We start from the raw sequence: 57,671 nt of genomic DNA on the forward strand, positions 1-57,671 counted from the left end.
TTTAAATCCGCTTTCATTTTTTCAATGCCCGTATTCTCGAATTTCATAATAAATTCCTCCTAAAAACAATGCCATTACCTCTATCTCTAATTATTCGGTAATATAGCAAGTTTAATTCAATTTAATAATAGTTGAAAATGTTTTAACTTGCAACGTATACATAAATATATCCATTTGGGAAAAGCTAAATTAATGTTAAGAATTATTTTATAAATCAACAAGGGGGTAATAGAAATGGAAAAGATACAAGATATTATGACTACAAATGTTGAAAGCTGCACCTTATTGGATAATGTATTCGAAGTAGCAGTTAAAATGAAAGAATTAAATGTAGGAGCGATTCCTATCGTTGATCAAGATAAACTTGTAGGAATGATTACAGACCGTGATATCGTAATTAGGTGCGTTGCAGAGAAACACCCTGCTTCATCTAAAGTCGAAGAAATCATGAGCAATAATCTTTTTACTATTTCTCCTGAAGCAACCAGTAGAGAGGCAGCCAAGATGATGGCGGAACATCAAATCCGCCGCCTTCCAGTAGTCGAGGGAGATAAATTAGTCGGCATCGTTTCTCTTGGTGATTTTGCTGTCCATGATTTAACGGATGATCAAGCAAAGCAAGCGTTAACGGAAATATCTGAACAAAATTATAATGGAGTACAGCATTAAAGATTTTAAATTAGATATTATAAAATAAGACAGGTGCCAATGGTACCTGTTTTGCTTTATAAAAATAGTTTTCAATTTATCTGATATTTTGTTTAATGCCTATGAACGAATAAGATATAGATGATATAATTAAATTATCTATACATATAATGATAGAAAAAGTAATAGAGAGGGTGAAAACCTCTGCGAACACTAATGCGAATTCTTATACTTTCTGCAGTTTTCTTGATCATTGGATTCTATTCCAGTTTAAATGATAACAATAATAATGAAGTTTTGATTAAGGATCACCAGAAATCAGAAATAAAACAATCTTTGTCACAGATTCCGGAAAACAAGGCTAATAAACCTTCTACGGAAAATCCAACTGAAGGAATGGCATTATTAATTGGTCACAATTTAATTGACTTAGAAAAAGAATTGGGTAAGCCGCAAAGAATAGATGAGTCAATGTACGGTTATCAATGGTATATATATAATCTCGATCCGACTCGTTATGTACAGGTTGGAGTTGAAAATAATCGGGTTGTAACGGTATTTGCAATGGGTGATAATTTGGATATTGCTCCATTTGAAATCGGACAGCCGGTAGAAGAAATTTTTAATACTCAGTATATTGATGCAAATATTAATATTGATTTAAATGGTAATTCATATCGATTTGAACTAAATGATACGGATTTGAATATTCGGCCGATTGTTCAATTAGGTAATGTATATGTACAGCTATATATTGATAAATTTACTGGGAATCTTTCCAGTGTTCGTTTCATGGATGCTGAAACACTTATTAAGCAGCGTCCTTATGAATTAACTTATCATGGTCAATTAATTGAACCGCCAATCCTATCTGAAGCGATGTCGAAATCAGTTGAAGTTGGAACAGAGCTTGAAATTTTCGATTTAACAAATGTATTGCGGACAAGAAATGATCTAGAACCGTTAAAATGGGATGAAAACACAGCTAAGGTAGCATTTGGACATAGTAAGGATATGGCAGAAAACGATGATTTCTCCCATACCTCGAAGAAATTCGGAAGTCTTTCAGACCGCTTAAAGTCGGCAAAAGTGGTTTACCAAACCGCAGGTGAAAATATTGCCGCTAATTATACTGATGGACCGGCAGTAGTAGAAGGATGGTTAAACAGTAAAGGGCACCGTGATTCACTTTTAAATAAAGATTTTTCCCATCTTGGTGTCGGGGTATATCAAAAGTATTACACCCAGGATTTTATTCGAAAATAGGAAAAAAGATTAGTGCCTGAGGGCTAAGGTCGAATAGCACCATAAACAACAAAAAGGTGACTGAAACAGTCACCTTTTCTTATACATTTTTACCTGAGCTAACCAACTCAAAATCATGAAAGTGAAATTGGTTACCATCCCAGTTTCCATAAATTCGTATCACATCGCCGACCGTAAAAGGGTCGATTTTTGCATTTTTTGTTACCGGGGTCATCCTTTTTACAATGATTTGTTTCGACACCGTTTGAAGCTTAAGTTCTTGCACATAAATAAAACGGTTGTGATAAAAGCGTTGTTTTTCCTCAGTAAAGCTTTTAATTTTCCCGGTTAAAACAGCCTCTTTTCGTATATTCCCGATTGCAAGCCACTTTTTTTCCTGTACATTCATCTCTTTTCTCGTAATCCAAAAAAAATAAAGGCATATAATAGGGATAAGAATGGCAGTCACCATTTTTTGATCCTACTCCTCCATCATTTATTTTTGAATGGTAAAAAATGTCCCAGTGGCATAGGCTATTTTCTTTCCGTCACTACGAAAAGCTTCTCCTGAAATGACCATCGTTTTACTTCCTTTATGAACAATCTCTGCTCGGCAGCGAATCTTGTCTCCTGTTCCAGGAGCAATGTAATGAATATTAAGCTGATTTGTCACAGCACCAAAGCCTTCTGGGAGATGGTAATTGGCTAATGTGCCCATTGTTGTATCAAGTACGGTTGCAGTTATACCGCCATGTAGAATATTTAAGTTATTGTAAAGAATTGGGTTGTTAGGAACTGTGATTTCACAGGAATTTTCATCCAATTTCCTTTCCATGTGAAGTAGACCGTCAATATAGGTTGTGTTTTTTTCTGTGATCTTATTTTGTATTCCTTCTAAAACAAAGGAAAGAGCACCCAGATCCTCGTCAGAACTATTTTCAATACATGTTTCTAATAATTTAATTAAGTGGTCCTTCATATTCTTAACCTCTTTCATTTCAATATCTGATGCCATCTTACCATTAATAAGTTGTAATTTAAAATGTTTTCAACGTGAGAAGGGTATTCACAAATTTGATTTGGATTCATATTGTATTATTGGCGATTGATATGGGCAGAGGTGAGAAATATGACGCAAAAAAAATTGCATCCTTCCGTTCTTAAGTTTAAAGAATTTGTAAAAAATAATCCCAACATAATTCAAGAAGTACGAAAAGGGAATGCAAGCTGGCAGGAATTATATGAAGACTGGTATTTGTTAGGAGAAGATGACAAGCGCTGGGAGACGATTCGAGCAGATAAGAAATCTGATTCGGAAACAAAAACCGAAACTAAGGGAGATTTGATGTCCAATTTAATGGGAATGGTAAAAAAAATGGACCCGAACCAAGTTCAACACCATATTAATAATTTAAGCCAAGCACTTGGAGCCATCCAAGGTGTAATCTCTCAATTTCAGGGGAGCAATCCAACAGGAACTCAAGTAAAGCCACAAGAAGGCCCTAAGCATCCTTTTTTATTTAGAAAAGACTAAAAGAGGAGGTTTATGATGAGAAGTGATGTGTTAGCATACTTAGAGAATCAAAAAGATTTGAAGCAATTTGTCAGGGAGCAACCGCACTGGTATAGGAAGCTCTCCAGAAACCCTCACGATTTACAAACACTTGAAATTGAATCATTACAATATTATAAAAAAACGATTCCACATCAGGTAGAAAAGTTCTCTAACAGCGTGCAAATGGCATCTATGATGTTTAATATGTTCCAATCAATGAAAAATCAAAATTAAAAAAGGGCACAATCTCTGGAATTGTGCCCTTTTTTATTGCTATTTGAAATGAGACTAAAATTTAAAAAGGAGGCGAACAATACAAAAAAGGAGTGATTTGAATGAAGAAGAATGTTCAGTTTTTAATTCTTTCTATGATCATATCGGGAATACTTTCGGGCTGTCAAATGGATTTACCGAAGTCGGAAGCAAAACTTAAAAATGGTCAAATGGATCATTATAGCTCTATTCAGAAGGAAATTGTCCCTGTTTTTGGCCAAAATAAAATCGACTTCCCTTCGTTATTTGTTCAATATGAAACTAAAGGGAATAATGTATTTGTTGAGTGTATTTTAACTGGTATCAGTTTCAGGGAAGCAGACCATTCGAAGCAAAAAATCGGAAAGATGATTGTTTGGATTGATGGCCAGAAAAAACAGGAGGTAACATCAGCAGCCTTTATCATTAAAGGGCTGTCTCCGGGAAATCATAAATTAAAGCTCGAAGTGGTTAATTTAAATAATGAATCATATGGTTTAATGAAAGAATTTTCGGTAAATATTTCTAAGTAATCGGTGAATTTCGCTTTCTTCATCCTTTCATGGTAAAATGTGAATGGAGGTGAGCGTGTTTGCTTGCAACTTTAGAAAGAATCGAATTACTGGAAAATGCCGAACGGTTGGCAAAAATGATTTTAGATTCTGAAATAGCAGAACAATATCATATTTGTTTATATAAATTGCGAAGTAATCAAGAGTCACAAAAGAAGATCAGTCGCTTTGTCAGCCTAAAAGAGCTGTATGAAGAGGTTCAACGTTTCGGTAAATACCATCCTGACTATAAAAGAGTCATGACTGAAATTCGCGAATGCAAAAGAGAAATGGATTTAGACCTGCTTGTTGCTGATTTTAAATTAGCAGAAAATGATTTGCAAAATTTATTGGATGAAATCAGTCTTTTAGTTGGAAGCGCTGTTTCTAAGCATATAAAAGTATCAACAGGAAACCCGTTTTTTGAAAAAGGCACGGGCCATGGAGGCGGTTGTGGGTCTGGTGGAAGCTGTGGATGCTCCGCATAAAAAATCGGCATATGCCGATTTTTTTATTTTATTTTTTTAGACGCATACAATCCGCGCAAAGATTACCGCAACAAAACATTTTTTCTTGCGGTACATAAAATCTGTGCCTGTAAACATAGAGCCCCGCCTCTTTTCTGACAAAAATTGTTTCACTGTAAAGCCGTTTTCCTTTCGATACTAAGGCAGAACATTTTATGATTTCCTTGTCTATCTCGCAATGTGATGTACCGTCTAGTGAATTTATATACAAAAATGGAATTCCTGTTATCTTTTTCCAGTATGCGTAGGAAATGAAATCACATAATAAAAGCTGATTGATGAAGACCTGCCAAACAGGTTCTAAATCCATTTTTATCACCTTTACAATTCGGAGTTTAATTCATTTTATGTTAAAGAGAAACAAAGTTTGAATTGAAATAAAGCGTTTTAATATGCTAGACTAAATAAAAAAATGATGGTTTGTTGAAGGGGAAAAAAGTATGTTTGTTCAAAGACAAGGATTGGTCGTTTGGCTTTACTCATTAAAACAAGCCAAAATGTTAAGGCGCTTCGGAAATGTACATTATGTCTCAAAAAAATTAAAATACGTCGTATTGTATTGTAATCAAGATGAATTGGATGGTATTATCGAAAAATTAAATTCCTTTTCATTTGTAAAGAAAGTGGAACCATCCTATAAGCCTTTCTTAAAAATGGAATATGAAAATTCAGCACCAGATAAAGCAAAGGAATACGACTATAAAATGGGCATTTAAAAAGGTGAGGGTTTCATCCCTCACCTTTCAAGCTAGATGGTGTTTTTAGCTTTTCTTATTATTGTAACGGTGCTAAATAGTGATTAAGCCTCAGGATGCCAATTAGATGTTGGTAGAAAAGTTCTTTTTCATGGAAGAGATAAGACGGTTTTACCGATAGCTCGTGGATTTTTTTTTCTAACTCCTCTGCTGTTTGGGAAAAAAGATCATACCTTTTATTAGGAATATAATTAGGGTTTGGAATTCCCTCTCGACAAATATAAAGTGCTTGAAATTTTCCGGGATCAGTAGGTTTTAACACAACCACTAACGAAGTAACTTCTTGTGTTTCGATCTTGGTGTGTAAAGCCATCATATGCACAAGACGGTGTTTGTTTGCCGTTGCCAGCTCTATTAACTCATACAAATCGGAATATCCTTCTCCTAACTCAATAAAGCGCTGTATCAATGAAAACTCTCCTTTTACTGTATAAATATATCAATTACTTTACCATTTTTCATCATTGAATTAAATTCATTTTAAAAGAAAAAACCCTGCAGACATTAATCTGCAGGGTCCTTCTACATCCTTCAAAAGGATAGAAGGCAAAGGGAGAGGAGAAACCGGAGGAAGAACTTATGGGGAAACGTAAGTCTTCTCCGCGGTTGGCAACAACATCCTCGAATTGATGTTGTTAGTAACATTATCTCCACAACAAGTAAGCTTATACGTGTTTTTTTATAAAAATTCCTTTTGACTTACAATTTGGCTAGTTTTCGTAATTATGATAGGATAATGGAGAAAAAAGATTTGTTAGTGGTGATATAACTTGAGAGTAGTTTCAGGCATTTGTAAGGGCAGACCATTAAAAGCAGTTCCGGGTAATACGACAAGACCTACGACAGATAAAGTAAAAGAAGCAATCTTTAATATGATTGGTCCCTACTTTGAGGGCGGGATTGGCCTTGATCTTTTTGCCGGTAGCGGAGGGTTAGGGTTAGAAGCACTTAGCAGGGGCTTAGAAAAGGTAATTTTTATTGATCGTGAGCCAAAAGCAATACAAATTATTTATGAAAATATTCACGCTTGCAGCTTTGAAGACAAGTCCGAAGTTTATCGAAATGATTCAGATCGAGCGTTAAAAGCTCTCATGAAACGGGAAATAAGCTTTGATTACATATTTTTAGATCCGCCATATAAAAAACAACAGCTGCTAAATTTAATAGAAAAAATTAATAAACAACATCTTTTAAAAGACGGCGGTATAATTGTCTGTGAACACAGCCATGATGTAGAATTACCAAAATCAATTGGGAAATTAACACAAATTAAACACGAACAATATGGGATAATTGCTGTCACAATTTATTCCGGATATGGTGAGCAATAAGGGGGAGTCTTTTTTGGGAAGTATAGCAGTTTGTCCAGGGAGTTTTGATCCAATTACATACGGCCATTTAGATATTATCAGAAGAGGGGCCAAAGTATTTGATATGGTTTATGTGAGTGTTATGAACAATTCATCCAAAAATCCGTTATTCACCGTTGAAGAGCGCATCAATTTGATTAAAGAAGTAACAAAAGATCTTCCAAATGTGAAAGTCGATGAACATACTGGTCTTCTTGCTGATTATGCAAAGACTGTTAACGCAAATGCCATTATCCGTGGCTTACGGGCAGTTTCAGACTTTGAATATGAAATGCAAATTACCTCAATGAACAGAGTACTAAATGAAGATGTCGAAACCTTCTTTATTATGACGAATAATCAATATTCTTTTTTAAGCTCAAGTATTGTTAAAGAAGTGGCTAAATACAACGGTAATATTTCTACTCTCGTACCACCGGTAGTGGAAAGGGCCCTGCATCAAAAATTTTATCGTCTATAAAGTAAAAAAGGATGATTTGAATCATCCTTTTTTTAGGCCTTTCTTACTCTATAAAAGAGAACCGTGACATAGATTGCAAGGGAAAAGATTGTAATGAGGGGACCGACTTCAATTAGTTTATGGTAAAAGGCGTTGAGCCAGGTGCTTTTTTCAAATAAACCGACCGGAAGTGCATTAGATGGCTGTTCAGTTGAATAGAATCGTACATAAATGGGCTTCCACAATAAAAAGGCAAAAAGGCTGGCAAATAGACCGTGAATGATTCTAGCGAAGAAAAATGGCTGAAAACGGATATCTGTTTGGGCTAGTATGCTGGCAACCTGAGCTTGGACACTAAACCCGCTAAAGGCAAGTATGAAGCTTGTAATCATCGCTTTTTGTAAGAGTGATGCTTCCTGAACATGACTTGTCAGCTGACTTCCAAGAGTGATTTCAAATAGACCCGAAATAAACGGAATGCTTAACATTGTAGGGAAGGATAAAGCTGATAATAGGATTTTAACGCCTTTTGCAAGTGCAGCAGTAATATGTAAATGATAAAGGAGTTTGTTAACCACTGAAAATAATATGATGAAACCGCCAACCATCAATAAAGTTTGGATGGAAGATGTGACTGCATCACCAAGAAGTTTTCCTATTGGCCGATTGTCTTTTAATCTTGTTTGATGTAATGCCGAAAGTGCTGACCGTATTTTAAATTTCTTTCTGTTAATCACTTTTTTATTAGTGGTTTCATTACCGTAGAACCTCATAATAATTCCAACGCAAATATTCCCAAGATAATGAGCTAAAGCCAAAATTACTCCCAAATGCGGGTTATAGAAAAAGCCAACAGATACAGCTCCAAAAATAAATAAAGGATTAGATGAATTTGTGAATGAAACAAGCCTTTCTGCTTCAATTTGTGTTAATTGGCCTTCCTGACGCAATCGGGCCGTGAATTTTGCTCCCGCAGGGAAACCGGAGGCCATTCCCATTGCCCATACAAATCCGCCTACACCGGGAACTTTAAAAAGTGGTCGCATGAAGGGTTCCAATAATACACCAATGAATTTAACGACCCCGAAGCCAATTAACATTTCAGAAACAATAAAAAACGGCAAAAGTGAAGGAAATACGATTTCCCACCACATATTAAGACCCCGAATAGAAGCTTCTAATGACTCCTGTGGAAAAGAGATAAGTGAAGCTGCTAAAATTGTGACCGATATCGATAAAAAAATAGTTTTTAGTTTTGAACGAAACAACCAATAGACCTCCTTTCGAGGGTATTACTTTTGTGCAATCAATTAATACAATGATAAAATAAAGTGTAATTATTTAATCCTTTTAGTACCCTTGTCCTCGTATTACAAAATATACTCATACACGAGTAATTTAGACCATAAGATTGTACGAGATTTCACTGTATCATTGTAAACTGTCCTTTTTCAGAATTGATTGTAAAAAGGAGTGAGCGTTATGGAGCATCCAAGAATAGGGTTAGCACTTGGTTCAGGTGGTGCCCGTGGTTTTGCTCATTTGGGTGTCATTAAAGTTTTGAAAGACGAAGGAATCCCTATCCACCTTATTGCCGGAAGCAGCATGGGAGCTCTCGTTGGTAGCTTTTATGGGGCTGGAATAGATATGGAACGATTATATAAACTTTCCACGGCATTTAAACGGAAATACTTTTTGGATTTTACTGTTCCCAAAATGGGATTTATCGCCGGGAAGAAAGTGAAGGAATTTATTAAGGTTTTTACCCATGGGAAAAATATCGAGGATTTAACGATTCCCTTAGGAATCGTCGCCACAGATTTATTAACCGGTGAAAAAGTTGTTTTTAAAAACGGTCCGGTAGCGGATGCAGTAAGAGCCAGTATTTCCATTCCGGGTATTTTTGTGCCGGAAAAATCAAATGGAAGAATCTTAGTTGATGGTGGGGTTTCCGACCGTGTACCGGTGTCTGTAGCAAAAGAAATGGGAGCAGATATTGTGATTGCCGTCGACGTCTCGATGGTAAAACGTAATGCTGAAATTACCTCGATTTATGATGTTATTATGCAAAGCATTGATATCATGCAGACAGAAATCATCAACCACCGGGAGGTAGCGGCTGATATTATGTTACGTCCCCCGGTTGAAATTTATAGTTCACGAGCGTTTACCAACATTGAAGAATTGATTTTACTAGGAGAACAAGAAACAAAAAAACATTTGGATCAAATTAAAAAGGTTATCGAGCAGTGGAAGGGGTAAAGCTTCGGATGCGCAATAAAATATCTTTAGGTGCTTTTCTTGTTATTGCATTCATTTTAATAGGCGGTATGTTTTATTCATTGCCTTACTATGTTACAAAGCCCGGAATGGCGAAAGAGCTTGAGCCAATTATTAAAGTTGAAAACGGTTATAGGGAGAAGGGCAGTTTTATGCTGACAACTGTCAGGATGGGCAGAGCGAATATCTATTCTTATTTAGAAGCAAAGGTTAAAAAATATGAAGAAATTTACCCGGTGGATGAGATTTTAGGTAAAAAAGAGACAGAAGAAGAATACAATGCCCAGCAGTTATATTTTATGGCAGCATCAAAACTAAATGCCATTGATGTTGCTTATCGCAAAGCAGGCTTACCGGTACATTATAAATATAAGGGAATCTACGTCGTGAGTGTCGTTCCCGGGATGCCTGCTGATGGAAGGCTGAAGGCGGGAGATCGGATATTTAAAGTCGATGGGCATCAATTTTCTAATTCTGAACAATTTATTGATTACGTAGGAAAAAAGAAGTCGGGTGATCAAGTCTCCCTAACCTATTTGAGAAACAAAAAAACAAATTCGCAAAAAATTACGATTCAACCATTTAAAGGACAGCCGCAAAAGGTTGGAATCGGTATTTCCTTAGCAGATGATAAGGAAATTGTTGTCGACCCAAAAGTCACAGTAAAGACAGATGAAATTGGCGGACCATCTGCCGGTCTTATGTTTTCATTAGAAATCTATAATCAATTAACTAAAGAGGATATCACGAAGGGGTATCATATTGCAGGAACCGGTACAATTGATACCGATGGAACGGTTGGACCAATCGGCGGTATCGAGCAAAAAATTAATGCTGCTGATAAGGCAGGAGCAGAAATCTTTTTTGCCCCAAATGAAAAAGGCGCTAAGGATTCTAACTATCGTGCGGCAGTAAAAACTGCAAAAGATATTGGCACAAAAATGAAAATCGTTCCCGTTGATTCCTTTGACGATGCGGTTCGTTACTTACAAAAGCTGCCGCAAAAATAGAAAAAGATGGTGCGAGGCATCATCTTTTTTACTCTATATAAATCGGCGGCTGTTTATATTCCCGGCTCAAAAGTTCACTTTTTAATGGATTAGGGACAGCTAATGAATAAATTCGAGATGCTTTGATATCCGGTAAAATATCTTTTTGTTTACAGGCAGAGAGTTTAGAAATGAGCGGTAGACTGAATTGGGATTTCATTTTATTTAAATATTCTTTACCGTTCTTAGTCATACCTAAGAGTCTTAAATAAGTTGCTTTTTCCGTATCACTTACCATTTCGGCTTTTTTTGTATTGGTTAATAGATGGACACATGTTCTCTGTAGCCTTGTCCATGTATACCTTTTTGTTTTGATTTTTTCCATAAATTCTTTAAAGTTATTGGAAACTAATGCTGCTGCAAGGAATCTATTTTCCAGACCTTCTTCTATTTCATAAATATTTCTCAACTCTTCAGGGCTGGTTTGAAGAAGACGAAATTGCAGAAGCTTCCAATAGTTCTCCCATTGGTGAAAAACTCCATAATCATTAAAATATGCCTTTAATAATTGATACGTTGATTCCGGTATAAATTGGCCAATTGATTCTTTGCCGTTTTCAGTTGAAAAAAGAGCCTTTCGAATGCTGGTTGCACTGGCGATCGTTTCAGAGGTAAAATGTTCATCATGGTAATTTGCATTCTTTCGTTGTACGGTTATGGGTCTAACTGAACTTTTTTGATGCTTGATCGCTTTTATGTATTGGAAGCCAAGGATGTTATTTGGTTTTGATAAATCCAAGTAGTTTTCTGAATCTGCCAATTGCTGAAAAGATAACGATAATGCTTTTGGATAGCTAACTCCTGTATTCATTATGCTTTTGATGTTCACATTATATGACACTTGATTTTTCTCTAAGTATTCGATAGTTCGCAAAAATGAGGTTAGGTCACCGCTTTCACTTCCAAAACATAAAAATTCACAACCAGCTGCATCTAGGATAGAAACGGAACCGTTTGCAAAAGTCTCCGCCTTTTGAGTAGCAAACCTGTAAGGCAGTTCAAAAACGATATCTACCCCGCCAAGAAGAGCCATCCTTGTACGGTGCCATTTGGAAACAAGAGCAGGCTCCCCTCTTTGCAAAAAATTCCCACTCATAACTGCGATGACGACATCAGCTTCAGATGCTTGCCGTGCTGCTTGTAAATGAAAAGCATGTCCATTATGAAATGGGTTGTATTCAACAATTACACCAACAGCTTTCATCTGCATTTCTCCTTTTTTAAAATTTTAAGGTAGTATCATTATAGCAAAAACTCTAATAGCAGGAGTAACCAAATTTGTATCTACTCACTAGTGGGTAACCAACTCCAATATCGATATCTGGAACACTATTTGTCAATAGGGCATTTTATCACCTTTTCTTCGTTTTATCATATACGATTGACTTTTATTTTTTTAAACAGCCTTTCTATCTTGAAATTAGGAATTTGTTTATATACAATGGATTAGTTGTGATTAGGTTTGTAAATAGTGAAGCTGGGTAAACTAGTAAATAAATGTTCAGTTGAACATCTAGATATTAGTAATTTCACCTTTAAGGGTGTAAAGAAAAAACATTGACAAAAATTTAATCGAAGGCTATAATTACCTTTGTTGCCTTGGGGTGAATCAATTGAAATGGACATTAAGTCAATTACAAAAATATCGAAACAAGGATTTTCCGATTGATGAAACGATTCGTGTTGACGAGATCAAACAAGATGATCCAACCATCCGAGACGTATCTCCGATTCATATTTCAGGTCGGGGAGATATTGATTCAACGAAAGTGACATTTCATTTAAAAATTGAAGGTCATTTAATACTTCCTTGTTCTCGTACTTTAGTGGATGTGAAACTTCCAATTAATGTCGAAACAACTGAAACGTTCCTCTTACAGGGTTCAGTTTATGAAACTGAAGAGGAAGCATATCAAGTAAAAGGCGATGTGATTGATATAATGCCAATCATTCGGGAAATTCTTTTACTTGAGGTTCCAATGCAAGTTTTTTGCGAAGATGTCATTAATGAAGAAGCTGCCCCGCAGTCTGGCAAGGATTGGGAAGTTGTTTATGAAGAAGTCGGGTCCAAGAAAATTGATCCGAGACTGGCAGGGCTTGCTAAGTTTTTTGACGAAAACAATTCTTCTTCCGAATCATAATCGGCAATACTAAGAAGCAAAGTGAAGAACCAGCATTCCTGGCCTTCATTACTTTCTTAATACTCTTTAAGGAGGTGGGAAGAATGGCTGTACCTTTTAGAAGAACTTCTAAAACTGCAAAAAGAAAACGTCGTACACATTTTAAATTAAACGTACCTGGTATGGTAAGTTGCCCAAACTGTGGTGAAATGAAACTTGCTCACCGCGTATGTAAAGCTTGCGGAACATACAAAGGAAAAGACGTTGTTAACGACTAATTTCCGTTAGGATAGAAAGCACAAGGGTGATATACCCTTGTGCTTTTGTCGTTTTTTGAACAATAATATAGGTAAAATATATGAATAGGGGAAGGAAGAGGGAGCTTGGCTTATACGATTGAGAAACGTGAAATGGGTTATTTATTATTTACAATTGCAAGAAGTGAAAAAAGGAATGCAATAAATTATGAAGTCATGCAGGGGTTAACCGAAGCTATTAAGCTGGCAAATGAAACTGATATAAAAGCGCTGGTCATTACAGGGATAGGGGACCATGCCTTTTGTTCTGGCGGGGATTTGTCAGTTTTTCATCGTCTGGAAACGAAAGAGGATGCCTATCAGATGCTATCAAAAATGGGGAATATCCTCTATTCCTTACTTACCTTGCCTAAACCGACCCTTGCATTAATGAATGGAATCGCATTAGGGGGCGGTTGCGAGCTTGCTGCAGCTTGTGATTTTCGTTTGGCACGAACAGGTATTAAGGCCGGGTTTGTTCATGGAAAGCAGGCAATAACAACCGGCTGGGGTGGTGGATCAATTGTAGCGGAAAAGTTTGCCGCTTCAAAAGCTATGAAGCTGCTAATGGATGCAGAATTACATACAGCGGAATATTTAACAGAAATAGGGTTTATTGATGGACTATTTGCTTATGACTCACTACTTGCGTGTGAAACATATCTGGCGAATCTTTTATCAAACGATCCGAGGGTTTTACAATCATATAAAAAAGTGTGGATTCGAAAATGGGAAGAAGCGAAATTAAGCGAAAGAATAGAAGAAGAAGTTAATAATTGTGCAGTCCTTTGGGAGGGCGATGTTCACATAGGACATGTAAAAAAATTTCTGAGTAAAAAAACAATGAATAAAGATTAAAACCCGACTCTTGTTTAAGTCTATCTTTTCTAGTAGATGCATATTATGAATAAAAACATTAGGAGGGATTAATATGTCACCGACTCGACAAGATGCTTGGTCCCAAGACGAAGATTTGCTGTTAGCTGAAGTGGTGTTAAGACATATTCGTGAAGGCGGGACTCAGCTGCAGGCATTTGAGGAAGTAGGAAAACAACTTTCAAGAACATCTGCTGCATGTGGGTTCCGTTGGAACTCATTTGTAAGAAAACAATATAAATCCGGAATAGAACTTGCAAAGAAGCAAAGAAAAGAATTAAAAAAACAAGGTGTTCAGGATGCATCTGAAAAACCTGAAGAACTGACAAACGTGGAGGAACGAATTTCATCCTCGTTAAATTCTAATGGGACGATTACATTCCAAGCAGTTATTCATTTCTTGGAAGGGATTCATAAAAAAGCTGAGGTTTCCTCGAGAATTGAGGAAGATAGAGAAAAATCTTTTGAAAGAATTAAAGAATTAGAAAAGAAATCCTACTATCTTGCAGCTGAAAATGAAAGACTAACAAAGAATCTTAAGGAAATCCAAGAGGATTACCGCTCCTTAATTGAAATAATGGAGAAGGCACGTAAAATGGTTGTGCTGCAAGAGGAGGACCGACAGCAAAAAGTTAAGTTTCAAATGGACAAAAATGGTAATCTCGAAAGAGTAGAGAAATAAAAAAAGCGGACTTTTAGGTCCGCTTTTGCATGTCATTTTTTTAATTTTTCTGTACTTCAACGCCCTCCGGATACCAAAGGAAAGGATTCTCTCCACGGTCGCGCTCCATATCGTATTCAACATTTGAAAAGTCCATTTTTCCCCAGAATCCACTTGACTGCATTCTTGGATTTGTTTTAATTGGAAGACCAAATCTTTTGGCGAACTCTACGAGAATTTTCCCGTAACCATTTCCTTGATAATCCGGCAAGACTTCCAGTTTCCATATTTCCAAATAATTTTGCGGAGGAGAAAAATAACGATCGAATTTTGCGTCAATTTGGTATAGACTCATTCGAGCTACTAGTTTGTCTCCGTAATATATCCCGTAAAATGGTGAGTCACTATCATCTTCAATCATATTCGCTTCCAGGTCCTCAAACATGGAAAGCTCCTGAATCCCATATTCTTTAAATTTTTTAAACTCTTCTAAGGTTTTAAAATTAACTTTTAATTTTTCAACTTTTGCTGGCATTTGTCTACCTCCTAAAAAATGATCACTTTGAATATATTCATTTATTCGCGAATAACATGGAGAAGAAATAATTTTAAATTATTTAAAATGAATTAATATTATTATATATCAAATGGATAAAAATTTCTTTAAATAAACCACAGAAACCGTTTACAAAAATTGCAGGAAATTCGGAGAATGTTGTAGAAACATAATAAATTGATGATGTTTTTATTGAAAAATATAATTCCGATGCGAGGCATGTCGAAGTACAAATTTTCGGTGACCATGAAGGAAACATCGTGCACATGCTTGAACGTGATTGTTCCATTCAAAGAAGGCATTCTTGAGAATGAGGACTTCAAAAAAGGGGTATATACGACAAGCTTTTTAACCAAAAAATTAGCGAAATAAGGAGAGAAATTATAATGAGAGAAATTACAGCTACAATGGCAGGTACGGTTTTAAATCTTTTAGTATCAAATGGTGAAAAAGTTGCCCCGGGCCAAGAGGTATTATTGCTTGAATCAATGAAAATGGAAATTCCGATTGAAAGCGGTAGCGAGGGTATTGTTAAAGAATTGAAAGTAGGTATTGGTGATTTTGTCAACGAAGGTGACGTGATAATCGTTTTAGAATAGAAGTAGGTGAGGTGGAGAATAATGGCAACAACAAATACGTTAAATGAACAATTGAATGAAAAAAGAAGAATCATCGAAGCAGGTGGACATCCGAAATATCACGAAAAGCTTAAGGAACAAAAGAAGTTGTTTGTTCGTGAACGCCTTTTATTATTATTTGATGAAGGTAAGTTTGAAGAAGATGGGAAATTCGCTAATGTTCAAGCTAAAGACCTTCCTGCGGATGGTGTTGTTACCGGGATTGGCAAAATCAATGGTCAGACCGTTTGTGTCATGGCTAATGATTCTACGATTAAAGCCGGTTCTTGGGGAGCAAGAACAGTAGAAAAAATTATCCGTATACAAGAAGTAGCCGAAAAATTAAAAGTTCCTTTATTCTATCTGGTAGATTCGGCAGGTGCGAGGATAACAGATCAATTGGAAATGTTTCCAAATCGTCGCGGGGCAGGCCGTATTTTTTACAATCAAGTAAAACTTTCCGGAATGATTCCGCAGGTTTGCATTCTTTTTGGACCTTCGGCAGCAGGTGGTGCGTATATTCCCGCGTTTTGTGATATCGTCATTATGGTAGATCAGAATGCTTCGATGTACCTTGGATCACCGCGTATGGCCGAAAAGGTCATTGGCGAAAAAGTAACGCTTGAGGAAATGGGAGGAGCGAGGATGCATTGCACTGATAGCGGCTGCGGTGATGTTCTCGCCTTCAGTGAGGAGGAAGCAATTGAATCTGCTAAGAAATATATTAGTTATTTCCCTTCTAGTTTTAAAGAAAAACCAAAGTTGCTGAATGGGATTGCTCCAAAAAATGGGCGTGAACTTGAAGCGATTATCCCCGAAAATCAAAATGCGCCATTCGATATGTATGAATGTATAAATACCTTAATTGATGAAGACAGTTTTTATGAAGTAAAAAAGCTGTTTGCAACTGAATTAATTACCGGGTTTGCCAGAATTGATGGAAGAGTTGTGGGAATTATTGCCAATCAGCCGAAAGCAAAGGGTGGTGTCCTTTTTGTTGATTCCGCGGATAAAGGGGCAAAATTTATTCAGCTATGCGATGCATTTCATATTCCTTTATTGTTCCTTGCTGATGTCCCGGGCTTTATGATCGGTACAAAGGTTGAACGTGCCGGGATCATAAGGCATGGAGCGAAATTAATTGCAGCGATGAGTTCTGCAACAGTTCCGAAAATTTCCGTGGTTGTCAGGAAAGCATATGGGGCAGGACTTTATGCGATGGCGGGTCCAGCCTTTGAACCGGATTGCTGTATTGCATTACCTACAGCACAAATTGCCGTAATGGGCCCTGAGGCAGCTGTAAATGCAGTATATTCAAACAAGATTAATGAAATTGAAGATCCGAAAGAGCGCTTAGCTTTTGTCCAAGCAAAACATAAGGAATATAAGGAGCATATTGATATATATAAGCTGGCATCAGAGCTTATTGTTGATGAAATAGTTGCTCCATCGGAATTAAGAGCCGTGTTAAGTCAGCGTTTTGCTTACTATGAAACAAAAGAGCTAACCTTTAGTATTCGGAAACACCCGGTCTATCCGGTTTAATGCATATAGGCTGACTTAAAAGTCAGCCTTTTGCTGTTTGAAAATGCAAAAAAGGGACAGCATTTGCTAAAATAATGGTTAAAGACGAAAAATGAGGGATTTCATGAAAATTGGAATTATTGGTGCTGGTTCTATCGGTTTATTATTTGCCTCTTATATTAGCAGTTTTTTCCCCGTAACGATTTATACGCGGACAGATGAACAGGCAAATGGGATTAATGCATATGGTTTGGTACTTAAGAGAGGGTCAACTCAAGCTACAATAAAGGTTAAGGCTCTTCCGATTTCTGAGTGGAAAGGTAAAGAAGATTTAACGGTCATTACGGTAAAGCAGTTTCAGCTTGGGTCCATTTTTGAAAAAATAAAAGAATTAGAATCACTGCCTGGTAGCCTCCTATTTGTGCAAAATGGAATGGGGCATTTAAAGGATCTTGAAAAATTACCGGTAAAGAATCTCTTTATCGGATCTGTTGAGCATGGGGCGTATAAAGAGGATGACTTTACCGTAAGCCATAATGGAGAAGGTAAAACAAATGCAGCTGTATATAAAGGAGATTCTTCAATCCTCCGTGAATTTTCCAGGGCAGTTTCTGCGAATTTTCCGCTTGTATTTTGTGAGGATTATTATGAATTATTGGTAAATAAATTAATTGTTAATGCGGTTATTAATCCATTAACGGCAATACTTCAAGTGAAGAACGGTGAACTGATAAAAAATCAGTTCTATTTTAAAGTCTTAAAAAATCTATATACTGAAGTTTTCTATATTTTAAACTTGGAAGACCATGAGAAGCATCTTCGACAAATTATTAATATTTGCCAAAATACAGCAGATAATCGCTCATCGATGTTAAAAGATATCGAAGCCGGGAGAGCTACAGAAGTAGATGCGATTTTGGGCTTTTTAATAGAAAAGGCATTTGAGCAAGAAAAAAAGGCACCGCAAGTTGAAAATTTTTATTATTTGATAAAAGGAAAAGAGTTTACAGAAAGATTTTAATGAATATCATCATTTGTAAGCAAAGTTTTTTTTCATAAGCGATGGTTAATGCTATACTTTGTAAAGAATGAATATGGATGATCAGAAAGGAAGTACATAAATGGAGATTTTAAATCTCTCTTTACCGGCAACGAATCGGTTTGCTTCAAACTATTTGGAACAATCTCCTGCCATCCAGCCATTTTTCCATTATCGTTATAATGAATTGACGGAAGATCGGAAAAGATTAGCTGAGTTAACTAATCGATCGTTTCCTCGTGAAGAGGTTGCAGCACATATTGAAAAATTCATGAAAAACTACCCATCATCTAAGGCTATTCAAGCTTCAATTCAAAAATTGAAACAAAAAAATAGCGTCGTTGTCATCGGGGGGCAACAAGCAGGAATCCTTACAGGACCACTTTATTCGATACATAAAGTTATCTCGATCATCAAATTAGCAGAACAAAAAGAACGGCAACTGGGTGTACCCGTCGTTCCTGTTTTTTGGATTGCGGGAGAAGATCATGATTTCCAGGAAGTAAATCATGTTTTTGTTCCGATGGAAGACAAAGTCGATAAGTGGATTTATCCGGAAAAGGTTCTGCAAAAGAAGATGGTATCAGATATCCATCTGAACAAGGATAATTGCCTTTTATGGGTGCAAAATGTAATTAAGAATTTTGGTGAAACGGATTACACGAATTTACTGCTGGAATTTGCTGAAAAGCAGCTGGAGAAATCGGCTACTTTTGTCGATTTCTTTGCCAATATTATCATGGAACTCTTTAAAGATTATGGCCTGTTAATTGTTGATTCAGGAGACAGTCGTTTCCGTTATCTTCAGCGCGAATTATTATCAAAACAAATTCATCACCATGATTCCATTACTTTTTCGCTGCTGGAACAGCAAAAAGCAATAAGTAACGAAGGATTTCCGATAACAATTGAAGCAGGAGATCAAGCAGCAAACTTGTTTTATTATGATCAAAGACTTAATGAAAGAATATTGCTTGAGTATGATCGCTCAAACGATCGCTTTGTGGGGAAAAGTGGAGTAGTTTCTTTTTCTAAAGAAGAATTGGTGGAGATTGCAAACAGCGATCCTGCAAAATTAAGCAATAATGTGGTAACAAGACCATTGATGCAGGAATGGCTTTTTCCGACGCTTGCTTTTATTGCAGGACCCGGTGAAATCTCTTATTGGGCTGAACTAAAGCTTGTATTTGAGCATTTTAATATAAAAATGCCTCCTATCGTCCCTCGTTTGAATATAACTTTGCTTGATCGTTCAGTTGAAACAGACCTGCTAGAGTTACATTTAAACTTATCGGAAGTATTGAGTAGAGGAACAAATGCTGGGAGAGAAAAATTTCTGGAATCAATTAAAGACAAGGAAGTAAATGACTTGTTTTTTACTGCCAAAGAACAACTTTTAAAGCAGTATCAGCTTATAGAAGCAAAAACAGCTCAGCTCGATAAGGGACTTCTGCCATTATTAAAGAAAAATGAGAATTACTTACTTAAAGAAATTGGATTTATGGAAACCAAATTGGAAGAAGCAGTGAAGAAAAAACACAATGTTATTCTTACTAAATATGCCCGAGTAGACCTTTCCCTTAGACCTGATGGTTTCCCGCAGGAAAGAATGTGGAATGTATTTTATTATTTGAATCAATATAGTCTAAGCTTCATTCATGAATTAATGGATTTATGTTATGAATTTGATGGACTCCATAAGGTTGTGAAAATATAGAGGAACTTCACCGTTGATGTGAAGTTTCTTTTTTTTAGGCTCTTTTCTAAAATTTTTTGCTATTTGATGCTAATTAGTGAGTTATACAAGTTTTTATAGATGAGAATAGGTCATTAATGCAGAAAAGAGTACGAAACCATAGATAAATACATGTTAGCTTTGTACGAAAAACAATAATCGATCCGAAAACAGCCTTTTTTATAAAATATCCTGTTAAAAAAGGATTTTCACATTTTAGACACGAATTGTATTAAAATAAGTGGAGGAAAGTGGGGGAATGTGGTACTCTTATAAAAGAAAGTGGGGGTATTGGGTATGTTTATGGGTGAATACCATCATAGCATTGATATTAAAGGCCGCTTGATTGTGCCCTCCAAATTCCGCGATGACCTTGGTGAGTTGTTTATCATTACTCGCGGTTTGGATCAATGTTTGTTTGGTTACCCGTTATCAGAGTGGGTTCTTTTGGAAGAAAAATTAAAAGGCTTACCCCTGACTAAAAAAGATGCCCGTGCTTTTACAAGATTCTTCTTTTCCGGCGCAACCGAGAGTGAACTGGATAAACAAGGGAGAATCAATATACCGACCCCGCTCCTTCAATATGCTAAGTTGGAAAAAGAATGTGTGATTTTGGGTGTTTCCAATCGAATTGAAATTTGGAGTAAACAGATTTGGGAAGACTATTTTTCAGAGTCTGAAGAATCTTTTGCCGAAATTGCAGAAAATATGATTGGGTTTGATATATAATGGAGAAGTTATTTTAAAATAATACTCCCATTAATATCGTTCGATTGGAAAGAGGTGGCAGCAACATGTTTGAACATACAACGGTTTTGTTAAAGGAAGCTGTAGAAGGATTAAATATTAAGCCTGATGGTATCTATGTAGATTGTACATTGGGCGGTGCCGGACATAGTTCGGTCATTCTTACAAAATTAAGTGAAAAGGGAAAATTAATCGCCTTCGATCAAGACGAAACAGCTATCGCTCATGCAAAAGAGAAACTATCCGCCCATCACGAAAAACTGACTATTGTTAAAAGCAACTTTTTATATTTAAAAGAAGAACTTGAAAATCTGGGAATTGATAAAGTCGATGGAGTCCTCTATGACCTTGGTGTTTCATCGCCGCAATTGGATACACCGGAAAGAGGCTTTAGCTATCACCATGATGCACCATTAGATATGAGGATGGATAATGACGCGTCCGTTTCAGCGTATGATGTTATCAATCATTGGTCCTTTGAAGATTTAGTCCGTATTTTTTTTCGCTATGGAGAGGAAAAATTCTCTAAACAAATTGCCCGGAAAATTGAAGCGGCTAGAGTTTCGAAACCAATAGAAACCACTGGTGAACTCGTCGATTTGATTAAAGAAGCAATTCCAGCACCAGCACGTAGAAAAGGTGGACATCCTGCCAAACGAATTTTTCAAGCAGTCAGAATTGCGGTCAATGATGAATTATCGGTTTTTGAGCAGTCCTTAAATCAATCAATTGAATTGTTAAATCCAGGCGGGAGAATAAGTGTAATTACCTTTCACTCTTTAGAGGATCGTATTTGCAAAGCAGCCTTTAAAAAAGCAAGTGAAACACCAGATTTGCCCCCAGGTTTGCCAATTATTCCTGATGAGTATAAACCAATATTAAAGTTAGTCTCTCGTAAACCGATTCTTCCATCTGAAGAAGAGTTAGAACAGAATAACCGTGCCCGATCTGCAAAGCTTCGTATTGCAGAAAAATTATAAAAAAATTATTTGGAGGGGAAAGAATGAGTAATCTTGCCAGGAAATTTCAGCAGCAGCAACAGCAACAGCAGCAGCAGGTGGAACTAACAAATCAAGATGTGAGGAAAGAAACGGCCCAAAAGTACTGGCTAACTCCAGGGGAGAAAGTAATTGGTTTAGTTTTTGCTGGTTTAGTTTGTTTCGGAGCTGTGAATATTATTTCGAATCAAGCTGAAATTTATCAGGTAAACAAAAGTATTCAGGAAACGCAAAACGTGATTAACGATCAGAAAACGGTAAACAATGATCTGCAGGTTAAAGTTAGCGACCTTAGCAACTACCAACGTATTTTGGATAAAGCAAAAAAAATGGGTCTTGAAATTAATGAAAATAATGTCAAGGTTGTGCCAGGAAAATGATCAAGAAACAGCCAAATATTAATCTCGGAGCAGCCGTATTATTTGTAATATTCGGCCTGCTCTTTTTTATAGTTCTTTTTAGGTATTTCTCTATTGAATTCACTGGTGAGGTTGGCGGACAGCCGCTTGCTGCCAAAGCCGCACAAAAATACAAAAGGGAAGGTACCTTAACAGCACAAAGAGGTAGTATCTATGACCGAAATGGGGAGGTTGTTGCAGAAGACACTGCTGCATATGATCTTGTGGCAATTTTAAGTAAGAAAATGACAACAAATCCAAAAAAACCAATGAATGTTGTTGATCCGAGGAAAACTGCTAGTGAACTGGCGAAATATATTAAATTGAGTGAATCTGAGATTTATAGTATTTTAACGAAAAAGCAGTTTCAAGTAGAATTTGGAAGTGCAGGAAAAGATATATCCAGTGATACAAAGGATAAAATAGAAAAATTACATCTTCCCGGAATTACCTTTATCCGCGATTCAACACGCTTTTATCCAAATGGAATCTTTGCCTCCCATTTAGTTGGATATGCAGATCCCGTTGAACAGAAGGATGGTACCTATAAAACAGTTGGAAAAATGGGGATTGAGAAAACTCTGAACAAAGAGTTAACAGGAAAAGATGGCAAAATTGACTATCAAAGTGACCTGTGGGGCTACTTGCTACCGAGCGGAAAACAAAAAATAACCCCTGCGCAAAATGGTAATGATGTTTATTTAAGCATCGACAAGAAAATCCAAACATTTCTGGAAGATGCCATGAATAAAGTGGATCAGGAATATAAGCCGAAAAAAATGATTGCGATAGTCGCAGACCCGAAAACGGGAGAAATATTAGGAATGGCACAAAGACCGACCTTTGCACCGAAAACAAAAGAAGGTATAGAAAATAGTTGGCAAAATCTGGCGGTTGAAACTTCCTTCGAACCAGGGTCTACTATGAAAGTTTTTACACTTTCGGCAGCTGTACAGGAAAACGTATTTAATCCGAATGAAACCTACCCATCCGGTAAATATTTAGTAACTCCAAAAAGTCCCCCAGTCTATGACTGGAATAAAAATGGATGGGGGAATATTACCTTTTTAGAAGGTGTTCAACGATCTTCCAATGTTGGTTTTGCAAGAATTGCCAATGAGAAGCTAGGCTTTGATCGATTCCGGGAATATTTAACAAAGTTTGCCTTTGATAAACCTACCGGTATTGAGCTTCCAAATGAAGCAGCAGGAAAGATTCTCTATCAATATCCGATTGAGAAGGCTAATACTGCTTTTGGCCAAGGGACAGCTATTACACCTATTGAACAAATCCAGGCAGCCACAGCGGTTGCGAATGATGGGAAAATGATTAAACCGCATGTGGTGAACAAGATAGTCAACCATGACACAGGAGAAACCATTTTGCAAACAAAACCAGAAGTTGTGGGAACACCAATTTCGGCTGAAACAGCTAAAAAAGTCCGTGATATTCTCGAAACGGTAATTACTTCTCCGAAGGGTACTGGAAGCCGTTACAAAATTGAAGGGTACAGTGTAGCCGGGAAAACTGGGACTGCACAAATTCCCGATCCTAAAGGTGGATACTTAACCGGACCGTCCAATTATGTCTTTTCGTTTTTAGGCATGGCTCCAAAAGACGATCCCAAGTTGCTCGTCTATGTGGCTGTCCAACAACCAAATGTAGATGATTATACAAAAGGGTCAATTCCAGTTTCAGAGATTTTTGACCCAGTTATGAAAAATAGCTTGCAATATTTAAATATTCAGCCTTCTAAGCAAGAAAAAGCTGTTGCAAATCAACTTCCTGACCTAAATGGTCAATCCGTGGATCAGGCTGTAAAAAGCTTTAAACAGCAAGGGATTGAAACAGTGGTTCTCGGTAAAGGTTCAAAAATCTTAGCACAGCTTCCGAAGGCGGGTTCAACGATCATTGAGGGAGAAAAAGTGATAATCCAAACTGATGGGGATATTACGGTACCTGATATGACAGGATGGTCGCTTCGTGATGTGATGAAAGTGGCAAAATTAGCAGGCTTAAAATTAACTACTTCAGGAAACGGCTATGTAGTTAATCAAAATATGAAAACAGGGGCTCCGCTGCATCAAGGAGATGCATTAATTGTTGATTTAATTACACCTGAAGAACAGTTAAAAAATAATGCTTCATCAAATCAGAATGGGTCAGGAAACGATTCATCAGGTAAGAAAAATGGTGGAAATTAAGACGATAATACAGAATTAATAAAATCGATAAATGTAAAGACAACCCTTCAAAACAGCGTTCTATTCAAAAAAGTACAAGCATATAAATGAACGGACCAGGTTAAAGGAGGCTCGTTCATATTATGCGTGTTTCAAATGTCACTGTCCGTAAACGATTAATGATAGCCCTTTTCGTGGGAATTCTGACCTTCTTAATAATTGATGTCCGTCTGGGCTATGTTCAGTTTTTTCTTGGAGATTGGTTAACGGAAGGAGCTAAGGGTTCATGGAGCCGGAATATTCCGTTTGAACCACAACGGGGAGAGATTGTTGATCGAAATGGAATACCATTAGCAACAAATGTCAGTGCTCCGACTGTCTGGGTTGTCCCACGGCAAATTAAAGACCCTGCAACCACCTCCGAAAAGCTGGCAGCAGTTTTAAATATGCCTAAAGAAAAGGCATATAAAGAAATAACTCAGGGTGAATCCATCATTCGCTTAAAAGAAGGGCGTAAAATCTCCCACGATAAGGCAAAGGAAATTAGAGCCTTAGGACTTGAAGGAGTATATATCGGAGAAGATTCAAAAAGAAGTTATCCGTTCGGAAGCTATCTCTCTCATGTTTTGGGGTTTACAGGAGTGGACAACCAGGGCTTGATGGGATTAGAAAAATACTATGATAAAGAGCTTAGCGGTAAACGGGGATCAGTTAAATTCTATGCTAATGCAAAAGGTGAGCGGATGAATGATATGCCGGATGACTATGAAAAACCTGTCAACGGCCTCGATTTAAAATTAACGATTGATACGAAAATCCAAACGGTTGTTGAGAGGGAGCTGGACATCGCAGAAGCAAAATATCATCCGGACGGTATGGTTGCGATAGCGATGAAGCCTAACACCGGTGAAATACTAGCGATGTCAAGCCGGCCAACATTTGACCCTGATAATTTTCGTAATGTCCCGCAAGAGGTCTATAACAGGAATCTCCCTGTATGGTCAACCTATGAACCGGGTTCTACGTTTAAAATTATCACACTTGCAGCGGCACTTGAAGAAGGTAAGGTTAACTTTGAGGATCACTTTTATGACCCCGGCTCGGTCGAGGTTGCAGGTGCCAGATTAAAATGCTGGAAGCGTGGCGGACATGGGAGCGAAACTTTTTTACAAGTTGTCCAGAATTCCTGTAACCCCGGTTTTGTTGAACTAGGCAACCGGCTTGGTAAAGATACGTTGTTTAAATATATTAAAAATTTCGGTTTTGGGCAAAAGACCGGAATTGATTTACAAGGGGAAGGTACGGGAATTTTATTTAACCTCAACCGGGTTGGACCTGTCGAATTGGCAACTACTGCCTTTGGTCAAGGCGTATCTGTTACCCCGATTCAACAAGTTGCCGCTGTTTCAGCAGCGATTAATGGGGGTATTCTGTATAAGCCCTATATTGCAAAAGAGTTGATTGACCCTGTTACAAAGGATGTTGTTATGAGGAACTCGCCAGTTGAAAAAAGGAGAGTAATATCAGAAAAAACATCGAAAGAAATCCGTTATGCTCTTGAGAGTGTTGTTGCTCAAGGTACTGGGGGAAGAGCGTTTGTTGATGGCTATCGAATAGGCGGAAAAACGGGAACAGCCCAAAAAGCACAAAACGGACACTATTTGGAAAATAACTACATTGTATCATTTATTGGATTTGCTCCAGCAGATGACCCACAGCTTGTTGTGTATGTTGCGGTAGATAATCCAAAAGGTACCTTGGCATTTGGGGGAACTGTAACTGCACCAATCGTCGGAGCTATCATGAAGGATGGATTGACGTCCTTGGGTGTTCCTCCGCGAAAAGATCAAATCGAAAAGAAAAAGGCTTGGGATGATATTCCATTAGTTACACTGCCTGATTTAACAGGTTTAACAAAAGCGGAAATAACAGAACAGCTGCTAAATTTGAAAATTGATGTAAGCGGAGAAGGGGATGTTGTTGTAAGGCAGTCACCTGAAGCGGGATCAAAAGTGAAAGAAGGATCAACGGTCAGACTTTATTTTAGTAAAGGTAATTAACTTAGAAAAGCGGAAGCGCCCCGCGGTTTAGCTAGACAGCAAACGAACTTTCAACTTATCTTTCTAATATTTTAAAAATTAAGGCGGCCGGAATATTTTCCGCCGCCTATTTTTTCATTCCTAATTCTAATGGTATCATGGCAAAAATATTTATTTTCATGTAAAATAAAGTGAAACTTTTTGAAAAAGACACTAAAATTGTAAATGCTGGAATAGTGATTTGCTAGTCACGAGAGGATTTGAGGAAAATGAAGCTACAGGAGCTACTTAAACATTTGCACCCGTTAATTCCTTTTAAGGGAGAAAATCCGGAAATTATATCAATTGAAAATGATAATCGGAAGGTGCAAAAAGGGAGCTTATTTATTTGTATTAAAGGGTATACGGTGGACGGCCACGATTTTGCTCAATCTGCCGTGGAAAATGGTGCTGTGGCAATCCTTGCTGAACATCCCCTGCCGCTTAAGGTACCGGTCATAATTGTTAAGGATACAGTAAGGGCCATGGCTGTTCTAGCCGATGCTTTTTATGGTCAGCCGACTAAGAAAGTACATTTAATTGGGATTACGGGGACAAATGGGAAAACAACAACAAGCCATCTGATCGAAAAGATTTTTTCTGATGCAGGAAAAACAACTGGTTTGATTGGAACGATGTATACAAAAATTGGCGATAAAACATTTGAAACAAAAAATACAACTCCAGAAAGCTTGACACTTCAACAAACCTTTAGTCATATGGTTAAAGAGGGTGTTGATTTAGCTGTTATGGAGGTTTCTTCGCATGCCTTAGATATGGGCAGAGTTCACGGCTGTGACTATGATGTTGCTGTATTTACAAATCTATCACAGGATCACCTTGATTATCATGAAACGATGGATGAATATAAACGGGCCAAGAGCTTATTATTTGCGCGTCTAGGAAATACCTTTGATACACATAAACCAAAATTCGCTATATTGAATGCAGATGACCCCGCTTCGGGAATGTATCAAAAATCAACTGCTGCACATGTCGTTACATACGGAATTGACAATGATGCGGATATCCGTGCAACTAATATTCAAATGACTGCGGCAGGAACAACCTTTGATTTGGAGATTCAAGATAATAAATTTCCGATGAGCATCCAGTTTATTGGGAAATTCAGCGTTTACAACGTTCTGGCAAGTATATCTGCTGCATTCGTTTCAGGTATTCCGATAAATGAAATCATCAAATCTGTTGAAAGTATTTCGGGAGTTGCGGGACGATTTGAACTCGTCAATGCAGGCCAAGATTTCACCGTCATTGTTGATTATGCCCATACCCCGGATAGTCTCGAGAATGTGCTGAAAACAATTCAGCATTTCGCCAAAGAAAGGGTATTTGTATTAGTTGGCTGTGGGGGAGACCGTGATCGGACAAAACGGCCATTAATGGCAAAAATTGCTTGCCGATATTCAACCGATGCTATATTCACCTCAGATAATCCGAGAAGTGAAGATCCAATAGTGATACTGAAGGAAATGGAAGCAGGAGTAGAGGGTGAAAAGTATTTAGTCATTCCTGATCGAAAAGAAGCGATTATTAAGACAATCAAACAGGCTTCAACAGGTGATGTGATTTTAATTGCCGGAAAAGGACATGAAACATATCAGATAATCGGCAGTCAGGTTCACGATTTTGATGACCGGCTTGTAGCGCGTGTAGCAATTGAGGGGAGATAGTATGTATTTAGCTTTTAAAGACTTAGCATATTTGTTTGCTGATAGCAGGGGGGCAAAAGAGCCCAATCTTTTGTTTTATACTGTAACGGATCAGTCAAAAGTCTTACAGCCAAAAGGAATTTTTATCCCCTTAAACAAGGAATCCGGGGAGCTTTCGGAAGCCATTGCTAATGGCGCGATTGCTGCAATTTGGGATAAAGCACAAAACCTTCCGCTTTATACTCCGAGTCAATTCCCTGTTTTTTTTACGGAAGACCCTGTGGAAGCAGTAAGAATACTTTTACAGCTTTATTTAGAAAAATTAGATGGAGAAACTGAAAAGAAAATGGATATGACTAAATTTGATTTTTTAAACAAAAAACTTCTTAACAAAAATAACCAAACATATGATATAGCTGTGATGCTGAAAAGAGCAGAAGCTGAAAACAAAGACGTTTATCCTGAAAGGAGGGGATAATATGCTGGAGCAAGTTATCTTCTTCACAATTATAATGGCTTTTCTTATTTCAGTATTGCTTTCTCCGATATTTATTCCCTTCTTGAGAAGGTTGAAATTTGGACAAAGCATTCGCGAAGAAGGTCCTAAATCCCATCAAAAGAAAACAGGAACACCAACAATGGGCGGCATCATGATTCTTTTTTCAATTATTATTACCACTCTTGTAATGACAGGGAAATTTTCGGAACCAACAGTGAAAACCTATTTACTACTTCTGGTTACTATTGGATTTGGTCTTCTAGGTTTTCTGGATGATTTTATAAAAGTAGCATTGAAACGAAATTTAGGTTTAACCTCAAAACAAAAACTTTTAGGTCAAATCATTATTTCCGTTATTTTTTATCTGATATATAAGCAAAATGGTTATCCTACGGAAGTAAGCTTGCCATTTGGCGGTTATTCAATTGATTTAGGCTGGTTTTTCGTGTTTTTCATTATTTTTTGGCTTGTAGGCTTTTCCAATGCAGTTAACTTAACTGATGGACTGGATGGCTTAGTATCCGGAACCGCTGCTATTGCTTTTGGAGCTTATGCAGTTCTCGCATGGAACCAATCACAAGTTGAAATTGCTATTTTCTCGGTAGCGGTTGTTGGTGCAGTTTTAGGATTTTTAGTTTTTAATGCACATCCGGCAAAGGTTTTTATGGGCGACACAGGCTCACTTGCACTTGGTGGTGCAATTGCAACTATCGCCATTTTAACTAAACTTGAATTATTGCTTATAATTATTGGCGGTGTATTTGTTATTGAAACCCTATCGGTCATTTTGCAGGTTGCTTCCTTTAAAACGACGGGTAAACGAATATTTCGTATGAGCCCATTACATCATCACTATGAGCTGGTAGGTTGGTCGGAATGGAGAGTTGTCGTCACGTTTTGGAGCGTTGGTCTATTATTTGCGATTCTTGGAATCTATATTGAGGTGTGGTTGTAATTGAAGCGGATTGAATCCTATCGTTATAAAAAAATACTTGTTTTAGGACTCGCTAAAAGCGGGGTAACAGCAGCAGCGCTTTTACATAAGCTTGGTGCATTTGTAACCGTAAATGATAAAAAGCCCTTATCAGAAAATCCGGAGGCACAAGGGTTATTAGAACAAGGAATAAAAGTAATTTGCGGTGAGCATCCGATTGAACTTCTTGAAGATGGCTTTGAATTAATCGTGAAGAACCCGGGAATTCCCTATAACAATCCAATGATTGAGGGAGCCTTTGAAAAAGGTATACCTGTAATTACAGAGGTCGAACTCGCCTATCAAATCTCAGAAGCTCCCTTTATTGCTATAACAGGCACAAATGGAAAAACAACGACAACAACGCTTGTTTTTGAGATGTTAAATGAAGGGAATAAACAGCCATTAATTGCTGGTAATATCGGAACAGTTGCATCAGGCGTAGCCCAGAGCGCCACAGAAGAAAATACGATTGTTATTGAATTGTCTTCGTTCCAGCTAATGGGAATCGAAACATTCAACCCTAAAATTGCGATTATTACTAATCTGTATGATGCCCATTTAGATTATCATGGAACAAGAAAAGAATATATAAAAGCGAAAGCAAATATTACGAAAAACCAAACTGGATATGAATATTTGATTGTCAATGCAGACCAGAATGATACGCTAGAAATTGCCAAAAATTCCAATGCTACAATTATTCCTTTTTCTACCAAAAAGGTATTATCTAATGGTGCCTATTTAGAAAATGAGTGGATTTGTTTTAATGGAGAAAAAGTAATGAAGGTGAGTGAAATTGCGCTTCCTGGCGTTCACAACCTTGAAAACATTTTATCGGCAATGGCTGCTTCAAAGCTTTCAGGCGTGGAAAATTCGGCGATCCAAGAGGTATTGCGAACTTTTACAGGTGTTAAACATCGCCTGCAATTTGTAGCTGAAATTGCTGAGAGAAAATTTTATAATGACTCAAAAGCGACAAATATTTTGGCAACAGTTAATGCATTAGCTGCTTTTCAAAAACCGGTGATTCTATTAGCAGGGGGCCTTGACCGAGGCAATGAATTTGATGAACTGATCCCGTACTTAAAGAATGTTAAGGCATTAATTACTTTTGGCCAAACTGCTCCAAAAATTGAGCGGGTTGGAAAAGAGACGGGAATAAAAATAATCAAGCGTGTCGATAATGTTGGAAAGGCGGTACCTGCGGCTTTCGAATATTCTGAAACAGGCGACATCATTTTGTTATCACCTGCTTGTGCAAGCTGGGATCAATATAAAACTTTTGAAGTCAGAGGAGACATTTTTATCGAAGCGGTGCATAAGCTTAAGTAAGGGCTTGTCCACTTGGGGTTCTCCTTAGTGGTTCTACTCGCCCTAAAACTGTAGCCTGAGGTGTGTGTGGTGCCGACAAAGAGAACAACCCCTGATTTTATTTTGATGATTGTTACTTTTACGCTGCTGGCAGTAGGGCTTATAATGGTGTATAGTGCAAGTGCAATATGGGCCGAATATAAATTTCATGATTCTTTCTTCTTTGCAAAAAGGCAAATTCTTTTTGCCGGAGTTGGAATTGCTGCCATGTTTTTTATTATGAATATTAACTACTGGACATGGAGGACCTGGGCTAAAACTATTCTCATTGTTTGCTTTGTTTTGTTAGTTCTTGTTCTAATCCCGGGAATCGGTAATGTTAGAAACGGTTCGAGAAGCTGGATTGGGGTAGGTGCCTTTTCTATCCAGCCATCTGAATTTATGAAACTTGCGATGATTGCATTTTTAGCAAAATACCTTTCAGAGAAGCAAAAATTAATTACTTCCTTCAAAAAAGGTCTTCTTCCATCATTGGGACTTGCTTTTACAGCTTTTGCTATGATAATGCTGCAACCCGATCTTGGTACGGGAACCGTGATGATTGGGACCTGCGTTGTCATGATCTTTGTTGCCGGTGCAAGAATCGGTCATTTTGCATTTTTAGGTTTTATGGGCGTTGCCGGGTTTGTCGGGCTGATTGCGTCGGCTCCGTATCGAATTAAGAGGATTACTTCCTTTTTAGACCCATGGTCAGACCCCCTTGGAAGTGGATTTCAAATTATCCAATCTCTTTATGCAATTGGACCGGGCGGTTTGTTCGGACTTGGCCTTGGTGAAAGCAGACAAAAGTTTTTTTATCTCCCTGAGCCACAAACAGATTTTATTTTCGCGATTCTTTCTGAGGAGTTAGGCTTTATCGGCGGTTCCTTTATCTTGATTCTATTTGCACTTTTGCTATGGCGGGGAATTCGTATCGCTCTTGGAGCTCCTGATTTATACGGAAGCTTTCTTGCGGTTGGAATAATTGCAATGGTTGCAATACAAGTTATGATCAATATAGGCGTTGTAACAGGGCTGATGCCGGTTACAGGAATTACACTGCCATTCTTAAGCTATGGAGGTTCATCCTTAACGTTAATGTTGATGGCCATCGGTGTACTTCTCAATATTAGCCGCTATGCAAGATACTGAAATACACCCTGTTAACAAGGCAGGGTTCTTTTTGTTTTTCCCGTCAGGTAAATTTAATTTAAAAACCGGTTAATAAACAATATTTCATTACAATTAGATAACATTCTTTTTTCAATCGCTTTTTTACGTGGGGTTTTATAGTAATATAGGGTATGCAATTAGGTGTTAATTATTATAGGGGTGGAAAAATGAGAATCGTAATAAGTGGCGGAGGGACCGGCGGACATATTTATCCGGCTCTTGCACTGATAAGAGAAGTTCAAAAAGTGTCAAAGGATGCGGAAGTCTTATACATAGGAACAAAAAACGGTTTGGAAAGTAAAATCGTACCGCGTGAGAACATTCCTTTTAAATCCATCCATATAACGGGTTTTAAAAGAAAGCTCTCATTTGAGAATATTAAAACTATTTTTCGCTTTCTAAAAGGGGCAAAGGATAGTAAAAGATTATTAAAAGAATTCAAGCCGGACATCGTGATTGGAACCGGCGGCTATGTTTGCGGTCCTGTTGTATATGCTGCGGCCAAACTTCATATTCCAACCATTATTCATGAACAAAATAGTGTTCCAGGATTGACCAACAAATTCTTAAGTCGTTACGTGCAAAAAATCGCTGTCTGTTTTGAAGAAGCGAAAGATTATTTTCCAGCTGATAAAGTAGTTTTTACCGGAAATCCACGGGCTTCAGAGGTTATTGGAAAGGATGGCATCCGAGGCCGCCTTTCTGCCGGATTAAGTACAACATTGCCGGCAGTATTGATCTTTGGCGGCAGCCGGGGAGCAAGACCAATAAATGAAGCGGTCGTAAAATCATTGTCTGAATTAGGCGGTAAACCATACCAGGTATTATATATCACCGGAGATGTCCATTTTGAAGCTGTAAAAAAAGAAGTAGAATTAGTCGGGAATCCCGGAAATGTTGTGATAAAGCCATTTGTTCATAATATGCCGGAAGTGCTCGCAGGAATTGATTTAGTTGTCTCAAGAGCAGGAGCTACCACCTTGGCAGAAATTACCTCACTCGGAATTCCAAGTATTCTTGTTCCAAGTCCGTACGTCACTAATAATCATCAAGAAAAAAATGCGAGATCACTCAGTGATAATGGAGCTGCGGAATTACTTTTGGAAAAAGATTTAAATAATAAAAGCCTTGTCCAATCCATAGATCGTATCTTGTTAAATAATGAAAATCTAAAAGTAATGAAAATGAAGGCGAAAAAACTAGGTGTCCCTGATTCTGCCCAGAGACTTTACGAATTAATGAAACAACTCGTAAATTTAAATCAAAAGTAGCCCATATAGACTTTTGGCATAAACTGAACTAAACGTCGTTTTTAGAAAGATAGGGTGGTATAAATGGACGGAATAATAAAAGAATTACAAGATTTAAAAATCGGGAAGGTAAAGAAAAATGAACCTCTTGCCTATCACACCACAATCAAGATTGGCGGACCGGCAGATATATTTATTGAACCATCTTCAGTTGATAATTTAAAAAAGGTGATGAAGGTTGTAAGAAACCATAACTTACAGTGGAGGGCAATTGGCAGAGGGTCCAATCTTTTAGTTTCTGACAAAGGAATTGAAGGGGTTGTCATTAAGCTGGGAACCGGGTTGGATCAAATGGCCATTAACGATAAAGAGCTAACAGTAGGCGGTGGTCATTCCTTGGTTAGCCTTGCCACAATAATTAGTAAAAAAGGGTATACTGGACTTGAATTTGCAAGTGGTATCCCCGGCTCTGTGGGTGGAGCGGTTTATATGAATGCCGGTGCGCATGGTTCGGATATCAGTAATATTTTAAATGCTGCTCACGTTTTATTTGAAGATGGGTCAATGGAATGGCTCTCAAAGGAAGAAATGGGGTTCACCTACAGAACTTCGGTATTGCAAAAAATACGCCCGGGAATTGTTGTTGAAGCTGTTTTTAATCTCAGTGAGGGAGATAAAGCGGTCATTGTTTCACAAATGCAAAAAAATAAGGATTACCGAAAAGATACCCAGCCTTGGAATTTTCCTTGTGCAGGCAGTATTTTCCGTAATCCGCTACCAAATTATGCAGGAAAACTAATTGAAGTTGCAGGGTTAAAAGGACACAGCATCGGTGGGGCAAAAATTTCGGAAATGCACGGGAATTTTATTGTAAATGCCGGAAATGCCACAGCCGGAGACGTCCTTTCATTAATACAATTTGTTAAGGATACGATTTACAATTTATATGAAATAAAAATGGAAACAGAAGTAGAAATTATTGGACGGAAATAATGAAGAAATAATCGTGCGAATGACAAATATTGTGATATAATTACTCATTATGTATAGGAAAAATTGTTAAAGAAAAAGAATGACGGCATGATTTTTCGTGCCGTTGTTTTCACTTTTAGAGGTAATCTCTAGTAAACTATGTTTTTATTTTGAACAAGCTCTATTTAGTACTTTTGGCGCAACTGCAATACATGTGGAGGGAAAGGGATGGATAAAGGTAAAATCGTTGATCTTGAGGATCGAATTCCAAAGCTTAAGGAGCAAAGACGGCGAAAAGCAAACAGAAGACTAATATTCATGCTGTTTTTGTTTTTTACATTAATTGTAGTTGTCGCTTATGTACAATCGCCACTAAGCCATGTGAAAAAGATTACTGTAGTAGGAAATGGAATGTATTCTACTGCAGAATTAATCAACAAAACGGGACTTTCGAATAATACAAATATTTGGAAGGTAAAAACACAAGACGTTTCCGCAAAATTAACAAGCTTACCTGAAATAAAGAAAGCAATTATTAAAATTCACTGGCCGAACACGATCATAATTCAAGTGCAAGAACATAATAGAATTGCTTACCTTGAAAAAAACAAAGTGTATTTTCCAGTGATGGAAAACGGTAAGATTATAACGGATCGAAAAACGAATGAAATTTCAGGCAATTTTCCCATCCTCTTCGATTTCAAAGAAGGTGCAGCACTAAATCAAATGGTAACAGGACTTAGAAATCTTCCTAATGAAATTCTAAACTCCATATCTGAAATCCATTATACTCCGAATAAAACTGACCAATATCATATTTCCTTATTTATGAATGACGGTTTCGAAGTAAGTGCCACATTAAGAACTTTTTCAGAAAAGATGGTGAATTATCCTTCCATTATAAGCCAGTTAGACCCTAACAAAAAAGGGGTTATCGACTTAGAAGTTGGTTCATATTTTAAGGCATATGACCCGCAAGGGGAGGATAAGCAAGTTGAAAAAGATAAAGGTAACGGGTAAGCATGTTATTTTATCCCTGGTATTTCTTGTTCTCGGTTATATGATTGCCTTTTCCTATCATATGACACAACAACAAAACCAAAAAGAACAATCTAGCCTATCCGGAAAGCAATACGAAAAGACCCTTGATTTAAGAAACCAGTTGATTGCTCAAGAGGAAACCAATCGAAAGCTTCAAAAGGAATTAAATCAAAAACAAGCTAAGGTCCTTGAAAATGAAAAGGATCTGTCCAAAGAAGCACAGTTTTTTTTTAACCTTGCAGAGGATGCTGAAAAATATCGGATGTTTTTAGGAAAAGTAAAGGTTAAGGGAAAAGGGGTCAAGATAACGTTAGCTGATGGAGCATATGACCCGAAGGAAGATAATGTAAATAATTACCTTGTTCATGAGTTTCATATTTTTAAAGTGGTAAATGAACTTTATATTTCAGGTGCTGCTGCTGTAGCGATTAACGGTCAAAGGCTTACAAGCCACTCCTACATAAATTGCAATGGACCTGTCATTACAGTAGATGGAGTTCAGCATCCCGCACCTTTTATTATTACCGCAATTGGGGATCCCGACGTTCTATCGTCTGCATTGAATTTAGTCGGAGGAGTTAAGGATCAGCTGGTAAATGATAATATTGTATTTACACTTGAAAAAGAAAATGAAATTATTTTTAATCCAATTCTTGGAAGTTGATTTGCGGATACGAATATGTCCACTAAAAGGATCAATTTAAAAGGTTAGGTGAAAAAAGTGGACAAGAAAAAAAAGAATTTAAGCTTCACATTTGTTGCAACGGTTGTCGGCTTCATGATTGCCATTCAGTTTCAAACTGTAAAAAAACCTGTTGAACGTGATACACGGGATATTTGGCAGTTGCGTGATGCTTTACTCAAGGAGAAAGAAGTACAGTCAAATTTACTGACTGAAATTCGTTCGAATGAAGAAAAACTTTCGGCATATGAATCGAAACGAAAGCAAAGCAAAGAAGAGACTTTACGGAAGACATTAGAGGAATTAAAAATAGAAGCAGGTTCAACCGAAGTAACCGGACCCGGTATTATTCTAAAAATTGAACCGATTGAAGAGGAAATTCAATTAGGAGTTCCAATTACAAAGGGTGTTTCACCTGACCTTTTAAAAAGGTTATTGAACGAATTGAATATGTATGAAGCGAAATACGTGTCTTTAGATGGGCAAAGAATTATCAATACAACTGTGATACGGGATATTAATTCAGAGACTAAAATTGATGGTCATTCAATAAAAAGTTTACCGATCGAGGTCAGGGTAGTGGTTGATACTATGAAAACCGCAGAAAAATTATATAATCGAATGCAGGTTTCAAAAGCAACTGAAGAATTTTTTATTGAAAACATGCGATTAACCGCATCACCGCCCAATCCCAATATAACTATTCCTGCTTACGATAATCCGATTCGGATCCGCTATTTGGAGCCGATTAATGCTAATGAGGGAGGCAATTCCTGATGTGGCTTCCGTTAATGGGTTTGATTGTAGGTATTATTCTTGGCTTACTAACGGATATAAGAATTCCCGAAGAATATTCCAATTATTTATCGATAGCAGTTCTAGCGGCCTTCGATACTTTATTTGGAGGAATCCGGGCCCATATGCAAAACATCTATGATGATAAAGTATTTGTTTCCGGCTTCTTTTTTAATATTTTACTCGCAGCAAGTTTAGCTTTTCTAGGTGTTCATCTTGGTGTAGACTTATATTTAGCGGCCGTTTTTGCATTTGGGGTCAGATTATTTCAAAATATTGCTGTCATAAGACGAATATTATTGACAAAATGGTCAACAACCAAAGAAAAATTAGAAAAAAATTGATTTTTTTAAAGGGAATCATTTAGTTTTTGACGAATAATTTTATAAGATATAACTATGTAAATCTATTTAAGAACAAATTGAATTGTTGTTCGACTTAAAGGAATGCTAAGGAGGTGCCAAAGAATGAACAGCAATGAAATATATGTTAGTCTTGACATCGGTACATCCAGTGTAAAAGTTATCATTGGTGAAATGGTCAATGACTCGTTAAATATAATTGGTGTTGGCAATGTTAAATCCGAAGGTTTACGAAAAGGTTCGATTGTAGATATAGACGAAACCGTTCATTCTATCAAAAGGGCGATTGAGCAGGCTGAAAGAATGATCGGGATGGAAATTCGACAAGTTATTGTCGGAATTACTGGAAATCATGTGATGCTTCAACCATGTCATGGTGTTGTGGCTGTATCAAGCCAGAATAGGGAGATAACAAATGAAGATGTTGCACGTGTTATTGATGCGGCACAAGTCGTCTCGATTCCGCCTGAACGAGAAATTATCGGGGTTATCGCTAAACAATTTATTGTAGACGGTTTAGATGAAATTAATGATCCACGCGGGATGATTGGTGTTCGCCTGGAGATGGAAGGAATTATCATAACGGGTTCTAAAACTATCCTACATAATACATTACGCTGTGTTGAGAAGGCTGGTCTGGATATTTTAGATATTACCCTGCAGCCGCTTGCATCCGGTGCTTTTGCATTATCAAAGGATGAAAAAAATCTGGGTGTCGCCCTAATCGATCTTGGCGGTGGTTCTACAACATTAGCCGTATTCGAACAAGGATATTTAAAGGCAACCAGTGTGATTCCTGTTGGAGGAGTCCATATTACGAAGGATATTTCAATCGGATTACGCACTTCTACCGAGGATGCGGAAAAAATTAAAATAAAATATGGACATGCTTTCTATGACGATGCATCCGAAGAGGTAGTGTTCAGTGTTCCAATTATAGGAAGCGATCAGCATCAACAATTTAATCAGCTTGAAATTTCTGATATTATAGAAGCAAGAATGGAAGAAATTTTTGAATTGATTGTAAATGAAATGAAACGATTAGGTCTAAGTGATTTGCCCGGGGGATACGTTCTTACAGGTGGGATCGCCAATATGCAAGGAGTTTTAGAGCTTGCCCAGGTGATTTTGCAAAATAGAGTGCGTATTGCCGTTCCTGATTATATCGGAGTAAGAGAAGCACAATATACAACAGCGGTTGGTTTAATAAAATATGCCTACAAGAATAGTAGACTTCCGGGCGGAACTACCGGGGTTCCTACACCGGTTTCCGAGCCAATTGAAAAGAGAATGCCAAAACAACAACAGCAACAACAACAACAACAACAACAGCAAATAAAAACAAAGCCGGAAAAACATCCGGAAGATAAGATGTCATCAAAAGTAAAAAAATTCCTTGGTTACTTTTTCGAATAAGCACACGAAAAGGAAAATCGACGAATTAGGAGGATTTGTCATGTTAGAATTTGATACAAATTTAGATTCTCTTGCAACAATAAAAGTAATCGGGGTAGGCGGTGGAGGTAATAACGCTGTAAACCGAATGATCGAACATGGCGTGCAAGGGGTAGAATTTATTGCTGTGAATACAGATGCCCAAGCATTAAATCTTTCTAAAGCTGAAGTGAAAATGCAAATTGGTGCTAAATTAACACGCGGTCTTGGTGCCGGTGCCAATCCGGAGGTTGGAAAGAAAGCCGCTGAAGAGAGTAAGGAACAAATTGAAGCAGCATTAAGCGGAGCTGATATGGTATTTGTTACCGCAGGAATGGGTGGGGGAACAGGTACCGGTGCTGCTCCTGTTATTGCGCAGATTGCACGTGATTTAGGGGCATTGACTGTCGGTGTGGTAACTCGCCCCTTCACATTTGAAGGTAAAAAACGTTCGAACCAAGCATCAGGTGGAATTGGTTCCATGAAAGAAGCGGTTGATACACTTATTGTTATTCCAAATGACCGTCTTCTTGAAATTGTTGATAAAAGTACTCCAATGCTTGAAGCCTTTCGTGAAGCGGATAATGTACTTCGCCAAGGGGTTCAAGGTATTTCCGATTTAATTGCAACACCCGGATTAATTAACTTAGATTTCGCAGATGTGAAAACAATCATGTCTAATAAAGGATCTGCCTTAATGGGTATCGGGGTTGCAGCGGGTGAAAACCGAGCCACTGAAGCCGCAAAAAAGGCGATTAATTCTCCATTGCTGGAGACATCTATTGATGGTGCTCAGGGCGTGTTAATGAATATTACGGGTGGATCGAACTTGAGTCTTTATGAGGTTCAAGAAGCAGCCGATATCGTAGCAACTGCCACTGACCAAGAAGTAAATATGATTTTCGGATCGGTTATCAATGATAGCCTCAAAGACGAAATTATTGTAACTGTTATTGCAACCGGATTTAATGAAGAAGTGGCACAACCAAAAGTTACACGTCCTTCATTTGGACAATCCAAACCGCAAATTGGTAATATTAAAAGAGAGCCAAAACGTGAAGAGGTTCCTCAAGAGCCTATCCGAAATACAAACGTCCCCCAAGAAGAGGCATTAGATATTCCTACGTTCTTGAGGAACCGTAATAGAAGAAGATAACTCTCACTTTCAATTTTAATAATTTAATTATAGAAAAGGCATAGTTCCGATATAGGGGCTATGCCTTTTCTAATATATGAACAACAAAAAAATGACAAAATCCGTTGGAAATAGTGAAAATTTCTGTTTTTTTGATTACAGAAAGTGACACACTTCAGCCAACTATCTACGTTATACTTTTTCCTAAACAGAATAGTAGAATTTCTTCTAAAAGCACCTCTAACGAATCTTTGAAGCAAAAAAGGGGGAAGCTGTTTGGTTGTTTACTTAGATGTTATTTGGGCTCTTAATCTGTTTTTTGATAGCCTTCTCCTTTACTTGACTGCTATTTTACTAAAAAGAAGTATCCGTTTATGGAGGTTACTAGCCGGAGGTTTTATTGGTTCATTGATCATTCTATTATCGTTCACACCCTTATATGCTTATTCGAGCCATCCTATATCAAAGCTCTTTTGTTCAATACTGATGGTATTGGCTACATTTGGGTACAAACGCTGGCGATATTTTATTAAAGGATTAATGACGCTTTATGTTTCAACTTTCTTAATTGGTGGAGCTTTAATTGGGGCTCACTATTTTATTCAGTTTAATTCTGAGTTGACGACGAAAGTTCTTCTGTCCGGTGTTAGAGGATTTGGGGATCCAATCAGTTGGGTTTTCGTTTTAATTGGGTTTCCAATTGCGTGGCATTTCTCGAAAAAAAATATGGAAAGTATGGAAATGACAAAAATCCAATTTGAACAAATTGTTCAAGTCACGCTAAAAATAAATGATGAAATCTTTGTTTTAAAAGGATTAGTTGACAGTGGAAATCAGCTTTATGATCCATTGTCGAAGCTACCTGTCATGTTTGTGTCAATCAAAAATAGGTTGGATGAAACTTGCGACCCAATTAAAAAAATGGCGATGGACCCGGAGCCGTTATTAATGGGGAATGAAGAATTTCCTTCAGAGTGGCAAAATCGAATGAGAATCGTACCTTGTAAGGTAGTTGGACAAGAGCATCAACTTATTGTTGCTCTCAAGCCTGATTCTATATTGATTGAAAAAAGCGGGGAAAAAATTTTATGTGAAAAGGGCCTTGTTTCTTTTACAATGCAGCAGCTTTCTGCCGATGATGCTTTTCAGTGCATCGTACATCCGAAAATGCTTACAGGACCAAAACAACAGGATGAAAAGGTGAAAGTAAGTTAATATTACTATACTCAGAAAAACATTTTTTAGAAGGAGGAACTTGAGTGAAAAAATGGAGACTTCGCTTATCCTATTATTGGTATAAACTTTTAATAAAATTAGGCTTAAAAACAGATGAAGTTTATTATATTGGCGGAAGCGAAGCATTGCCGCCTCCCTTAAGTAAAGATGAAGAGGAATTGTTATTAAAAAAACTTCCAAGCGGTGATAAGGCAGCAAGATCAATATTGATAGAAAGAAATCTTCGTCTTGTTGTCTACATTGCTAGAAAATTCGAAAATACGGGGATTAATATTGAAGATTTAATCAGTATTGGGACAATTGGTTTAATTAAGGCAGTAAACACTTTTAACCCCGAGAAAAAAATTAAACTTGCTACATACGCTTCAAGATGTATTGAAAATGAAATTCTTATGTATTTACGAAGAAACAATAAAATAAGATCAGAGGTATCATTTGATGAACCATTGAACATCGATTGGGATGGGAATGAATTATTATTATCAGATGTATTGGGAACCGATGATGATATTATAACTAAAGACCTTGAAGCCAATGTGGACCGAAAGCTATTGACAAAGGCGTTGCATCAGTTGACAGACCGTGAAAAGCAAATTATGGAGCTTCGTTTTGGTTTGACAAATGGCGAAGAAAAAACACAAAAAGATGTCGCTGACATGCTTGGCATATCACAATCCTATATTTCAAGATTAGAGAAAAGGATTATTAAAAGATTAAGAAAAGAATTTAATAAAATGGTTTAATAAGAAAAGCGTAAGCGCCCGATTAGCGAAGAACACTAGTCGCTGGGCGCTCCTCGGAAAAGCTAACGCTTTTCCTTCGTGCGAGGTATCGCTTCCGAAGCTTACTCTTGTGGAGCTTGACAGTTATCGAAGTTCAAAAATATTTACTTTTTAAATTCGAAAAAGAATTTTTTTCATAAAAAAACCTTATAAATTCGAGAATTAATGGCATTTTTCGACATTTACTGGCCTTTCGGTCTGGAGGTTTAAGTGCATATTTTTCCTGCTCAAGGAGATACTGTTTTTTGTACAGCAGCTCCTATGAGGAGGGAAAAATGATTGACTCGAAATAAAGTTGAAATTTGCGGTGTTGACACATCAAAACTTCCAGTATTAAAAAACGAAGAAATGAGATTACTCTTCAAGCAAATGCAAGAGGGCGATATAACAGCACGGGAAAAACTCGTCAATGGAAATTTACGACTCGTTTTAAGTGTCATTCAACGGTTTAACAACCGGGGCGAGTTTGTTGACGACCTATTCCAGGTTGGCTGTATCGGACTTATGAAATCGATTGATAACTTTGATTTAAGTCAAAACGTTAAGTTTTCCACTTATGCCGTACCAATGATTATTGGAGAAATACGTCGGTATTTACGTGATAATAATCCAATTCGCGTTTCAAGATCATTACGGGATATCGCCTATAAGGCACTTCAGGTAAGAGAACGGTTAATGAGTGAAACCTCACGTGAACCAACTGCTGAAGAAATTGCCAGAGTGTTGGAGGTTCCACATGAAGAAATCGTATTTGCGCTTGATGCCATTCAGGATCCGGTTTCACTTTTTGAACCGATTTATAACGATGGGGGCGACCCGATTTATGTGATGGATCAACTAAGCGATGAAAAAAATAAAGATATTCACTGGATAGAGGAGATTGCCTTAAAAGAAGGAATGCGGAGATTAAACGAACGTGAAAAATTGATATTACGAAAGCGATTCTTCCAAGGAAAAACGCAAATGGAAGTAGCAGATGAGATTGGAATTTCCCAAGCACAAGTATCACGTTTGGAAAAAGCTGCAATTAGGCAAATGAATAAGAATATTCAAAGTTAAGCTGCCCGTTTGGGGCAGCTTTATTTTTTTCTTTTAAGATAATATCCTCTTCTGAATCATATATTTTCTATAATAGAGAAAATGGGAGTGAGAGATGATGGTTAAAATTTCTGATTTTCAAATAAAAGATGTTGTCAATGTTGCAGACGGTAAAAGGCTTGGGAATATTGGCGACATTGAAATTAATTTAATTACCGGCAAAATTGAAGCGGTTGTGATATCGGGTAGCGGAAGAGTTCTTGGTTTTTTTGGAAGGGATGAAGACGTAGTGATTCCATGGAAAAATATCATTAAGATTGGCCATGATGTTATTTTGGTAAGATATAAAGGAACCGAAGAAAAAGGATTGGAAGAAGCAGAAAGCTAAAATCTTGCTTCTTCCGCGGTGACCATTTTGCAGATTCATGGTAAACTATAGAAAATCATTTACCACAGAAAGAGGTAAAAGAATGGAACCTTTCCTTTTACAGCATCAATCATATCTCACGATTGAGAGCTGGGTAAAACAATTCCCTAATTTGATTGCGGGGATTACCACGAAAAACGGTGGCTGCAGTAAAGGCAGCTTTGGAAACCTTAATCTGGGTTATCATGTCGGGGATGCAATTGGTGATGTTTGTGCTAATCGGACTAAGCTTGCTGAACTGCTTCAAATTCCGTTAAACCGGTGGGTAGGTGCTGAACAAACACATGATGTTAGCATTAAAAAGATAACAAAAGCTGATTGCGGAAGAGGCTCAGATTCTTATGATCATTCCTTTAAAGGCACAGATGGTTTTTATACCAGTGAAAGTGATATATTGTTAACTCTTTGCTTTGCTGATTGTGTTCCCCTTTTTTTTATTGCCCCTGACAAACATATGATTGGAACAGCACATGCAGGCTGGAAAGGGACTGTCCATAAAATTGGAAGGCATATGATTGAAGCATGGGGAAAAGAAGGGATAAATGCCCAACAAATTTTTGTTACAATTGGTCCGTCGATTTGCGGGAAATGTTATATTGTTGATGATTATGTCATTAACTTCGTACAAAATACACTAGAAGATAACGATAAAAAACCATATAATTTAATAAGCGATGGTCAATATTCTTTAGACCTGCGAGAATTGAACAAGCAAATACTATTAAAAGCAGGGGTCCCTGATCAAAACATTCTCATGACAGATTTTTGCACAAGCTGTGATCACAAAGAGTTTTTTTCTCACCGTCGTGATCAAGGTCAGACAGGAAGAATGTTAAGTTTTATAGGCTGGAAGGAGCGCGCCAATCGTTTATGAGAGTAGCAGACAAACTTGAAGACATTAAAAAGCAAATAAATGAGGCAAGCCTTAAGGCAAATCGAAATCCAGATAAAGTGAAAGTAATTGCTGTAACCAAATACGTTAGTACTGAAAGAGCAAGTGAGGCTCTTGAAGCCGGCATTGATAATCTTGGTGAAAACCGTGATGAGGGCCTTCTGGAAAAATGGAAGGTTTTAGGGGACAAGCCTAAATGGCACTTTATCGGAACACTTCAAACCAGGAAAGTAAAAAATATTATCGATAAAGTGGAATATATTCATTCATTGGATCGTTTATCACTTGCAGATGAAATTAATAAACGAAGCTTGGGTAAAAAAGTAAAATGCCTCGTACAGGTAAATGTCTCACAGGAAGAATCAAAGCACGGCTTAACTGCCGAAGAAGCGATTGGGTTTATTAAACAGCTGGGTTCATTTGAAAATATAAGTGTAGAAGGGCTAATGACGATGGCTCCATTCACAAATGATGAAGAAATTTTACGAAGCTGCTTTCGTCAATTAAGGAAACTTCGCGATCAAGTTCAAGCACTAAACTTGGTCTTTGCCCCTTGTTCGGAACTTTCCATGGGAATGTCCAATGATTTTTCAATTGCCATTGAAGAAGGTGCAACAATGGTAAGAATCGGTACAGCACTTGTAGGCGAAGATGGTTAGGGAGGGTAAAAAATGACTATTAAATCAAAACTTAAAACATTTTTCTTTTTAGATGATGAACATAATGATAACAATGATGACTTTCAGGAAGAAGTTGTAGAACCGATAATGCCGTTAAGGCAACAAGTTGTAGAACCGGTAAGACCCTTGAAACAGCAACCGCTTAAAAACCAGCAGCAACAACCTATTAAAACGCAAAATGTTGTCAGTTTGCAAAGTGTACAAAAATCTTCGAAAGTAATTTTAGTGGAACCGCGTATCTATTCCGAGTCCACTGATATTGCCGACCATTTAAAAAATCGTCGGGCCGTTGTCGTAAATCTTCAGCGAATAGACAAAGAACAAGGCAGGCAAATTGTTGATTTTTTAAGCGGAGCGGTTTATACAATTGGCGGTGACATCCAAAAAATCGGTTCAAGTATTTTTTTATGTACTCCGGATAATGTTGAAATCTCCGGTAATATTTCTGAGTTGATTCAGGAACACGATTATCAGGATTCGAGGTGGTAAAAGTAAATGCATGTAGTATTTAATCTTTTAATCGATCTAATTGGTATTTATAAAGTGATATTGATTATCTATATTTTGATGTCTTGGTTTCCAAATATGAATAACTCACAAATTGGGTCGTTCCTTTCAAGAATTTGCGAGCCATTTCTTGAACCTTTTAGACGTATTATTCCGCCAATCGGTATGATGGATCTATCACCGTTAGCTGCTTTTCTGGTACTGAATTTTGTCCCAAACGGTTTAAGAGCCGTTGAAGGTTTCTTTGGTTAGACCAATTGGATTGTAATGGGGTAAGGAGTTAACTATGAATATTTACCAGCATTTCCGACCGGAAGAACGGGAGTTTATTGATCAGGTCTTACAATGGAAGAGCTATGTCGAAACTAAATATGCCCCAAAATTAACTGATTTTCTTGACCCACGGGAACAGCATATTCTTAAAATGTTAATCGGTGATCAGGGGGACGTGAAATATCAGCTTTTTGGGGGTTATCCGGAAGTTGAAAGAAGTAGAGCATTATTATTACCTGATTATTTATCAGTTACTCAAGATGACTTTCAAATCACTCTTTTTGAGATTGACTATCCATCTAAGTTTGTAACCATTGAACATCCTCAGGTTTTAGGTTCTTTAATGTCCTTAGGATTAAAGAGAGGGAAATTTGGTGACATCCTTTTTAAAGAAGATAGAATTCAATTTTTTGTTGCAAATGAGGTAAAGGATTATATCCAAAACAATTTGCAATCAATTGGAAGGGCAAGCATTAAATTAAAAGCGATTGAATTAGGGAATGCAATTTCTTCTCAAGAACTATGGGGAGAAAATGAGCTCACAGTGTCATCCTTAAGACTGGATACAGTTATTTCAGGGATTCATCATCTATCTAGGCAAAAATCGCAAATGTTTATCCAACAGGGCATTGTAAAAGTAAATTGGACATTGATAGAGAACTCGTCATTTGAATGTGCTGAAGGTGATTTAATCTCTGTTCGTGGACATGGGAGAGCAAAAATCATGTCAATTGATGGAAAAACAAAAAAGGAAAAATGGCGAATAAATGTAGGTAAGCAAAAATAATTAAATTTAATGCAGGATTTTCAAAAAACTTGTCGAATATATGTTTTATACATAGGGAAGCTGACATTGATATGGAGGTGGCATGATGCCGTTAACGCCGTTAGATATACACAATAAAGAATTTAATAAAGGTTTTCGTGGCTACGACGAAGATGAAGTTAACGAATTCCTTGACCAAGTCATCAAGGATTATGAATTAGTTCTCCGTGAGAAAAAAGAAATGGAAGAGCGCTTGTCAGATATGAAAGACCGTTTAGGTCATTTTGTAAATATTGAAGAAACACTTAACAAATCGATTATCATCGCGCAAGAGGCCGGTGAAGAGGTTAAACGGAATGCGCAAAAAGAAGCGAAGTTAATTATAAAAGAAGCGGAGAAAAATGCAGATCGCATTGTCAATGAATCCCTTTCAAAAGCTAGAAAGATTGCTCTTGAAATTGAGGATTTAAAAAAGCAATCGAAAGTATTTCGAACTCGTTTTAAAATGCTAATTGAAGCCCAGCTTGATATGCTTAATACCGATGATTGGGACCATTTATTAGAATATGAAATTGATGCAACAGAGCTAAAAGTTCATCAAGAAGAAGATTCCTTAGCTTGACGAATTACTGTTGTTTCGCATATAATTTTTTAACAAAGTAAAATAGATGGAAAATGACATTGACAGGGACAGTACAATTTTTCAAAAGCTTTCAGACAGCGAGTCGGGGATGGTGTAAGCCCGATAAAGTTAAAAAATTGGAAGATCACCCTCGAGTTCCAGGTCGAACCTCTTAAAGGTAGTAGGCTGTGGCGTTGATTCACGTTACGAATGCTTAAGAGGATGGTACGAATTTTAATATCCGTACGATCTATCAGGGTGGTACCGCGGGAAAAAACCTTCTCGTCCCTATTTGGGATGAGAGGGTTTTTTTTATGGAAAAAATGGTCATTCTGTTCTATAGAACGAAAAAATGGAGGAACAACTAATGGAGTATAAAGATACGTTATTAATGCCGAAAACTGAATTTCCAATGCGAGGTAATCTTCCTCAAAGAGAACCTGATATTCAAGCAGAGTGGGAAGAAATGAATATTTATCAAAAAGTACAAGATCGGACTAAAGGCCGGCCTATATTTGTTTTACATGATGGTCCTCCCTATGCAAACGGAGATATCCATATGGGTCACGCCCTCAATAAAATTTTGAAAGACTTTATTGTCCGCTATAAATCAATGAGCGGCTTTCAGGCTCCCTATGTACCCGGTTGGGATACACATGGTTTACCGATTGAGCAAGCATTAACCAATAAGGGCGTTAAACGTAAAGAAATGACGGTTGCAGAATTCCGCCAGCTATGTACCAAATATGCCCTTGAGCAAATTGATAATCAACGCACTCAATTTAAACGTTTAGGCGTTCGCGGTGATTGGGAGAACCCTTATATTACACTTAAACCTGAATATGAAGCACAACAAATTAAGGTATTTGGGGAAATGGCGAAAAAAGGTTATATTTACAAAGGCCTTAAGCCGGTCTATTGGTCCCCATCAAGCGAGTCTGCTCTTGCAGAAGCTGAAATTGAATATCAGGATAAAAAGTCACCATCGATTTATGTGGGCTTTAAGGTTAAAAATGGTAAGGGTGTTCTTGATACCGATACACAGATTGTTATCTGGACAACGACGCCTTGGACAATTCCTGCAAACCTTGGAATTTCTGTCCACCCTGATCTAACCTATGTAGTGGTTACGGCTAACGGAAACAAGTATGTTGTTGCTGAAGCTCTTTTAGAAGCAGTCACGAAAGAAATAGGCTGGGAAGACACTACGGTAATTAAAAAGGTTAAAGGACAGGAATTAGAAAATATTATTGCCGCACATCCGTTATATGATCGTGATTCTTTAGTGATGTTAGGTGAACACGTTACAACCGATGCCGGAACCGGATGTGTTCATACCGCACCGGGTCATGGGGAAGATGACTTCTATGTCGGTCAAAAATACGGCCTTGACGTACTTTGCCCAGTAGATGATAAAGGTGTTATGACGAGTGAAGCACCCGGATTTGAAGGATTATTTTATGATGCGGCAAACAAACCAATTGCCGAGAGCTTGGAAGAAGCGGGAGCGCTTTTAAAGCTTTCGTTTTTTACCCATTCCTATCCACACGATTGGAGGACGAAGAAGCCTGTTATCTACCGTGCGACAGCACAATGGTTTGCATCGATTAAAGACTTCCGAGATGAGCTGCTCGAAGCGGTGAAGGAAACGAAATGGGTACCGGCATGGGGCGAAACTCGTTTGTTTAATATGGTCCGTGACCGTGGTGACTGGTGTATTTCCCGTCAACGGGTTTGGGGAGTACCAATTCCTGTTTTTTATGCTGAAGATGGCCAGGAAATTATTACCGACGAAACGATAGAACATGTTTCCGGATTATTCCGTGAATACGGTTCAAATGTATGGTTTGAACGTGAAGCAAAAGATCTGCTTCCAGAAGGCTTCACACATTCTGGAAGTCCAAATGGGACCTTTACAAAAGAAACAGATATTATGGATGTATGGTTTGATTCAGGTTCTTCCCATCAAGCGGTTCTCCTTGAAAGGGATGACTTAGTTCGTCCAGCCGATCTTTATCTGGAAGGTTCCGACCAATATCGCGGTTGGTTTAACTCTTCTTTATCAACTGCAGTGGCGGTTACAGGAAAAGCCCCATATAAAGGAGTTTTAAGCCACGGCTTTGCACTTGATGGTGAAGGTAGAAAGATGAGTAAATCAATAGGAAACGTAGTTGTGCCGGCGAAAGTTATGAATCAGCTTGGTGCAGATATTTTACGCCTATGGGTTGCTTCTGTTGATTATCAGGCGGATGTTCGTGTTTCCGATGCAATTCTGAAACAAGTTGCGGAAGTTTATCGGAAAATCCGAAACACCTTCAGATTCTTATTAGGAAACTTAGCGGATTTTAATCCTGCTGAAGATATGATTGCCTACGAAAATCTTCGTGAAGTTGATCAATTTATGTTGGTTAAACTAAATAAGCTTGTCAAAAATGTACGTAACGCTTACGAAAACTATGAATTTGCAGGCATTTATCACGCAGTTAATAATTTCTGTACGCTTGATCTTAGTGCTTTTTATTTGGACTTTGCAAAGGATGTTCTTTACATTGAGGCAAAAGACAATCATGAGCGCCGTGCGATTCAGACTGTTTTATATGAGTCACTGCTTACGTTAACAAAACTTGTTTCTCCAATTCTTTCGCATACTGCTGATGAGGTATGGAAGTTCATTCCGTCTGTTAATGAAGATAGCGTTCAATTGGCAGATTTACCGGAATATAAAGAGCTTGCAAAAGCAGAAGCATTAGAGGAAAAATGGACCGCATTTATGAAGCTTCGTGATGATGTTCTAAAAGCTCTTGAAGAAGCAAGAAATGAAAAGGTCATTGGAAAATCCTTGACTGCAAAAGTTACCTTATTTGTAAATGAAAAAACAAAATCACTTCTAGAATCGATTCAAGAAAATGTAAAACAGCTGTTTATTATTTCAGGTTTTGAAGTGGCAGGCTTATATGAGGATGCACCCGAAAATGCACTTAAATTAGAAACAGCCGCCATTCTTGTTACTAAAGCAGAAGGTGAAACATGTGAACGTTGCTGGGTCGTTACACCTGACGTAGGTAAAGATTCTACGCATAAAACGCTGTGTCTGCGCTGTGCCGATGTTGTAAAAGAAAACTATTCACACATGTCTTAAAGAATAATGAGGTTGGCTCTTGTCTTAGAGTCAGCCTTTTTTAAATTTTACCACCTCCGTTAATTGTTGTTGTTGATGTCAAATTGTTTCCCGTGTCGAGTTTCTAAAGCAGGAAATAATATAGAAAATGACAAACGGAGGTAATAACACTATGAATGCCATGCAGGAAAAGCTGTTTTTGGAACTCCGTCAATCACAGATTGAAATTGAAAATTCATTGAAAGGCAAGCAGAAAAGGGATTGGATTACACCCCTGTTAGAAGAAGAACTTGAAGACATTTGTTTAGCTATAAATAAAATAAAAAAAGGAAATTATGGACAGTGTGAAATTTCCGGTGAGTTTTTACCGGAAGAATTATTAAAAGTGATCCCGACCTTAAAGTCAAAAAAAGATTCAGAAAAATTAGAATTATTTTACCGGAAGCAAATCTAATCCCCTTTTTAAAAGGTCACATTGTCGTATCAATAAATTGTGTGCTAAAATGCTAAGGAAGTCTTGTTTATTATGGAGGTATTCCTTAGTGTTTTATTTAATTGCCCTTTTTGTTATTTTGTTAGATCAGTTTACGAAATGGCTCATTGTGAGCAAAATGCAATTTGGTGATAGCATCACCATAATAAATAATATTTTGTATATTACCTCTCACCGAAACCGGGGAGCTGCTTGGGGGATATTACAAGGACAGATGTGGCTTTTTTATGCAATCACATTAATTGTCATTGTTGCAATTATTTATTACCTTCAAAAAGCAGCCAAAGGAAAATGGCTTTTAGGAGTGTCCCTATCATTAATGCTTGGCGGTGCCATCGGTAATTTTTTAGATCGTGTCATTCGTAAAGAAGTAGTTGACTTTATTCATACGTATATTTTTGGCTATAATTTTCCGGTATTTAATATTGCTGACTCAGCTTTAGTTATTGGAGTAATCTTACTAATGATTCAAATGCTTCGTGATGAGAGAGAACCAAAGGAGAAGTCTTATGAAGAAAATGGAACACACCATTCTTGAAGAGCAAAAAGGTGATCGCATCGATAAAGTGATCTCTTCTTTAGACGAGGAATGGTCAAGAACACAAGTTCAGCAATGGATTAAGGACGGAAATGTTCTAGTAAATGGTCAGAATGTAAAAACGAATTATAAGTGCAGCTTAAGTGATCAAATCGAAATCACAATCCCGGACCCGGAAGAACTGGATGTAATTCCTGAAGAAATGGAATTGGATATATATTTCGAAGATAAAGATGTTTTGGTTGTCAATAAACCAAGAGGTATGGTCGTTCATCCTGCTCCCGGACATATGGGAGGAACGCTTGTAAATGGGTTAATGGCACATTGTAAGGACTTATCAGGAATCAATGGTGTTTTAAGACCCGGGATTGTTCATCGAATTGATAAAGACACCTCAGGACTTTTGATGGTTGCAAAAAACGATCTGGCACATGAAAGCCTTGTCAATCAATTGGTTCATAAAACAGTCACGCGAAAGTATAAAGCCATTGTCCATGGAGTTATTCCTCATGATTTTGGAACGATTGATGCTCCGCTTGGAAGGGATTCAAAGGAACGGCAAAGTATGGCAGTAGTTGATAATGGAAAACATGCTGTAACCCATTTCCATGTTCTTGATCGCTTTAAAGATTTTACATTGGTAGAGTGTCAATTAGAGACAGGAAGAACCCACCAAATTCGTGTTCATATGAAATATATTGGCTATCCTCTTGCTGGAGATCCTAAGTACGGGCCGAAAAAAACACTTGATATTGATGGACAGGCATTGCATGCCGGTGTGCTGGGTTTTACCCATCCAAGGACAAAGGAGTACTTAGAATTTGAAGCACCGCTTCCTGAAGAATTCGAACGTCTGCTTGTTTTTTTGCGAAATAATCGTTGACAGGTTTGGATAAGTAAAGTAAGATAACTATAGTTGAATAAGCCTTTAAATCAGTCCCGTGAGGCTGAGAAGGAAACGGTTAAAGATGACAGGCTATCTATGCCTAAATCTGCAAAATAACTTGTCTACCTCTCATCCCCGGTGAGAGGTTTTTTAATGTAAAAGAGGTGTATGGATGAACCAAAAAGCACTGGTTCTTGACGAACAAGCCATTCAAAGAGCATTAACAAGGATTGCTCATCAAATTATCGAGAAGAATAAAGGGATTGAGGAATGTGTCCTTGTTGGAATTCGAACTAGAGGAATATTCATCGCCCGACGACTAGCCGTGAAAATCGAAGAAATCGAAGGAAATCCGATTCCGGTGGGAGAACTTGACATTACTCTTTATCGGGATGATTTAACAAAAAAAACAGAAAATCAAGAACCGTTAGTGAAAGGTTCTGATATCCCGGTTGATATTACCGATAAAAATGTTATCCTCGTGGATGATGTTTTATACACAGGCAGAACCGTTCGGGCAGGGTTAGATGCCATAATGGACGTTGGACGCCCTGCAGCAATACAGCTTGCAGTATTAGTGGACCGAGGCCATCGTGAGCTGCCAATTCGAGCAGACTATGTAGGAAAAAACATTCCAACATCAAGTCTTGAAAAAATTGTTGTGGAATTAGCAGAAGTAGATGAGTTTGATCAAGTAAGTATTTTTGATAAATAAATAGCTGCCCTTTTAAAAGCAGTCCTGAGAGGCTGACAAAGGGGGAATCTCCGGGGAATATGTATGTTTTCGGAATTTCTACCCTCTTTGTGCCAGCTTGGACAAAGGGGTTTTTTTTATGAAATTAATAACCATCATAAGAATAATGCACATGTTTTTAATACAGGAGGAGAAAAATGAATAACAAACCAATCTTAGATGTAAAAGATATTCCAAAGCCTGGGCAATGGTTTACCTTAAGCTTACAGCATTTATTCGCAATGTTTGGAGCGACCATATTGGTACCATATCTAGTTGGATTGAGCCCGGCAATTGCCCTTATCTCAAGTGGACTTGGCACATTGGCATTTTTACTTATTACCAAAATGCAAGTGCCGGCATATCTCGGTTCTTCATTTGCCTACATTGCTCCGGTTATAGCTGCTAAGGCTGCCGGTGGACCTGGAGCAGCTATGGTTGGGACCTTCATCGCAGGTTTGGTTTACGGAATTGTCGCCCTAGTGATTAAAAAGGCAGGACATCGTTGGATTATGAATTTACTACCACCTGTAGTAGTAGGTCCGGTCATTATCGTAATTGGTTTAGCACTTTCGGGAACGGCTGTTGGCATGGCAATGAATAATCCAGCTGGAAAATATAGCTTGCTTCATTTTTCAGTAGCACTTGTAACACTAGCTGCAACCATCATCTTTTCAATTTATTTAAAAGGAATGTTAAGCATTATCCCGATTTTGGCGGGGATTGTTGTAGGGTATATATACGCACTAATTGTTGGGATAGTTGATTTTAGTCCTGTATTGAAAGCACATTGGTTTGAAATGCCGGCATTTATAATTCCTTTCGTAAGCTATAAAGTGAAATTCTCATGGGATATTATACTTTTAATGGCACCAGTTGCAGTTGTAACAATATCAGAGCATATTGGACACCAGCTTGTTCTTAGTAAAGTAGTTGGACGTGACTATATTAAAGAACCTGGATTACAACGGTCGATTCTAGGGGACGGTACGGCAACAATTATTTCTGCATTGCTTGGAGGTCCTCCAAAAACAACTTATGGTGAAAATATCGGTGTACTTGCTATTACACGAGTTTATAGTGTGTATGTGATTGCCGGTGCAGCGGTATTCGCTATCATATTTGGGTTTATTGGTAAAGTGACAGCATTAATCCAAACGATTCCAACCCCTGTTATGGGTGGCGTATCAATCCTTCTCTTCGGAATTATTGCTTCTTCAGGACTAAGAATGCTTGTCGATAGTAAAGTTGATTTTGGAGATAAAAGAAACCTTATTATATCATCAGTAATACTCGTTATTGGGATTGGCGGTGCGTATATTAAAGTTTCTCAGCAATTTCAAATCCAAGGTATGGCATTGGCAGCCATTTGTGGAGTATTGTTAAACCTTATCCTCCCTGGCAGACAATCAGCTGATGAAAATATGTTTGAAGTGGCAGAATCTCCTGAAAAAAGGAAAACTGCATAATAAATTAATGAAACCTTTTAAATGAAGTCCAGAGAGACTTATAAGGGTGTAATACGTAGGATTAGGAGAACTTTCCGAGAAAATTCACTTTCTCGTATGCCTAATTCTTAAGTATGAATGTTTACACCCTGATCTATTGGTCAGGGTGTTTTTTAGACAATTAAGAAGGGCGGGAAATGGGATGTTAAATCACTTATTAACCACGAACGAATTAAAGGTTGAAGAGATTTATCAAATTTTAACAGATGCAAGGAAATTTGCTGATGGGATGAAATGGAAGCCGGAAAGCCAAATGTTTACTGCCAACTTGTTTTTTGAACCAAGTACAAGAACAAAGAGCAGCTTTGAAGTGGCTGAAAGAAGGTTAGGCTTAGAGGTCATCCCGTTTGAAGTACTAACCTCAAGTGTCCAAAAAGGAGAAACGCTTTACGATACGGTGAAAACATTGGAATCAATTGGCGTAAATGCAATCGTTATCCGGCACGACCAAGACCGATACTTTGATGAGTTAGTAGGAAAGGTTAATATCCCAATTATCAATGGAGGAGATGGCTGCGGCCACCATCCAACACAATCTCTTCTAGATCTTTTGACCATTTATCAAGAATTTGGCCGCTTTGCAGGTTTAAAAATCGCGATTATTGGAGACATCCGTCATAGCAGGGTGGCACGCTCGAATGCAGATGTACTGACAAGGCTGGGAGCAGAAGTTATTTATTCAGGACCGGAAGATTGGTTTGATAATCGTAGTTTAAGTTTATCGAGATTTAGACCCATTGATGAGGCAATTAGGGAATCTGATGTTGTGATGCTACTCCGTGTACAGCATGAGCGACATCAACAAAAGGGTAACTTCACCGCAAATGAGTATCATAAACAATATGGACTTACAATAGAGAGGGAAAAGCTCATGAAACCGGGGAGTATTATCATGCACCCAGCTCCAGTTAACCGTAATGTAGAAATTGCAGATAGCCTTGTAGAGTGCGGACGCTCAAGAATATTTAAGCAAATGGAAAATGGAGTATTTGTCAGAATGGCTGCCTTAAAAAGGTCACTCGAAAGTCTTAAAGGAGGAAATAATTATGAAGCTGCTTATTCAGAACTCAAGCTACATAGCATTTGATGGGAAAATTAAACAATCCGATATTTTAATAGAAAATGGGATCATTACAAAAATAGAAAAAAACATTGAAACAACGGTTGAACGGAAAGTGGATGCAGCCGGGATGTTGGTTTCACCGGGATTTATCGATCTTCATGTCCATTTGCGTGAGCCAGGCGGTGAGAAAAAAGAAACAATTGCTACAGGTACGCTTGCTGCTGCAAAGGGTGGTTTTACAACGGTAGCAGCTATGCCAAATACACGGCCGGTACCTGATTCAAAAGCACAAATGGAATGGCTTCAAACGCGAATTCAAGAAACAGCTAAAGTACGGGTATTACCATATGCCTCCATTACAACAAAGCAGCTTGGTAAGGAATTGACAGATTTTGAGGCACTAAAAGAAGCCGGAGCATTCGCCTTTACAGATGACGGTGTTGGAGTTCAATCAGCAGAAATGATGCTTGCTGCTATGCGTAAAGCAGCTGAGGTAAATATGGCAATTGTTGCACACTGTGAGGAAAATACGTTGATAAATAAAGGCTGTGTTCATGAAGGAGCTTTTTCAAAAAGTCATGAATTGAACGGAATTCCTTCGGTTTGCGAATCCGTCCAAATTGCCAGGGATATTTTACTGGCTGAAGCCGCTGGTTGCCATTACCATGTCTGCCATATCAGCACAAAGGAATCTGTCAGAGTGGTAAGAGATGCAAAACGAGCAGGTATTAACGTCACTGCGGAAGTTACACCACATCATTTATTATTATCTGAAGACGATATTCCAGGGCTTGATGCGAATTATAAGATGAATCCACCTCTTCGAGCCGCTGCTGATCGAGCTGCCTTGATTGAAGGACTTCTTGACGGAACGATTGATTTTATCGCAACCGACCACGCTCCACATACAGCTGAGGAGAAAAGTGAGGGAATGATACTAGCACCATTCGGAATTGTCGGCTTAGAGACAGCTTTCCCACTGTTATATACACATTTAGTAATGAAAAATATCCTATCACTTGAACAATTAATCGAATTTTTAACGAAGAAACCATCTGAAGTCTTTGGACTTCCATATGGAAAAATTGAGATTGGTGCACCGGCAGACATTGTTCTTTTAAACCTAAATGAGGATCGGACGATTAAACCGGAAGAATTTTTATCCAAAGGTACAAACACTCCATTTGGCGGCTGGGAATGTCAGGGCTGGCCTGAGATGACAATAGCAGAAGGGCAAATAGTTTGGGAAAAAGGATGTGTAACAGCATGAAAAGACAGCTAATTTTAGAAGACGGAACGATCTTTATCGGTGAAGGATTTGGTAGTGATACTGAAACAATAGGTGAAGTGGTGTTTAACACAGGTATGACTGGATATCAGGAAATTCTTTCAGACCCATCTTATTGTGGGCAAATTGTTACACTTACCTATCCCTTAATAGGTAACTACGGGATAAACCGTGATGATTTTGAATCCATTAATCCGGCTGTGAAAGGCTTCATTGTAAAAGAGGTTTGCGACTTTCCTTCTAACTGGAGAAGCGAATTTACATTAGACGAATACTTTGATATGAAAAAAATTCCCGGTATTGCTGGGATTGATACACGAAAATTAACAAGAATTATCCGTCAATTCGGCACATTAAAGGGTGCGATTTGCAGCATTGAAAAAGATGCGAATGAAGTACTAAGCTCATTACGTAAAAAACCGCTCCCAATCGATCAAGTGAGGCAGGTATCGACGAAAAATCCATATCCGAGCCCGGGCCGAGGGAAGAGAGTGGTCCTCGTTGATTTTGGTATGAAGCATGGTATTTTACGTGAGTTAAATAAACGTGATTGTGATGTGATTGTAGTTCCTTATCATACAACCGCCGAGGAAATTCTCCAATTACGTCCGGATGGAATAATGCTGTCGAACGGACCCGGAGATCCAAAAGATGTCCCGGAAGCGATTGATATGATCAAAGGTATTTTGGGAATTGTACCGTTATTCGGTATTTGCCTCGGTCATCAATTGTTTGCTCTTGCCTGCGGTGCCAACACGGCGAAAATGAAGTTTGGACACCGCGGCTCCAATCATCCAGTCAAGGATTTGGCAACAGGAAAAATTGCGATTACATCACAAAATCATGGCTTTACAGTGGAAACAGACTCACTCCAAAATACAAGATTATCGATTACGCATATCGCTTTGAATGATGGAACAGTAGAAGGGCTGAAGCATCTTGACTATCCGGCCTTTACCGTTCAATATCATCCTGAAGCATCA

63 protein-coding genes, 1 pseudogene and 1 other annotated feature (2 of these 65 cut by a window edge) are annotated in these 57,671 nt (G+C 37.8%); of the genes and pseudogenes, 57 read left to right on the top strand and 7 right to left on the bottom strand.

What is annotated here, in order from left to right:
• A protein-coding gene (locus tag J2S10_RS08040) for a YugN family protein (protein WP_307406252.1) crosses the window boundary here: on the bottom strand, positions 1-47 show its 5' portion. Its footprint begins 313 nt before the window's first position; the window shows 47 of its 360 coding nt (coding positions 1-47); the start codon lies at positions 45-47; its stop codon lies off the left edge, out of view.
• 187 nt (positions 48-234) lie between these two features.
• Between J2S10_RS08040 and J2S10_RS08045 the strand changes: the two genes are divergently transcribed.
• Together J2S10_RS08045 and J2S10_RS08050 are read left to right on the top strand one after the other, a co-directional pair.
• On the top strand, positions 235-669 hold the full coding sequence (locus J2S10_RS08045) for a CBS domain-containing protein (RefSeq protein WP_307406254.1): 435 nt from the start codon (positions 235-237) through the stop codon (positions 667-669).
• Between the two features lie 195 nt (positions 670-864).
• Positions 865-1,914, top strand: coding sequence for a CAP domain-containing protein (locus J2S10_RS08050; protein ID WP_307406255.1), 1,050 nt, complete (start codon positions 865-867; stop codon positions 1,912-1,914).
• 79 nt (positions 1,915-1,993) lie between these two features.
• Here the strand turns inward: J2S10_RS08050 and J2S10_RS08055 are convergent, their stop codons facing one another.
• A complete protein-coding gene (locus tag J2S10_RS08055) occupies positions 1,994-2,302 on the bottom strand; it encodes a hypothetical protein (protein WP_307406257.1) in 309 nt (102 codons plus the stop codon).
• Between the two features lie 87 nt (positions 2,303-2,389).
• Positions 2,390-2,872 carry a PaaI family thioesterase gene (locus tag J2S10_RS08060; protein WP_307406260.1) on the bottom strand — a complete coding sequence of 161 codons (483 nt, stop codon included), beginning with the start codon at positions 2,870-2,872 and terminating at the stop codon, positions 2,390-2,392.
• A 150-nt stretch (positions 2,873-3,022) separates the two neighbouring features.
• Between J2S10_RS08060 and J2S10_RS08065 the strand changes: the two genes are divergently transcribed.
• The 5 genes from J2S10_RS08065 to J2S10_RS08085 all read left to right on the top strand — a co-directional run bounded on the left by J2S10_RS08065 (position 3,023) and on the right by J2S10_RS08085 (position 5,494).
• Positions 3,023-3,427 carry a YlbD family protein gene (locus J2S10_RS08065; RefSeq protein WP_307406262.1) on the top strand — a complete coding sequence of 135 codons (405 nt, stop codon included), beginning with the start codon at positions 3,023-3,025 and terminating at the stop codon, positions 3,425-3,427.
• Between the two features lie 15 nt (positions 3,428-3,442).
• Entirely contained in the window at positions 3,443-3,682 is a 240-nt protein-coding gene (locus J2S10_RS08070; protein WP_307406264.1) for a YlbE-like family protein, read from the top strand.
• A 101-nt stretch (positions 3,683-3,783) separates the two neighbouring features.
• Positions 3,784-4,233 (top strand): hypothetical protein, encoded by a 450-nt coding sequence (locus J2S10_RS08075; protein ID WP_307406267.1) that lies wholly within the window; start codon positions 3,784-3,786, stop codon positions 4,231-4,233.
• A gap of 59 nt (positions 4,234-4,292) precedes the next feature.
• On the top strand, positions 4,293-4,739 hold the full coding sequence (locus tag J2S10_RS08080) for a YlbF/YmcA family competence regulator (protein ID WP_307406273.1): 447 nt from the start codon (positions 4,293-4,295) through the stop codon (positions 4,737-4,739).
• A gap of 479 nt (positions 4,740-5,218) precedes the next feature.
• Positions 5,219-5,494 (top strand): YlbG family protein, encoded by a 276-nt coding sequence (locus tag J2S10_RS08085; RefSeq protein WP_307406275.1) that lies wholly within the window; start codon positions 5,219-5,221, stop codon positions 5,492-5,494.
• Positions 5,495-5,552: 58 nt separating this feature from the next.
• Here J2S10_RS08085 and J2S10_RS08090 read toward each other — a convergent pair whose 3' ends face one another.
• Complete coding sequence (locus tag J2S10_RS08090) at positions 5,553-5,942, bottom strand: DUF7147 family protein (RefSeq protein ID WP_307406277.1); 390 nt, start codon at positions 5,940-5,942, stop codon at positions 5,553-5,555.
• 361 nt (positions 5,943-6,303) lie between these two features.
• On the opposite strand from J2S10_RS08090, the gene rsmD reads away from it, so the two are divergent.
• A complete protein-coding gene (gene rsmD, locus J2S10_RS08095; protein ID WP_307406280.1) occupies positions 6,304-6,864 on the top strand; it encodes a 16S rRNA (guanine(966)-N(2))-methyltransferase RsmD in 561 nt (186 codons plus the stop codon).
• A 13-nt stretch (positions 6,865-6,877) separates the two neighbouring features.
• Positions 6,878-7,363: a pantetheine-phosphate adenylyltransferase gene (gene coaD, locus J2S10_RS08100; protein ID WP_307406282.1), complete on the top strand. Its 486-nt coding sequence runs from the start codon at positions 6,878-6,880 to the stop codon at positions 7,361-7,363.
• Positions 7,364-7,395: 32 nt separating this feature from the next.
• Here the strand turns inward: coaD and ylbJ are convergent, their stop codons facing one another.
• On the bottom strand, positions 7,396-8,610 hold the full coding sequence (gene ylbJ, locus J2S10_RS08105; RefSeq protein ID WP_307406284.1) for a sporulation integral membrane protein YlbJ: 1,215 nt from the start codon (positions 8,608-8,610) through the stop codon (positions 7,396-7,398).
• A 214-nt stretch (positions 8,611-8,824) separates the two neighbouring features.
• On the opposite strand from ylbJ, the gene J2S10_RS08110 reads away from it, so the two are divergent.
• Together J2S10_RS08110 and J2S10_RS08115 are read left to right on the top strand one after the other, a co-directional pair.
• Positions 8,825-9,604, top strand: a complete 780-nt coding sequence (locus tag J2S10_RS08110; protein ID WP_370876176.1) for a patatin-like phospholipase family protein — start codon at positions 8,825-8,827, stop codon at positions 9,602-9,604.
• Between the two features lie 8 nt (positions 9,605-9,612).
• Positions 9,613-10,632, top strand: a complete 1,020-nt coding sequence (locus J2S10_RS08115) for a SepM family pheromone-processing serine protease (RefSeq protein ID WP_307406291.1) — start codon at positions 9,613-9,615, stop codon at positions 10,630-10,632.
• A gap of 28 nt (positions 10,633-10,660) precedes the next feature.
• Here J2S10_RS08115 and J2S10_RS08120 read toward each other — a convergent pair whose 3' ends face one another.
• Positions 10,661-11,875, bottom strand: a complete 1,215-nt coding sequence (locus J2S10_RS08120; protein ID WP_307406294.1) for a nucleotidyltransferase — start codon at positions 11,873-11,875, stop codon at positions 10,661-10,663.
• A gap of 409 nt (positions 11,876-12,284) precedes the next feature.
• On the opposite strand from J2S10_RS08120, the gene J2S10_RS08125 reads away from it, so the two are divergent.
• From J2S10_RS08125 to J2S10_RS08140, 4 genes are all read left to right on the top strand, one after another.
• Complete coding sequence (locus J2S10_RS08125) at positions 12,285-12,812, top strand: YceD family protein (protein WP_307406296.1); 528 nt, start codon at positions 12,285-12,287, stop codon at positions 12,810-12,812.
• Positions 12,813-12,895: 83 nt separating this feature from the next.
• Entirely contained in the window at positions 12,896-13,069 is a 174-nt protein-coding gene (gene rpmF / locus J2S10_RS08130) for a 50S ribosomal protein L32 (protein ID WP_024029176.1), read from the top strand.
• Positions 13,070-13,174: 105 nt separating this feature from the next.
• Positions 13,175-13,945, top strand: a complete 771-nt coding sequence (locus J2S10_RS08135) for an enoyl-CoA hydratase/isomerase family protein (RefSeq protein WP_307406303.1) — start codon at positions 13,175-13,177, stop codon at positions 13,943-13,945.
• 73 nt (positions 13,946-14,018) lie between these two features.
• Positions 14,019-14,645: an RsfA family transcriptional regulator gene (locus tag J2S10_RS08140; protein ID WP_307406305.1), complete on the top strand. Its 627-nt coding sequence runs from the start codon at positions 14,019-14,021 to the stop codon at positions 14,643-14,645.
• 40 nt (positions 14,646-14,685) lie between these two features.
• Here the strand turns inward: J2S10_RS08140 and J2S10_RS08145 are convergent, their stop codons facing one another.
• The gene (locus J2S10_RS08145; RefSeq protein WP_307406307.1) at positions 14,686-15,159 is read right to left on the bottom strand and encodes an N-acetyltransferase; all 474 of its coding nucleotides are present in this window, start codon (positions 15,157-15,159) and stop codon (positions 14,686-14,688) included.
• A gap of 200 nt (positions 15,160-15,359) precedes the next feature.
• Between J2S10_RS08145 and J2S10_RS08150 the strand changes: the two are divergent.
• The 42 genes and pseudogenes from J2S10_RS08150 to J2S10_RS08355 all read left to right on the top strand — a co-directional run.
• Positions 15,360-15,482, top strand: a pseudogene (locus J2S10_RS08150) (ATP-binding protein); the annotation flags it as partial.
• 84 nt (positions 15,483-15,566) lie between these two features.
• Complete coding sequence (locus tag J2S10_RS08155; RefSeq protein ID WP_307406309.1) at positions 15,567-15,779, top strand: biotin/lipoyl-containing protein; 213 nt, start codon at positions 15,567-15,569, stop codon at positions 15,777-15,779.
• Between the two features lie 21 nt (positions 15,780-15,800).
• Positions 15,801-17,342, top strand: coding sequence for an acyl-CoA carboxylase subunit beta (locus J2S10_RS08160; protein ID WP_307406311.1), 1,542 nt, complete (start codon positions 15,801-15,803; stop codon positions 17,340-17,342).
• Positions 17,343-17,445: 103 nt separating this feature from the next.
• Positions 17,446-18,342 (top strand): 2-dehydropantoate 2-reductase, encoded by an 897-nt coding sequence (locus J2S10_RS08165; protein ID WP_307406313.1) that lies wholly within the window; start codon positions 17,446-17,448, stop codon positions 18,340-18,342.
• A gap of 100 nt (positions 18,343-18,442) precedes the next feature.
• A complete protein-coding gene (gene bshC / locus J2S10_RS08170; RefSeq protein WP_307406315.1) occupies positions 18,443-20,077 on the top strand; it encodes a bacillithiol biosynthesis cysteine-adding enzyme BshC in 1,635 nt (544 codons plus the stop codon).
• Between the two features lie 315 nt (positions 20,078-20,392).
• Entirely contained in the window at positions 20,393-20,824 is a 432-nt protein-coding gene (mraZ, locus tag J2S10_RS08175; protein WP_307406317.1) for a division/cell wall cluster transcriptional repressor MraZ, read from the top strand.
• Between the two features lie 65 nt (positions 20,825-20,889).
• Entirely contained in the window at positions 20,890-21,822 is a 933-nt protein-coding gene (rsmH, locus tag J2S10_RS08180) for a 16S rRNA (cytosine(1402)-N(4))-methyltransferase RsmH (RefSeq protein WP_307406319.1), read from the top strand.
• 23 nt (positions 21,823-21,845) lie between these two features.
• The gene (gene ftsL / locus J2S10_RS08185; protein WP_307406326.1) at positions 21,846-22,220 is read left to right on the top strand and encodes a cell division protein FtsL; all 375 of its coding nucleotides are present in this window, start codon (positions 21,846-21,848) and stop codon (positions 22,218-22,220) included.
• Positions 22,217-24,442: a penicillin-binding protein gene (locus tag J2S10_RS08190; RefSeq protein WP_307406328.1), complete on the top strand. Its 2,226-nt coding sequence runs from the start codon at positions 22,217-22,219 to the stop codon at positions 24,440-24,442. Before ftsL ends, J2S10_RS08190 begins: the two co-directional genes overlap by 4 nt.
• Positions 24,443-24,564: 122 nt before the next feature.
• A complete protein-coding gene (locus J2S10_RS08195) occupies positions 24,565-26,481 on the top strand; it encodes a stage V sporulation protein D (RefSeq protein WP_307406330.1) in 1,917 nt (638 codons plus the stop codon).
• Positions 26,482-26,729: 248 nt separating this feature from the next.
• Positions 26,730-28,190 carry a UDP-N-acetylmuramoyl-L-alanyl-D-glutamate--2,6-diaminopimelate ligase gene (locus tag J2S10_RS08200; RefSeq protein WP_307406332.1) on the top strand — a complete coding sequence of 487 codons (1,461 nt, stop codon included), beginning with the start codon at positions 26,730-26,732 and terminating at the stop codon, positions 28,188-28,190.
• A gap of 1 nt (position 28,191) precedes the next feature.
• Positions 28,192-28,647: a hypothetical protein gene (locus J2S10_RS08205; protein WP_307406334.1), complete on the top strand. Its 456-nt coding sequence runs from the start codon at positions 28,192-28,194 to the stop codon at positions 28,645-28,647.
• Position 28,648: 1 nt separating this feature from the next.
• A complete protein-coding gene (gene mraY, locus J2S10_RS08210) occupies positions 28,649-29,623 on the top strand; it encodes a phospho-N-acetylmuramoyl-pentapeptide-transferase (RefSeq protein WP_307406337.1) in 975 nt (324 codons plus the stop codon).
• A complete protein-coding gene (gene murD / locus J2S10_RS08215; protein WP_307406339.1) occupies positions 29,624-30,976 on the top strand; it encodes a UDP-N-acetylmuramoyl-L-alanine--D-glutamate ligase in 1,353 nt (450 codons plus the stop codon). It begins immediately after the preceding gene.
• Between the two features lie 105 nt (positions 30,977-31,081).
• A complete protein-coding gene (spoVE, locus tag J2S10_RS08220) occupies positions 31,082-32,146 on the top strand; it encodes a stage V sporulation protein E (RefSeq protein WP_370876183.1) in 1,065 nt (354 codons plus the stop codon).
• Positions 32,147-32,334: 188 nt separating this feature from the next.
• A complete protein-coding gene (gene murG / locus J2S10_RS08225) occupies positions 32,335-33,438 on the top strand; it encodes an undecaprenyldiphospho-muramoylpentapeptide beta-N-acetylglucosaminyltransferase (RefSeq protein WP_307406344.1) in 1,104 nt (367 codons plus the stop codon).
• Between the two features lie 63 nt (positions 33,439-33,501).
• Positions 33,502-34,410 carry a UDP-N-acetylmuramate dehydrogenase gene (murB, locus tag J2S10_RS08230; protein ID WP_307406346.1) on the top strand — a complete coding sequence of 303 codons (909 nt, stop codon included), beginning with the start codon at positions 33,502-33,504 and terminating at the stop codon, positions 34,408-34,410.
• Between the two features lie 207 nt (positions 34,411-34,617).
• Positions 34,618-35,409 (top strand): cell division protein FtsQ/DivIB, encoded by a 792-nt coding sequence (locus tag J2S10_RS08235; protein WP_307406352.1) that lies wholly within the window; start codon positions 34,618-34,620, stop codon positions 35,407-35,409.
• A complete protein-coding gene (locus tag J2S10_RS08240; RefSeq protein WP_307406781.1) occupies positions 35,357-36,094 on the top strand; it encodes a DUF881 domain-containing protein in 738 nt (245 codons plus the stop codon). The genes J2S10_RS08235 and J2S10_RS08240 overlap by 53 nt, the downstream gene beginning before the upstream one ends.
• Positions 36,095-36,151: 57 nt before the next feature.
• A complete protein-coding gene (locus J2S10_RS08245) occupies positions 36,152-36,889 on the top strand; it encodes a DUF881 domain-containing protein (protein WP_307406354.1) in 738 nt (245 codons plus the stop codon).
• Complete coding sequence (locus J2S10_RS08250) at positions 36,889-37,251, top strand: small basic family protein (protein WP_307406356.1); 363 nt, start codon at positions 36,889-36,891, stop codon at positions 37,249-37,251. The genes J2S10_RS08245 and J2S10_RS08250 overlap by 1 nt, the downstream gene beginning before the upstream one ends.
• A 123-nt stretch (positions 37,252-37,374) precedes the next feature.
• Positions 37,375-38,685 carry a cell division protein FtsA gene (ftsA, locus tag J2S10_RS08255; RefSeq protein ID WP_307406358.1) on the top strand — a complete coding sequence of 437 codons (1,311 nt, stop codon included), beginning with the start codon at positions 37,375-37,377 and terminating at the stop codon, positions 38,683-38,685.
• A 40-nt stretch (positions 38,686-38,725) separates the two neighbouring features.
• Entirely contained in the window at positions 38,726-39,859 is a 1,134-nt protein-coding gene (gene ftsZ, locus J2S10_RS08260) for a cell division protein FtsZ (protein WP_307406360.1), read from the top strand.
• 255 nt (positions 39,860-40,114) lie between these two features.
• The gene (gene spoIIGA, locus J2S10_RS08265; RefSeq protein ID WP_307406363.1) at positions 40,115-41,053 is read left to right on the top strand and encodes a sigma-E processing peptidase SpoIIGA; all 939 of its coding nucleotides are present in this window, start codon (positions 40,115-40,117) and stop codon (positions 41,051-41,053) included.
• 44 nt (positions 41,054-41,097) lie between these two features.
• Positions 41,098-41,817: an RNA polymerase sporulation sigma factor SigE gene (gene sigE, locus J2S10_RS08270; RefSeq protein ID WP_307406365.1), complete on the top strand. Its 720-nt coding sequence runs from the start codon at positions 41,098-41,100 to the stop codon at positions 41,815-41,817.
• A gap of 318 nt (positions 41,818-42,135) precedes the next feature.
• Positions 42,136-42,915, top strand: coding sequence for an RNA polymerase sporulation sigma factor SigG (sigG, locus tag J2S10_RS08275; protein WP_307406367.1), 780 nt, complete (start codon positions 42,136-42,138; stop codon positions 42,913-42,915).
• Positions 42,916-43,012: 97 nt separating this feature from the next.
• Positions 43,013-43,282: a YlmC/YmxH family sporulation protein gene (locus tag J2S10_RS08280; RefSeq protein ID WP_307406369.1), complete on the top strand. Its 270-nt coding sequence runs from the start codon at positions 43,013-43,015 to the stop codon at positions 43,280-43,282.
• Positions 43,283-43,364: 82 nt separating this feature from the next.
• Positions 43,365-44,195 (top strand): peptidoglycan editing factor PgeF, encoded by an 831-nt coding sequence (gene pgeF / locus J2S10_RS08285; protein ID WP_307406371.1) that lies wholly within the window; start codon positions 43,365-43,367, stop codon positions 44,193-44,195.
• Positions 44,192-44,872: a YggS family pyridoxal phosphate-dependent enzyme gene (locus J2S10_RS08290; RefSeq protein ID WP_307406376.1), complete on the top strand. Its 681-nt coding sequence runs from the start codon at positions 44,192-44,194 to the stop codon at positions 44,870-44,872. Before pgeF ends, J2S10_RS08290 begins: the two co-directional genes overlap by 4 nt.
• Before the next feature lie 12 nt (positions 44,873-44,884).
• Positions 44,885-45,382: a cell division protein SepF gene (locus J2S10_RS08295; protein ID WP_307406378.1), complete on the top strand. Its 498-nt coding sequence runs from the start codon at positions 44,885-44,887 to the stop codon at positions 45,380-45,382.
• A gap of 6 nt (positions 45,383-45,388) precedes the next feature.
• Positions 45,389-45,652 carry a YggT family protein gene (locus tag J2S10_RS08300; protein ID WP_307406380.1) on the top strand — a complete coding sequence of 88 codons (264 nt, stop codon included), beginning with the start codon at positions 45,389-45,391 and terminating at the stop codon, positions 45,650-45,652.
• Between the two features lie 34 nt (positions 45,653-45,686).
• Positions 45,687-46,460, top strand: coding sequence for a YlmH family RNA-binding protein (locus tag J2S10_RS08305; RefSeq protein WP_307406383.1), 774 nt, complete (start codon positions 45,687-45,689; stop codon positions 46,458-46,460).
• An 85-nt stretch (positions 46,461-46,545) separates the two neighbouring features.
• Positions 46,546-47,061, top strand: coding sequence for a DivIVA domain-containing protein (locus J2S10_RS08310; protein ID WP_307406783.1), 516 nt, complete (start codon positions 46,546-46,548; stop codon positions 47,059-47,061).
• 50 nt (positions 47,062-47,111) lie between these two features.
• Positions 47,112-47,354 (top strand) — a binding site (T-box leader).
• Between the two features lie 74 nt (positions 47,355-47,428).
• Positions 47,429-50,200 (top strand): isoleucine--tRNA ligase, encoded by a 2,772-nt coding sequence (gene ileS, locus J2S10_RS08315; RefSeq protein WP_307406387.1) that lies wholly within the window; start codon positions 47,429-47,431, stop codon positions 50,198-50,200.
• Between the two features lie 151 nt (positions 50,201-50,351).
• Complete coding sequence (locus J2S10_RS08320) at positions 50,352-50,633, top strand: hypothetical protein (RefSeq protein WP_307406391.1); 282 nt, start codon at positions 50,352-50,354, stop codon at positions 50,631-50,633.
• A gap of 49 nt (positions 50,634-50,682) precedes the next feature.
• On the top strand, positions 50,683-51,210 hold the full coding sequence (lspA, locus tag J2S10_RS08325) for a signal peptidase II (RefSeq protein ID WP_307406395.1): 528 nt from the start codon (positions 50,683-50,685) through the stop codon (positions 51,208-51,210).
• On the top strand, positions 51,182-52,093 hold the full coding sequence (locus J2S10_RS08330) for an RluA family pseudouridine synthase (protein ID WP_307406398.1): 912 nt from the start codon (positions 51,182-51,184) through the stop codon (positions 52,091-52,093). Before lspA ends, J2S10_RS08330 begins: the two co-directional genes overlap by 29 nt.
• A gap of 175 nt (positions 52,094-52,268) precedes the next feature.
• Positions 52,269-52,811, top strand: a complete 543-nt coding sequence (gene pyrR, locus J2S10_RS08335; RefSeq protein WP_307406400.1) for a bifunctional pyr operon transcriptional regulator/uracil phosphoribosyltransferase PyrR — start codon at positions 52,269-52,271, stop codon at positions 52,809-52,811.
• A 176-nt stretch (positions 52,812-52,987) separates the two neighbouring features.
• Positions 52,988-54,298: a solute carrier family 23 protein gene (locus J2S10_RS08340; protein WP_307406402.1), complete on the top strand. Its 1,311-nt coding sequence runs from the start codon at positions 52,988-52,990 to the stop codon at positions 54,296-54,298.
• Positions 54,299-54,479: 181 nt separating this feature from the next.
• On the top strand, positions 54,480-55,424 hold the full coding sequence (locus J2S10_RS08345) for an aspartate carbamoyltransferase catalytic subunit (RefSeq protein WP_307406405.1): 945 nt from the start codon (positions 54,480-54,482) through the stop codon (positions 55,422-55,424).
• Positions 55,384-56,670: a dihydroorotase gene (locus J2S10_RS08350; RefSeq protein ID WP_307406407.1), complete on the top strand. Its 1,287-nt coding sequence runs from the start codon at positions 55,384-55,386 to the stop codon at positions 56,668-56,670. Before J2S10_RS08345 ends, J2S10_RS08350 begins: the two co-directional genes overlap by 41 nt.
• On the top strand, positions 56,667-57,671 hold the 5' portion of the coding sequence (locus J2S10_RS08355; RefSeq protein WP_307406408.1) for a carbamoyl phosphate synthase small subunit. It continues 87 nt past the right edge of the window; 1,005 of the gene's 1,092 nt are visible here — the first part of the coding sequence; its start codon is at positions 56,667-56,669; the stop codon falls past the right edge of the window. The genes J2S10_RS08350 and J2S10_RS08355 overlap by 4 nt, the downstream gene beginning before the upstream one ends.

The organism is Neobacillus ginsengisoli (assembly GCF_030813055.1).

Bases quoted from the DNA above. Each gene is read 5' to 3' on its own strand.
- J2S10_RS08045 (WP_307406254.1), top strand. From the start codon at position 235: ATGGAAAAGATACAAGATATTATGACTACAAATGTTGAAAGCTGCACC.
- J2S10_RS08050 (WP_307406255.1), top strand. From the start codon at position 865: ATGCGAATTCTTATACTTTCTGCAGTTTTCTTGATCATTGGATTCTAT.
- J2S10_RS08055 (WP_307406257.1), bottom strand. From the start codon at position 2,302: ATGAATGTACAGGAAAAAAAGTGGCTTGCAATCGGGAATATACGAAAA.
- J2S10_RS08060 (WP_307406260.1), bottom strand. From the start codon at position 2,872: ATGAAGGACCACTTAATTAAATTATTAGAAACATGTATTGAAAATAGT.
- J2S10_RS08065 (WP_307406262.1), top strand. From the start codon at position 3,023: ATGACGCAAAAAAAATTGCATCCTTCCGTTCTTAAGTTTAAAGAATTT.
- J2S10_RS08070 (WP_307406264.1), top strand. From the start codon at position 3,443: ATGAGAAGTGATGTGTTAGCATACTTAGAGAATCAAAAAGATTTGAAG.
- J2S10_RS08075 (WP_307406267.1), top strand. From the start codon at position 3,784: ATGAAGAAGAATGTTCAGTTTTTAATTCTTTCTATGATCATATCGGGA.
- J2S10_RS08085 (WP_307406275.1), top strand. From the start codon at position 5,219: ATGTTTGTTCAAAGACAAGGATTGGTCGTTTGGCTTTACTCATTAAAA.
- J2S10_RS08110 (WP_370876176.1), top strand. From the start codon at position 8,825: ATGGAGCATCCAAGAATAGGGTTAGCACTTGGTTCAGGTGGTGCCCGT.
- J2S10_RS08115 (WP_307406291.1), top strand. From the start codon at position 9,613: ATGCGCAATAAAATATCTTTAGGTGCTTTTCTTGTTATTGCATTCATT.
- J2S10_RS08120 (WP_307406294.1), bottom strand. From the start codon at position 11,875: ATGAAAGCTGTTGGTGTAATTGTTGAATACAACCCATTTCATAATGGA.
- rpmF (WP_024029176.1), top strand. From the start codon at position 12,896: ATGGCTGTACCTTTTAGAAGAACTTCTAAAACTGCAAAAAGAAAACGT.
- J2S10_RS08140 (WP_307406305.1), top strand. From the start codon at position 14,019: ATGTCACCGACTCGACAAGATGCTTGGTCCCAAGACGAAGATTTGCTG.
- J2S10_RS08145 (WP_307406307.1), bottom strand. From the start codon at position 15,159: ATGCCAGCAAAAGTTGAAAAATTAAAAGTTAATTTTAAAACCTTAGAA.
- J2S10_RS08155 (WP_307406309.1), top strand. From the start codon at position 15,567: ATGAGAGAAATTACAGCTACAATGGCAGGTACGGTTTTAAATCTTTTA.
- J2S10_RS08160 (WP_307406311.1), top strand. From the start codon at position 15,801: ATGGCAACAACAAATACGTTAAATGAACAATTGAATGAAAAAAGAAGA.
- J2S10_RS08165 (WP_307406313.1), top strand. From the start codon at position 17,446: ATGAAAATTGGAATTATTGGTGCTGGTTCTATCGGTTTATTATTTGCC.
- bshC (WP_307406315.1), top strand. From the start codon at position 18,443: ATGGAGATTTTAAATCTCTCTTTACCGGCAACGAATCGGTTTGCTTCA.
- mraZ (WP_307406317.1), top strand. From the start codon at position 20,393: ATGTTTATGGGTGAATACCATCATAGCATTGATATTAAAGGCCGCTTG.
- rsmH (WP_307406319.1), top strand. From the start codon at position 20,890: ATGTTTGAACATACAACGGTTTTGTTAAAGGAAGCTGTAGAAGGATTA.
- ftsL (WP_307406326.1), top strand. From the start codon at position 21,846: ATGAGTAATCTTGCCAGGAAATTTCAGCAGCAGCAACAGCAACAGCAG.
- J2S10_RS08190 (WP_307406328.1), top strand. From the start codon at position 22,217: ATGATCAAGAAACAGCCAAATATTAATCTCGGAGCAGCCGTATTATTT.
- J2S10_RS08195 (WP_307406330.1), top strand. From the start codon at position 24,565: ATGCGTGTTTCAAATGTCACTGTCCGTAAACGATTAATGATAGCCCTT.
- J2S10_RS08200 (WP_307406332.1), top strand. From the start codon at position 26,730: ATGAAGCTACAGGAGCTACTTAAACATTTGCACCCGTTAATTCCTTTT.
- J2S10_RS08205 (WP_307406334.1), top strand. From the start codon at position 28,192: ATGTATTTAGCTTTTAAAGACTTAGCATATTTGTTTGCTGATAGCAGG.
- mraY (WP_307406337.1), top strand. From the start codon at position 28,649: ATGCTGGAGCAAGTTATCTTCTTCACAATTATAATGGCTTTTCTTATT.
- spoVE (WP_370876183.1), top strand. From the start codon at position 31,082: ATGATTGTTACTTTTACGCTGCTGGCAGTAGGGCTTATAATGGTGTAT.
- murG (WP_307406344.1), top strand. From the start codon at position 32,335: ATGAGAATCGTAATAAGTGGCGGAGGGACCGGCGGACATATTTATCCG.
- murB (WP_307406346.1), top strand. From the start codon at position 33,502: ATGGACGGAATAATAAAAGAATTACAAGATTTAAAAATCGGGAAGGTA.
- J2S10_RS08235 (WP_307406352.1), top strand. From the start codon at position 34,618: ATGGATAAAGGTAAAATCGTTGATCTTGAGGATCGAATTCCAAAGCTT.
- J2S10_RS08240 (WP_307406781.1), top strand. From the start codon at position 35,357: ATGACCCGCAAGGGGAGGATAAGCAAGTTGAAAAAGATAAAGGTAACG.
- J2S10_RS08250 (WP_307406356.1), top strand. From the start codon at position 36,889: ATGTGGCTTCCGTTAATGGGTTTGATTGTAGGTATTATTCTTGGCTTA.
- ftsA (WP_307406358.1), top strand. From the start codon at position 37,375: ATGAACAGCAATGAAATATATGTTAGTCTTGACATCGGTACATCCAGT.
- ftsZ (WP_307406360.1), top strand. From the start codon at position 38,726: ATGTTAGAATTTGATACAAATTTAGATTCTCTTGCAACAATAAAAGTA.
- J2S10_RS08280 (WP_307406369.1), top strand. From the start codon at position 43,013: ATGGTTAAAATTTCTGATTTTCAAATAAAAGATGTTGTCAATGTTGCA.
- pgeF (WP_307406371.1), top strand. From the start codon at position 43,365: ATGGAACCTTTCCTTTTACAGCATCAATCATATCTCACGATTGAGAGC.
- J2S10_RS08290 (WP_307406376.1), top strand. From the start codon at position 44,192: ATGAGAGTAGCAGACAAACTTGAAGACATTAAAAAGCAAATAAATGAG.
- J2S10_RS08295 (WP_307406378.1), top strand. From the start codon at position 44,885: ATGACTATTAAATCAAAACTTAAAACATTTTTCTTTTTAGATGATGAA.
- J2S10_RS08300 (WP_307406380.1), top strand. From the start codon at position 45,389: ATGCATGTAGTATTTAATCTTTTAATCGATCTAATTGGTATTTATAAA.
- J2S10_RS08305 (WP_307406383.1), top strand. From the start codon at position 45,687: ATGAATATTTACCAGCATTTCCGACCGGAAGAACGGGAGTTTATTGAT.
- J2S10_RS08310 (WP_307406783.1), top strand. From the start codon at position 46,546: ATGCCGTTAACGCCGTTAGATATACACAATAAAGAATTTAATAAAGGT.
- ileS (WP_307406387.1), top strand. From the start codon at position 47,429: ATGGAGTATAAAGATACGTTATTAATGCCGAAAACTGAATTTCCAATG.
- J2S10_RS08320 (WP_307406391.1), top strand. From the start codon at position 50,352: ATGAATGCCATGCAGGAAAAGCTGTTTTTGGAACTCCGTCAATCACAG.
- lspA (WP_307406395.1), top strand. From the start codon at position 50,683: ATGCTAAGGAAGTCTTGTTTATTATGGAGGTATTCCTTAGTGTTTTAT.
- J2S10_RS08330 (WP_307406398.1), top strand. From the start codon at position 51,182: ATGAAGAAAATGGAACACACCATTCTTGAAGAGCAAAAAGGTGATCGC.
- pyrR (WP_307406400.1), top strand. From the start codon at position 52,269: ATGAACCAAAAAGCACTGGTTCTTGACGAACAAGCCATTCAAAGAGCA.
- J2S10_RS08340 (WP_307406402.1), top strand. From the start codon at position 52,988: ATGAATAACAAACCAATCTTAGATGTAAAAGATATTCCAAAGCCTGGG.
- J2S10_RS08345 (WP_307406405.1), top strand. From the start codon at position 54,480: ATGTTAAATCACTTATTAACCACGAACGAATTAAAGGTTGAAGAGATT.
- J2S10_RS08350 (WP_307406407.1), top strand. From the start codon at position 55,384: ATGAAGCTGCTTATTCAGAACTCAAGCTACATAGCATTTGATGGGAAA.